Annotated in this window: 35 protein-coding genes, 14 tRNA genes, 2 rRNA genes, 1 pseudogene and 1 riboswitch (1 of these 53 cut by a window edge); of the genes and pseudogenes, 7 read left to right on the top strand and 45 right to left on the bottom strand. The window is 37.8% G+C overall.

The window, feature by feature from the left end; translation table 11 throughout:
* From ilvA to RK02_RS04780, 12 genes are all read right to left on the bottom strand, one after another.
* Window positions 1-574, bottom strand: partial view of a threonine ammonia-lyase IlvA gene (ilvA, locus tag RK02_RS04725; RefSeq protein WP_016183118.1) — the 5' end (the start) only. 683 nt of this gene lie to the left of the window's left edge; only the first 574 of its 1257 coding nucleotides appear in the window; the start codon lies at window positions 572-574; its stop codon lies off the left edge, out of view.
* A 24-nt stretch (window positions 575-598) separates the two neighbouring features.
* Window positions 599-1597: a ketol-acid reductoisomerase gene (gene ilvC, locus RK02_RS04730; RefSeq protein ID WP_016183119.1), complete on the bottom strand. Its 999-nt coding sequence runs from the start codon at window positions 1595-1597 to the stop codon at window positions 599-601.
* A 60-nt stretch (window positions 1598-1657) separates the two neighbouring features.
* Window positions 1658-2134: an acetolactate synthase small subunit gene (ilvN, locus tag RK02_RS04735; RefSeq protein ID WP_018451669.1), complete on the bottom strand. Its 477-nt coding sequence runs from the start codon at window positions 2132-2134 to the stop codon at window positions 1658-1660.
* The gene (ilvB, locus tag RK02_RS04740; RefSeq protein WP_016183121.1) at window positions 2135-3820 is read right to left on the bottom strand and encodes a biosynthetic-type acetolactate synthase large subunit; all 1686 of its coding nucleotides are present in this window, start codon (window positions 3818-3820) and stop codon (window positions 2135-2137) included.
* A 22-nt stretch (window positions 3821-3842) separates the two neighbouring features.
* A complete protein-coding gene (gene ilvD, locus RK02_RS04745) occupies window positions 3843-5522 on the bottom strand; it encodes a dihydroxy-acid dehydratase (protein ID WP_016183122.1) in 1680 nt (559 codons plus the stop codon).
* Window positions 5523-6288: 766 nt separating this feature from the next.
* Window positions 6289-6564 (bottom strand): HU family DNA-binding protein, encoded by a 276-nt coding sequence (locus RK02_RS04750; protein WP_016183123.1) that lies wholly within the window; start codon window positions 6562-6564, stop codon window positions 6289-6291.
* A 213-nt stretch (window positions 6565-6777) separates the two neighbouring features.
* Window positions 6778-8088, bottom strand: coding sequence for a ribosome biogenesis GTPase Der (gene der, locus RK02_RS04755; RefSeq protein ID WP_016183124.1), 1311 nt, complete (start codon window positions 8086-8088; stop codon window positions 6778-6780).
* A 291-nt stretch (window positions 8089-8379) separates the two neighbouring features.
* Entirely contained in the window at window positions 8380-9591 is a 1212-nt protein-coding gene (gene rpsA / locus RK02_RS04760) for a 30S ribosomal protein S1 (protein WP_016183125.1), read from the bottom strand.
* A 174-nt stretch (window positions 9592-9765) separates the two neighbouring features.
* Window positions 9766-10440, bottom strand: a complete 675-nt coding sequence (cmk, locus tag RK02_RS04765) for a (d)CMP kinase (protein ID WP_016183126.1) — start codon at window positions 10438-10440, stop codon at window positions 9766-9768.
* A gap of 99 nt (window positions 10441-10539) precedes the next feature.
* A complete protein-coding gene (locus tag RK02_RS04770; RefSeq protein ID WP_016183127.1) occupies window positions 10540-11127 on the bottom strand; it encodes an SAG1386/EF1546 family surface-associated protein in 588 nt (195 codons plus the stop codon).
* Window positions 11128-11205: 78 nt separating this feature from the next.
* Window positions 11206-12645, bottom strand: a complete 1440-nt coding sequence (locus tag RK02_RS04775; protein ID WP_016183128.1) for a RecQ family ATP-dependent DNA helicase — start codon at window positions 12643-12645, stop codon at window positions 11206-11208.
* An 11-nt stretch (window positions 12646-12656) separates the two neighbouring features.
* Window positions 12657-13655, bottom strand: coding sequence for a helix-turn-helix domain-containing protein (locus tag RK02_RS04780; RefSeq protein ID WP_016183129.1), 999 nt, complete (start codon window positions 13653-13655; stop codon window positions 12657-12659).
* A gap of 27 nt (window positions 13656-13682) precedes the next feature.
* On the opposite strand from RK02_RS04780, the gene RK02_RS04785 reads away from it, so the two are divergent.
* Window positions 13683-13910 carry a ferredoxin gene (locus RK02_RS04785; protein ID WP_018451668.1) on the top strand — a complete coding sequence of 76 codons (228 nt, stop codon included), beginning with the start codon at window positions 13683-13685 and terminating at the stop codon, window positions 13908-13910.
* A 151-nt stretch (window positions 13911-14061) separates the two neighbouring features.
* Here the strand turns inward: RK02_RS04785 and RK02_RS04790 are convergent, their stop codons facing one another.
* The 14 genes from RK02_RS04790 to RK02_RS04855 all read right to left on the bottom strand — a co-directional run bounded on the left by RK02_RS04790 (window position 14062) and on the right by RK02_RS04855 (window position 27920).
* Complete coding sequence (locus RK02_RS04790) at window positions 14062-14670, bottom strand: ECF transporter S component (RefSeq protein ID WP_016183130.1); 609 nt, start codon at window positions 14668-14670, stop codon at window positions 14062-14064.
* A gap of 131 nt (window positions 14671-14801) precedes the next feature.
* A riboswitch (FMN riboswitch) is annotated at window positions 14802-14932 on the bottom strand.
* A 120-nt stretch (window positions 14933-15052) separates the two neighbouring features.
* A complete protein-coding gene (locus RK02_RS04795; protein ID WP_016183131.1) occupies window positions 15053-15775 on the bottom strand; it encodes a pseudouridine synthase in 723 nt (240 codons plus the stop codon).
* Between the two features lie 2 nt (window positions 15776-15777).
* Window positions 15778-16395, bottom strand: a complete 618-nt coding sequence (gene scpB, locus RK02_RS04800) for an SMC-Scp complex subunit ScpB (RefSeq protein ID WP_016183132.1) — start codon at window positions 16393-16395, stop codon at window positions 15778-15780.
* Window positions 16396-16429: 34 nt separating this feature from the next.
* Window positions 16430-17164, bottom strand: a complete 735-nt coding sequence (locus RK02_RS04805; RefSeq protein ID WP_018451667.1) for a segregation/condensation protein A — start codon at window positions 17162-17164, stop codon at window positions 16430-16432.
* A gap of 23 nt (window positions 17165-17187) precedes the next feature.
* Window positions 17188-18072 (bottom strand): tyrosine recombinase, encoded by an 885-nt coding sequence (locus tag RK02_RS04810; RefSeq protein WP_016183134.1) that lies wholly within the window; start codon window positions 18070-18072, stop codon window positions 17188-17190.
* 69 nt (window positions 18073-18141) lie between these two features.
* A complete protein-coding gene (gene fur / locus RK02_RS04815) occupies window positions 18142-18609 on the bottom strand; it encodes a ferric iron uptake transcriptional regulator (RefSeq protein WP_016183135.1) in 468 nt (155 codons plus the stop codon).
* 69 nt (window positions 18610-18678) lie between these two features.
* Complete coding sequence (locus tag RK02_RS04820; protein WP_016183136.1) at window positions 18679-19530, bottom strand: CvfB family protein; 852 nt, start codon at window positions 19528-19530, stop codon at window positions 18679-18681.
* A 15-nt stretch (window positions 19531-19545) separates the two neighbouring features.
* Window positions 19546-19866, bottom strand: a complete 321-nt coding sequence (locus tag RK02_RS04825) for an AzlD domain-containing protein (RefSeq protein ID WP_016183137.1) — start codon at window positions 19864-19866, stop codon at window positions 19546-19548.
* Window positions 19853-20524, bottom strand: coding sequence for an AzlC family ABC transporter permease (locus RK02_RS04830; RefSeq protein ID WP_051074598.1), 672 nt, complete (start codon window positions 20522-20524; stop codon window positions 19853-19855). Before RK02_RS04830 ends, RK02_RS04825 begins: the two co-directional genes overlap by 14 nt.
* A 119-nt stretch (window positions 20525-20643) precedes the next feature.
* Window positions 20644-22749 (bottom strand): cell division site-positioning protein MapZ family protein, encoded by a 2106-nt coding sequence (locus RK02_RS04835; protein WP_016183139.1) that lies wholly within the window; start codon window positions 22747-22749, stop codon window positions 20644-20646.
* Window positions 22750-22937: 188 nt separating this feature from the next.
* A complete protein-coding gene (rpoD, locus tag RK02_RS04840; protein ID WP_016183140.1) occupies window positions 22938-24050 on the bottom strand; it encodes an RNA polymerase sigma factor RpoD in 1113 nt (370 codons plus the stop codon).
* A 21-nt stretch (window positions 24051-24071) separates the two neighbouring features.
* A complete protein-coding gene (gene dnaG, locus RK02_RS04845; RefSeq protein WP_016183141.1) occupies window positions 24072-25916 on the bottom strand; it encodes a DNA primase in 1845 nt (614 codons plus the stop codon).
* Window positions 25917-26203: 287 nt separating this feature from the next.
* On the bottom strand, window positions 26204-26827 hold the full coding sequence (locus RK02_RS04850) for a lysozyme family protein (protein WP_016183142.1): 624 nt from the start codon (window positions 26825-26827) through the stop codon (window positions 26204-26206).
* A gap of 85 nt (window positions 26828-26912) precedes the next feature.
* Window positions 26913-27920: a nucleoid-associated protein gene (locus tag RK02_RS04855; protein ID WP_016183143.1), complete on the bottom strand. Its 1008-nt coding sequence runs from the start codon at window positions 27918-27920 to the stop codon at window positions 26913-26915.
* A gap of 175 nt (window positions 27921-28095) precedes the next feature.
* Between RK02_RS04855 and RK02_RS04860 the strand changes: the two genes are divergently transcribed.
* Together RK02_RS04860 and RK02_RS04865 are read left to right on the top strand one after the other, a co-directional pair.
* On the top strand, window positions 28096-28347 hold the full coding sequence (locus RK02_RS04860; protein WP_016183144.1) for a hypothetical protein: 252 nt from the start codon (window positions 28096-28098) through the stop codon (window positions 28345-28347).
* Window positions 28348-28467: 120 nt separating this feature from the next.
* Window positions 28468-29220: a hypothetical protein gene (locus tag RK02_RS04865; RefSeq protein ID WP_016183145.1), complete on the top strand. Its 753-nt coding sequence runs from the start codon at window positions 28468-28470 to the stop codon at window positions 29218-29220.
* 35 nt (window positions 29221-29255) lie between these two features.
* Here RK02_RS04865 and RK02_RS12100 read toward each other — a convergent pair whose 3' ends face one another.
* Window positions 29256-31694, bottom strand: a complete 2439-nt coding sequence (locus tag RK02_RS12100) for a hydroxymethylglutaryl-CoA reductase, degradative (RefSeq protein ID WP_016183146.1) — start codon at window positions 31692-31694, stop codon at window positions 29256-29258.
* A 609-nt stretch (window positions 31695-32303) separates the two neighbouring features.
* Complete coding sequence (locus RK02_RS04875) at window positions 32304-32528, bottom strand: hypothetical protein (RefSeq protein WP_016183147.1); 225 nt, start codon at window positions 32526-32528, stop codon at window positions 32304-32306.
* Between the two features lie 521 nt (window positions 32529-33049).
* On the opposite strand from RK02_RS04875, the gene RK02_RS04880 reads away from it, so the two are divergent.
* The 4 genes from RK02_RS04880 to RK02_RS04895 all read left to right on the top strand — a co-directional run bounded on the left by RK02_RS04880 (window position 33050) and on the right by RK02_RS04895 (window position 37497).
* Complete coding sequence (locus tag RK02_RS04880) at window positions 33050-34204, top strand: hydroxymethylglutaryl-CoA synthase (protein ID WP_016183148.1); 1155 nt, start codon at window positions 33050-33052, stop codon at window positions 34202-34204.
* A gap of 569 nt (window positions 34205-34773) precedes the next feature.
* Window positions 34774-35745: an ABC transporter substrate-binding protein gene (locus tag RK02_RS04885; protein ID WP_016183149.1), complete on the top strand. Its 972-nt coding sequence runs from the start codon at window positions 34774-34776 to the stop codon at window positions 35743-35745.
* 37 nt (window positions 35746-35782) lie between these two features.
* Entirely contained in the window at window positions 35783-36694 is a 912-nt protein-coding gene (locus RK02_RS04890) for an ABC transporter permease (RefSeq protein WP_016183150.1), read from the top strand.
* A complete protein-coding gene (locus RK02_RS04895; protein WP_016183151.1) occupies window positions 36694-37497 on the top strand; it encodes an ABC transporter ATP-binding protein in 804 nt (267 codons plus the stop codon). The genes RK02_RS04890 and RK02_RS04895 overlap by 1 nt, the downstream gene beginning before the upstream one ends.
* Window positions 37498-37614: 117 nt before the next feature.
* Here RK02_RS04895 and RK02_RS12580 read toward each other — a convergent pair.
* From RK02_RS12580 to RK02_RS04975, 17 genes and pseudogenes are all read right to left on the bottom strand, one after another.
* Window positions 37615-37770: pseudogene (locus RK02_RS12580) on the bottom strand (hypothetical protein); the annotation flags it as partial.
* A 176-nt stretch (window positions 37771-37946) separates the two neighbouring features.
* Window positions 37947-38018 (bottom strand) — tRNA-Gln (locus tag RK02_RS04900).
* A gap of 7 nt (window positions 38019-38025) precedes the next feature.
* Window positions 38026-38098: transfer RNA gene (locus RK02_RS04905), tRNA-His, on the bottom strand.
* A gap of 43 nt (window positions 38099-38141) precedes the next feature.
* Window positions 38142-38225: transfer RNA gene (locus RK02_RS04910), tRNA-Leu, on the bottom strand.
* A gap of 24 nt (window positions 38226-38249) precedes the next feature.
* A tRNA-Cys gene (locus tag RK02_RS04915) sits at window positions 38250-38320 on the bottom strand.
* 11 nt (window positions 38321-38331) lie between these two features.
* A tRNA-Gln gene (locus RK02_RS04920) sits at window positions 38332-38403 on the bottom strand.
* A 7-nt stretch (window positions 38404-38410) separates the two neighbouring features.
* Window positions 38411-38483, bottom strand: a tRNA-His gene (locus RK02_RS04925).
* Between the two features lie 2 nt (window positions 38484-38485).
* A tRNA-Trp gene (locus RK02_RS04930) sits at window positions 38486-38559 on the bottom strand.
* 4 nt (window positions 38560-38563) lie between these two features.
* Window positions 38564-38644, bottom strand: a tRNA-Tyr gene (locus RK02_RS04935).
* A 2-nt stretch (window positions 38645-38646) separates the two neighbouring features.
* Window positions 38647-38722: transfer RNA gene (locus RK02_RS04940), tRNA-Phe, on the bottom strand.
* A gap of 15 nt (window positions 38723-38737) precedes the next feature.
* Window positions 38738-38813, bottom strand: a tRNA-Asp gene (locus tag RK02_RS04945).
* Between the two features lie 5 nt (window positions 38814-38818).
* Window positions 38819-38891: transfer RNA gene (locus tag RK02_RS04950), tRNA-Val, on the bottom strand.
* Between the two features lie 4 nt (window positions 38892-38895).
* Window positions 38896-38967 (bottom strand) — tRNA-Glu (locus RK02_RS04955).
* Between the two features lie 11 nt (window positions 38968-38978).
* A tRNA-Ser gene (locus tag RK02_RS04960) sits at window positions 38979-39068 on the bottom strand.
* Between the two features lie 44 nt (window positions 39069-39112).
* A tRNA-Asn gene (locus RK02_RS04965) sits at window positions 39113-39186 on the bottom strand.
* Window positions 39187-39191: 5 nt separating this feature from the next.
* A 5S ribosomal RNA gene (gene rrf / locus RK02_RS04970) occupies window positions 39192-39307 on the bottom strand.
* 64 nt (window positions 39308-39371) lie between these two features.
* A 23S ribosomal RNA gene (locus RK02_RS04975) occupies window positions 39372-42283 on the bottom strand.
* Window positions 42284-42307: the final 24 nt, after the last annotated feature.

A 42307-nucleotide genomic window follows, 5' to 3' on the forward strand; every position in this document is an offset into this window, starting at 1 on the left:
CAATTAGACCACCACCACCAATCGCAGCCAGCACTAGGTCAGCTTGGACTTGTTTTTGCGCTAAATCGTGCATCATCTCAAGCGCTAAAGTTCCTTGTCCAGCAATAATATCTTCATCATCAAACGGATCGATAAACGCCATTTGATAAGCTTTGGCATAATCTTTGGCAGCTTTGGCTGAAGCATCGAAGGTATCGCCTACCAACTGAATGTTTACATAATCACCACCAAAGAAGGACACTTGTGAGATTTTTTGAGCCGGTGTAGTGGTCGGCATAAAGATAACTGCTTGCACCTTAATCTCGTTACAGGTATAGGCAACCCCTTGCGCGTGATTACCGGCACTAGCACACACAACGCCATTGGCTAGCTCTTCTTTTGAACGATTTTTTATCGCATAATAGGCGCCTCTTAATTTAAAGGAACGAACTTTTTGCAGATCTTCTCTTTTTAAATAAATATTTGCTTGATACTTTTCAGAAAGATAACGGTCATATTGTAAGGGTGTATGGCTAACAGCAGTTTTCAAGACTTCATAAGCCTGCTCGACTGCTTGTTTGGTTATGATGGTCAAAATTCTTCACTTCCTACTTATTTCTTAATCATTTGGATTTTGAACAAACGGCATCATTTTGCGTAATTTAGCGCCCACTGCTTCAATTGGATGACCCGCATTAGTTGCTCGCATTTCTTTAAATTTAGGGAAACCAGCTTTGTTATCTTCAACAAATCCTTTGGCAAATGAACCATTTTGGATATCTGCTAACACAGCTTTCATATTCGCTTTTGTTTGTTCTGTAATGACGCGTGGTCCTGATACATAGTCACCATATTCTGCTGTATTTGAAATAGATTGACGCATTTTATCAAAGCCACCTTCATAGATTAAATCTACAATCAATTTCATTTCATGGCAAACTTCAAAGTAAGCTAATTCTGGTTGATATCCTGCTTCCACTAAGGTTTCAAAGCCAGCTTCAATCATACTAGTTAAACCACCACAAAGCACAGCTTGTTCACCGAATAGGTCTGTTTCAGTTTCTTCTTTAAAGGTTGTCTCTAACACACCCACTCTAGTAGAACCAATGCCCTTTGCATATGATAATGCGATATCACGAGCGTTACCTGTTGCATCTTGATAGACCGCAAAAAGAGAAGGTACCGCAAAACCATCAACAAAAGTACGACGAACTAAATGACCTGGTCCTTTTGGTGCAACTAAAAATACATCAACCTCTTTTGGTGGATTAATTACATCAAAGTGAATATTGAAACCATGGGCAAAAGCTAATGCATTACCAGCAACTAAGTTTGGCTTAATTTCATTTTCGTATAATGCCCCTTGAATTTCATCTGGTGCTAAAATCATCACTACATCTGCTTTAGCCGTTGCAGTAGCTACATCAAAAACTTCAAAACCATCTTCACGAGCTTTTTGGGCAGATTTTCCTTCACGAATACCGATGATGACTTGATTACCGTTATCGCGTAAATTTTGTGCATGCGCATGGCCTTGTGATCCATAACCAACAATAGCAATCACTTTTCCTTGTAGTGCATTTTCCTTAACTGAATCTTCATAATAAACTTGAACCATATTTCTTTCCTCCAATAACTTTTTTCAAAGTCCTTTTTTTATATTAAAAGCATAGTGCTTTTAACCACGAATTAAACTGGTAACGCCTGTTCTAGCCATTCTCTTAATACCATAAGGCTTCAATAATTCAATACAAGCTTCGACTTTATCTGGATGGCCGACCACCTGAATGGTAATGGTAGAAGCTGCCACATCGACAATGTCTGCTCTAAATGGTGAAACCATTGCCTGAATTTCTAACCGTAAATTAGCTGGTGCATTGACCTTAATTAAAGCAAGCTCTCTTTCAACATGAGGGGTATGCGTTAAATCAGTCACTTTTAACACTTCAATTTGTTTATTTAACTGTTTGATTACTTGCTCGGCGTCGGCTTCAGATTCTACGTTAAACGATATGGTCATACGAGAGATATCTTTTCTTTCAACTGTCCCTACTGAAATACTTTCGATATTCACTTGACGGCGATTTAAGGTACTAGTAATCCGGCTTAGCACACCAGCTTGATTATAAACGACCGCTGTCACTGTTCTTCTCATTTACTTCACCCCAATCATTTTATGGTTTGGTGCCCCAGCAGCAACCATTGGTAAAACATGCTCATCAGCTGGAATTTCAACCTCTATTAACACAGGTCCTTCTAGAGCAAAAGCTGCTTTCAAATCTTCCTCAATCGTTTTAGGATTACTTAAGCGCACTCCCTTCACATGATAAGCTTCGGCCAATTTCATAAAATCAGGTTGGGTATGAAACTCTGAAGAAGAATATCTCGCACCATGGAATTTTTCTTGCCATTGATGGACCATGCCTAAAACATGATTATTCATCAATACAAACTTAATATCTAATTGATGTTCATTTAAAATAGCAAATTCTTGATTGGTCATCTGGAAGCCACCATCCCCAACAAAGACTACTACTTGACGATTAGGATGGGCGAATTTGGCACCAATCCCAGCTGGAATACCATAGCCCATTGTGCCCAGCCCGCCAGAAGTGATTAACTGTCTTGGGAAGGTAAATGGATAAAATTGTGCTACCCACATTTGATGTTGACCAACATCGGTTACAACATAAGCATTCGATTCAGTAATTTCACCGACAATTTCCACTACCTTTTGTGGCTTAATCTCATCAGTCGTTTCATCATAATACAATGGATGGTTGACTTGTCTTTCATGACATTCATCAAGCCATTCTTGATAATGCCCGGCTGGAATATCTAACTCTAGCATTTTTTTCAACGCATCCTTAGCATCGGCAACGACTGGAATATCTGTGCGAATAACCTTACCAATTTCGGCTGGATCAATATCAATATGCGCAATCTTCGCATTGGGAGCAAAGCTTTTTGGTGAAGTAGCCAAACGATCGGCAAACCTAGAACCAATATTGATTAAATAATCACAGGTAGATAACGCCATATTCGCAGCATAAGTTCCATGCATCCCACCCATTCCTAGATTTAATGGATGCCTACTTGGTACTGTACCTAAAGCCATCATGGTTTCAACTACAGGAATTTGATACTTATCAACAAACGTCCGTAATTCCTCGGTTGCATTGGCATAACTGACTCCAGCGCCAACTAGTAATAAAGGTTTTTTCGCACGCTTCAATTGCTTCATTACTTTTTCAATTTGCAACATTGAAGCTGAAGTATTGGGTTGATAACTAGGGATATTTACTTCAAATTGTTCCATAAAATCTCCCATTGCTTGGCTAATATCCTTAGGTAAGTCAATCACCACCGGCCCCGGTCGGCCTGTTGAAGCGATATGAAAAGCTTCATGAACAATTCTTTGTAAATCATGAATATCCCGCACTTGAAAATTGTGTTTAGTAATCGGTAAAGTAATCCCTAAAATATCCGCTTCCTGAAAAGCATCGGTACCAATTCCGTTGGTGCCTACTTGGCCTGTAATCACCACTAAAGGTAGCGAATCACTCATTGCATCTGCAATTCCAGTAATCGCATTGGTCGCTCCAGGGCCACTGGTCACCACCACAACACCCGGTTTACCAGTCACTCTTGCATAGCCTTCAGCAGCATGAACGGCTCCTTGTTCATGACGTGTTAAGACATTTGGAATGTCAAAATCATACATGGCATCATAAAGTGGTAAAACCGCTCCTCCAGGATAACCAAAAATTAACTCAACCTTTTCTTTTTTCAAACTTGCTAACAAAAGCTCAGAACCATTAAGCTTTGTCTGATTTTCCATATAATCCCCTCAATTCTCTTGTTTACTCCGTTATCCGCATAATACCACCAGTATTGGCTGAAGTAACTAGCGCTGTATAACGTGCTAGCCAGCCTTTTTTCACCTTAAATTCAAATTTAGGTAAATTTTCTTTTCGCTTAGCTAATTCTTCCTCACTAACTGATACGTTTAATGTACGATTGGTTAAATCAATGGTAATTTCATCCCCATCTTGAACCAAAGCTAACGGTCCACCAGCAGCTGCTTCTGGTGAAATGTGACCAACAGCAATCCCACGAGTCGCTCCTGAAAAACGACCATCTGTAATTAAAGCTACCTCACGACCTAAGCCACGACCAACGATACTTGAAGTCGGTGCTAACATTTCCGGCATTCCTGGACCACCTTTTGGCCCTTCATAGCGAATCACTACAACATGCCCTTTTTGTACTGTTCCATTATCAATTGCTGCCACCGCTTCATCATGAGAGTTAAAGCAAATCGCCTTACCGGTAAAGCTTTGAATATCTGGATCAACTCCACCAACTTTAATCACTGAGCCATCCGGAGCAATATTCCCATAAAGAATAGATAGACCGCCGACTGGACTATACGGATTATCCTTAGTTCTAATAACTTCTGGATTGTTAATTTTGGCGTCTTGGACATTTTCACGAATAGTTTTCCCGGTAACAGTTATACGGTCAGGATGAATAGCTCCCGGTACATCAATTAATTCTTTAATAATGGCACTCACGCCACCTGCTTCATGTACATCATGCATCGAATAAGCTGATGATGGAGCGATTTTTGATAGATAAGGTACGCGCTTAGCTATCTCATTAATATCTTCTAAGTTATAATTGATTTCTGCCTCATTAGCGATGGCTAACGTATGCAATACAGTATTGGTTGATCCGCCCATCGCCATATCTAAAGCAAATGCATCGTCAATGGCTTCTTTGGTTACAATATCACGTGGTTTGATTTGTTTTTTCACTAAATCCATTAGATGAAAGGCGGCTTGCCGAACTAATTGGCGACGGTCTTGAGAAACAGCTAAAGTGGTACCGTTACCTGGTAAAGCCAAACCTAAAATCTCTAATAAGCAATTCATCGAGTTAGCGGTAAACATCCCTGCACAAGAGCCACAAGTTGGACAAGCATTTTGTTCCATAAATTGAAACTCATCATTGGTTAAATTCCCTGCTTTATAAGCCCCCACGGCTTCAAACATGGTCGATAAGGTCATTTGATGACCACGCGGATCAATTCCCGCTTTCATCGGACCACCAGAACAAAAGATAGCTGGAACATTGGTACGCATCGCTGCCATAATCATCCCCGGCGTAATTTTGTCACAGTTTGGAATATAAAAGACTCCATCAAACCAGTGGGCATTAATCACTGTTTCAGCAGCATCAGCAATTAATTCTCTACTTGGTAAAGAATAGCGCATACCGATATGTCCCATGGCAATCCCATCATCGACACCAATTGTATTAAACTCAAATGGAATCCCGCCAGCTTCTCTAATCGCTTCTTTGGCAATTTCCGCTAATTCTCTTAAATGAACATGGCCAGGTACAATATCAATATAGGAATTACAAATTGCGATAAACGGCTTTTCCATATCCTTTGCACTTTTCACTTGACCAGTTGCATATAATAAACTTCTAGCTGGTGCAGCATCAATACCTTTTTTTATTTGATCACTTCTCAATCGTCTCACTCCAAATCATCAATTTAATAATAGCTTTCATGTTTTTAAACGACTAGCTCAGCCAATCATTCCATCTGACCAGTAAAAATCTTGAAAGGAAAGCGATGAAAATTTTCGCTAGTCCGGATTTTTGGTAGCTAATCAATTTGCAAAACATGCTTAAAACATAAAAAAGCATCCGTTTCATAATGAAAGGGATGCTTGGTAAGAATCCCATTCACTAACACAAATAGGACTCAAACATTCGGGGAAATTTCCGTGTTCAAAGTCCTCTAGGTAATAATGACAATTAATAATAAATCATTGCTCAACTTGCGCATATGAATCGTCTCCTTACAAACAAATGATGTTTTTGTAATTTTTTATAATATACTTCTAATTTAATTAAAAGTCAATACTTTTTTTAATAAAAATAAAAATTTGATGGAATTTTCTGAATATTATTAACTAAACAACAAAAAGCTAGTATATCAACTGTCTTTACAGCTTATTGCTTCTTTACAATCGTAAATAATGAAAACTAGCCAACGACTTAGCTAAATCAAAATGAAAATTTAAAATAAAAAATGAGAAATTAAAAAAATATCCTAAATAAATTTCATTATTTATATTTTAGATTGAAAAATTTGTCGTTTTAATGCAACCTGCACAATCTCTTGCTGATTTTTCCATTGGAGAAAATCACTTACATTTTCACCAATCTAGGAAGCTGTTGGATATATAAAAAAAGAGCTCTCGGTAATACCGAGAGCTCCTACAAGTAACCTTATTTAACGGCTTCCTTCAAAGCTTTACCTGGTTTGAAAGCAGGCACTTTGCTTGCTGGAATGATAATTTCTTCGTTAGTTTGTGGGTTACGACCTTTACGTTCTGCACGAGAGCGAACTTCAAAGTTACCAAAACCGATTAATTGAACTTTTTCACCGTTAGCTAAAGCGTCTTGAATTGCTGCAAAAACAGCGTCTACTGCAGCAGTAGCGTCTTTTTTAGATAATTCTGTAGCCGCTGCAACTTTTTCGATTAATTCTGCTTTATTTGCCATGGATGATTCACCTCCTGATATTTGATGTGATGTTTTCCATCAGTCACCATCCTTGAGTGGTCCAAGGCTAGTGTGTAATATTGAATCATGTATCAATATCCTGATACTAAGTTATCATAAGAAGCCTATAATATCAAGGATTTTTCAAGCTTTTTCCCTTAAGCTATGTTTCATTTTGATTACAAACTAGAAAATTACTGAAAACACGACTTGTTATTTTCTTTTTCTTGCAATAATTCGAATCGGCGTTCCTTCAAAGGTAAAAGCTTTACGAATTTGGTTCTCTAAAAAGCGGGCATAAGAAAAATGCATCAATTCTTCTTCATTAACAAATACAACAAAGGTTGGTGGTTTCACGCTAACCTGGGTTGCATAAAAGATCTTCAAGCGCTTGCCTTTGTCCGTTGGTGTTGGATTAATCGCTACCGCATCCATGATAATATCATTTAATACTGCTGATGGTACACGGAGATTTTGATTTTGACTAACCTCTTCAATCATTGTTGGTAGCTTATCAAGACGTTGTTTGGTTTTGGCTGAGACAAAAATTAATGGCGCATAATCTAAATATTGAAATTCTTCTCTAATTTCTAATTCAAAATTACGCATTGTATGGGTATCTTTTTCAACCAAATCCCATTTATTTACTACAATAATCATCCCCTTACCGGCCTCATGAGCAAAGCCAGCTACTCGTTTATCTTGTTCACGAATTCCTTCATCGGCATTTAAAACCAGTAAAACGACATCTGAACGATCAATCGCTCGCATTGCACGCATCACACTATATTTTTCGGTCGATTCATATACCTTTCCACGTTTACGCATACCGGCAGTATCAATCATTGTAAATTTTTGACCATTTTCACCAACAAAGTGCGTATCAATCGCATCTCGCGTGGTTCCTTCCACATCGGATACAATCACACGCTCTTCACCTAAAATCGCATTAATTAAAGATGATTTGCCTACATTTGGACGACCGATTAAACTAAATTTAATCACATCATCTTCTTCATCCTCTGCTTCAGTTGAAAAGTATTTGACAGCCTGATCTAAAACATCGCCAATACCTAGACCATGACTACCCGAAATCGGATAGGGGTCACCTAAGCCTAATGAATAAAATTCAAAAATATCATTACGAAGCTCAGGATTATCCACCTTATTTACAGCTAGAATGACGGGTTTATTACTCTTATACAGCAAACGAGCAACCAATTCATCGGCATCGGTAATCCCTTCTCGAACACTTGAAATAAAAATAATTACATCCGCTTCTTCAATAGCAATTTCAGCTTGATGTTTAATTTGTTCCATAAAGGGCTCGTCACCTAAATCAATTCCACCTGTATCAATAATACTAAATTCGCGTCCTAACCATTCGCCCTTAGCATAAATACGGTCCCTAGTTACCCCAGGAGTATCTTCTACAATTGAAATACGTTCGCCAGCTATACGGTTAAAAATAGTTGATTTACCTACATTTGGTCGACCGACAATTGCAATCGTTGGATTCGCCATATTCTCTCCTCCTACAAATTTTCTCAATCTAGATTAGTTTACCGAAACTTACGCATTCTTGCAAGCCAAACTTATTTTTTTACGAAACAACAATAAAGCGAAAGGCTCAAATCCTTCTTTAGAATTGATGAACCTTTCGCCAGTTTTATTTTCATTATTCAATACAAAGCTGTATCTTATCGTGTAGGTTAAAAATAGACCATTTTTAACTATGAACAATTGTTTTATCCAAGCCTAATCATCTATTTGATTAAACTAAAGCTTTTTGCTAATGCAGAGTGCTTTCAACTCTTATTCTTCTGTTTTTAATGCGTCACCTAAAATATCGCCCATTGTAAAACCAGTTGATTCTTCAGGTAGCTCAAAAGTTTCTTCCTCAACAGCTTCTTCAGCCTTAGCCACTGCTGGTTTTTCCTCTAAAGCTTTAATGCTTAAGGCAATACGTTGCTCTGTTGGAGAAACATCTAATACCTTAACTTTGACTGTTTCACCTTCACGTAACACTTCATGTGGTGTTGCGATATGCTTGTGGGCAATTTGTGAAATATGGACAAGTCCTTCAACACCAGGTAAAATTTCTACAAATGCACCAAAGCTAGTCAAACGTTTAATCGTACCTTCTAATACACTACCTACAGCAACTTTTTCTTCAATATTTGTCCATGGTCCAGGTTGAGTATCTTTAATTGATAAGGAAATGCGTTCAGTTGTTGGATCAATGCTTAACACGACTACATCTACTGAATCACCAACAGTTAAAACATCACTTGGTTTTGCCACATGCGTATGGGCAATTTCTGATACGTGGACTAAGCCATCAATACCACCTAAATCAATGAAAGCACCAAAATTCGTTAAACGAGCAACTTTTCCTGTTAATTGGTCCCCTTCTTTGATTGAAGCAATCAGTTCTTCTTTACGTTTTAATTTTTCTTCTTCAACAACTGCTTTATGTGAAAGAATTAAACGATTTTCAGATGGTTCAATTTCGATAATTTTAAATTTCAAGGTCTTGCCTTTATAAGTATTAAAATCATCCACATAATGATCGTCTACCATTGAAGCTGGTACAAAACCACGTACGCCAAGGTCAACAACCACGCCACCTTTTACTACACTAGTAATTGGTGCTTCAACAATCTCACCAGCCTGGAATTTAGCTTCAATATCTTCCCATACTTTTTTCGCATCTAAGCGACGTTTGGATAGTAAGTAGCTACCATTTTCTTTATCTTTACCAATAGTAGCAATTACAACTAGTTCTAAAATATCGCCCACAGCAACTAATGAATTGATATCTTCTACTTGCATGGTAGATAATTCTTTACTAGGAACGACACCTTCCATGCCAATCCCTTCAATACCAACAATCACTTGCTTGTCTTCGATTGCTAGAACTTCACCTTTTACAATGTCACCGATATTAATTTCTTGCACACTGCTTAAAGCTTCCTCCATTGTTTCGTTAACTGTCTCTTGTGATTGAACTTCAAAATCTGTCATACATTTGTCCTCCTAACCGACAATTGTTCATATATACACTACAATAATAATTTTATTGCAAAATGCTAAAAAAATAAAGCGATTTCGCTTATTTTTTGAAAAAAATATTATCAAAACAAAATTCGTTAGTTATTCTTATCAAAAAAAGAATAACTAACGAATTTTCGCTTATTCTTAATTCAATTTTTGTTTAGCAATGTTTTCGATTGCTAAAACCACTTCATCAATTGACATTCCCGTTGTATCAATAGCGATTGCATCGCTAGCTTGTTTTAATGGTGAATTTTCACGATGAGAATCATAATAATCCCGTTTGGCAATCGCCTCTTTCAGCTCGTCAAAATCACACGCAATTCCTTTTTCCATATTTTCTTTGTATCGGCGTTGTGCCCGTTCTTCAACACTGGCATTTAGAAAAATTTTCACTTGCGCATCGGGTAAAACCACCGTACCAATATCCCGTCCATCCATAACTACACCACCAGCTTTAGCAATAGATTGTTGTTGTTTAACAAGCTCTTGTCTAACTGCCTTTAAAGCTGCGATTTGAGAAACATGCTGGGTTACTTCTGGCAAACGAATAGCCATTGTAACGTCTTGTCCATCTACAAAGACCAGCTGACCACCTTCAGCTTGTTTAAATGTGATGGGATAGCGATGAATTAAATCAACTAATGCTTTTTCATCAGTAAAATCAACCTGATATTTCAACGCTAAATAGGTGACACTCCGATACATTGCCCCCGTATCTGTATATATGTAGTTGAAATCTTTAGCGATGATTTTAGCAACCGTACTTTTTCCTGATGATGCAGGACCATCAATGGCGATATTTAGTTTATCCGACATACCTATTCTCCTTATCTTTCTCTCAACAAAAAGCAACTGAGTTTAAATTGAGGGTACTTCACAGATAAACTCAGTTACTTATTTTAAACAAAATATTTATTATTTAATACGAATTTGTTGTCCTGGCGTTAAATTAAAGTTATCGGCCGTCATGCCATTCAAGCGATAAATATCCTCTACTGATACACCGGTTCGATTGGCAATAGATTGTGGACCTTCGCCGGCTTGAACCGTTGTATATTCCTCACCAGCTTGGTTTTTAGTTTGTGAATCAGTATTTGTATTCGCATCTTCTGTTTGATTTTCAGTTTGATTTTCAGTTTGATTTTCATCTGCTTCAGCTGTTGCAGCAGATGAATCAGTGCTTTGAGTTGATTCAGTCGTACTATTCGTTGTCGATGCAGTCGTCGAAGTAGACATGCTTGACTTCGTGCTTGATTCTTTACTTGCAACTTTTTCTGTAGCTGGCTGATGATCAATGTAAAGCTTCCACACACCAAAAACAGCAGGACCAGCAGCAATGATAAATAATAAAATCAATACAATGGTTAAAAAGCGATGATTGCCCCGTTTTCTTCTGCCGCTTTGCACACGTGAAGGCACTTGCTCAGATTCTACATCATAAATGGGTTGCTCCCAAGGTTCATTCACTTGTCTATTCTCTTTTTTCTTTACTTTCTTAGGCAATGTAACGTTCCCTCCTATTTACTTTCCGAATCATTATACCATAGCTCTAAAAAATTTTGCGCAAAAAATTAAGGATATTTAAACTGTTTTAAAAATTTTTTTGAAAATAGCCTGCCAGTTAGTAACTGTATCCGGAAAAATCGCCTCTCTTTGGGACTGTTCAGCTAAATTAGGTACTTCTTGTGTATCGATATCACAACAATATTTAGGTTTTAGTGGCTGTTCATTATTAAAATAATCAGCCAACCATTGGCGCCGACAAGCTTGCGTATGAATAAAGGCAAGCATTTGCTTTAGCATCTGACGTTTGGTTAACTCGCTATCTTTCAAACGTTGCATAAAAGCTGCATAGCCTTCTTTTTGAATTTGTTGTTGCCATTTTAATTGTTGCTCAGATAAATACGCGGCATTTAAAAGTGCGGGTGCTTGTTCATACCAAGCTTCATATTCCTTTCTGGCATTTTTTTGCTGTTCCTGTAAGAAATAATGAATCTGCTCATCCTTTTCTTGATAGAGTAAAATTGCTTGACTTTGTTGACCGTCACGACCCGCTCGGCCAATTTCTTGAACATAATTTTCCAAGCTGTCTGGTAATTCATAATGAATCACAAAACGAATATCCGCTTTATCTATCCCCATCCCAAAAGCATTGGTAGCAATTAATAATTGCAGCTGATTTGCTTTAAATTGCGCTTGTAACAATTGACGCTGATTGCCAGCTAAGCCACCATGATAATAAGCAACCTGGTAAGTTGATTTTAATTGCTGATAGAGTGCTTCCACTCTTTTTCTAGTCGCACAATAAATAATCCCTGCGCCCTTATTTTCAGTTAAAAGCTGCGTTAAAGCTGCGAATTTATCGGTAACATGCATGACTTTTAAAAAAATATTTTGCCGATCAATCGGCTGTTCAAAAACAATAGGCTGATTGCTTAACAAAAGGGTCGTCAATTCTTCTTTGACCTTTTGTGTAGCACTAGCTGTTAAAGCCAAAGTTAGTGGTTGTTGCAGACTTTCTTTAAGCAAATGAAGATTGCGATATTCTGGTCGAAAATCTACGCCCCATTGTGAGATACAGTGCGCCTCATCAATGACTAATAATGCAATTTTTTGTTGACTTAAGCTTTGTATCACAGCTTCCTGACTCGCCATTTCCGGACTTAGAAAAAGGAATTTATAGTTGCTTAAGTGCGCTAAAACGTATGCTTTTTCTGATTTATCCAATAAACTATTCAGTGCAACCACTCTTTTTTCCCCTAATGCCCATAAATTATTGACCTGATCTTCCATCAATGAGACTAAAGGCGAAATGATCACGACTAAGCCCTCTAACAGATAGCCAGCTAATTGATAGCAAAGACTCTTCCCTGTCCCAGTTGGTAAAAGGGCCAAAACGTCTTTTTGTGCCAATAGTGCTTGGATAATTTCTTTTTGTAAGGGTCTAAAACTGGTAAAGCCATAATAATGCTTTAAAGCATCTTCTAAAGATTGAAATGCTAACTGATCTTTTGTTGTCATTTGCTTTTGACCTATTCTTTCTCTAACTTTCGTTGATTTAATTGATAAAGCTGACTAAGCCGGTAACATAGAAAGCCTTTATCTGCGTATTTTTCTTGAAAATCTTGATAAGTCTGCGTTAAAAGCTGCGCATCGACTATCAATTCAAACCGTTCAAAAGGAAATTTTGAATCTAATAGCGCCCATTCAATCATATGATCATTTAGTGTACCAATTTTTAATCTGCGTATTTGGGCGATTTTTTCGATACTATAGCCCTGTAAAAATAAATGACGCGTTTGGAGCATACTTTGATTGTAATTTAACAGTAACTGCGCATGAAATAACTGATAAAGTAAATTGTCGGGATGACGTAAGACTTGATACCAAAATTGGTGAATCATCGCTAATCCATAACATTCATTAAGTGGATAGGTTTGATATTCTTTCGGACAAAGTTGAAAAAAAGTACGTCCTTGATACTGTTCTCCTGATAAGGACTGAACCAAAAACAAGCTCACCTCATTAGGTAGCAAATCAAAAATCGCATAGCAATCCTCAATAAATTGCGCCTTTTTTTCAGGAGTCATTTCTGTTAAGATACGTTCTGTAAAAAAGACATAGAATGGACTGATTTCTACCGGTAATTGATTGAATGGCTTGGGCCAAGCAGCTAGATTTTGCACTAAGGCCTGTAATAAACGCCATAATTGCTGTCCATTTCTGGCAAAACGAAAACCATCTAGCTGAGAAATCACCTCATAATAAGGGGTTAGCAAACTAGCTGGTTGTTTAATTAAAATTAAGTCTTCTGCTTCTTGCTTCAGATAGTGTTGTTTAATTAAGGCATGAATGGATTGATGAAAATCCTTTTCACTTAAGTGTGGAAATAAACCAAAGACATTTAGTAAGCCATGTAATTTAGCATAAAAATAAGTCGAACTGGTTCGCTTACCTGTTAAAATGAGATATAGGGTTTTACGTTTTAACTTGTCTTTTTGATTAAACAAGGCTAGAATAAATTCGTTCATAAATTCCTCCAGAAAGTGGGTGAAATTTTGGAAACAATTTGTCAAATTATCCCCGAACAATGTATTGCTTGCGGATTATGCGCGGTTTACGCACCCGATTTATTCGATTATGATGAAGAAGGCATCGTCCGCTTTAAGGATTTTCCTGATAGCAATGAACTGACCTTAACTCCTGCACAACAACCCACAGCACTACAAGCATATCGTAAGTGTCCAGTTCGTGCAATCCTTTTAGAACAACCTTCTAGAAAATAAATACGTGCTGATTACTGAAAAAAATTAATTTTTAGCTCTCTTACGACGACTTTGATAAAAAAAACGCAGCTTCCACTTAAGTAATTGCTTAAGTAAAAGCTGCGTTTTCAATTTAATTGAATAATTATAGCGAATCGGTAGTTAATCCCTCTTAAGACAACCCCCGATGCTTGACGTTACTACGAATTTTCTTTTTAGATAACCAAGGTAACAGTTTAGCATGTAAGACAACGAATACTCCACTAACTAAAACACCTTTAATCAGATTAAATGGAATAATCCCAATAGCAATGTATTTCGCTAAAGTCATACCTAATAATTGATCAGCATTAAGCCCATAGAATTTTAAGTAAAGTGGCGTAATAACCAAATAATTCGCTACACTCATAAAGATGGTTAGAGAAAGTATGCCTAATCCGATACCCAATAGTTGATTTTTTCTATTTAGTTTTTCTTTAAAGAAATAATAGATTGGTAAACTAAAAACCATTGAGGCTAAAAAGCTAGCTACATCACCGACTAAATTAGCAGGATCAGCAATTCCAGTTGTTAATAAATGTAAAAATGAACGAATGAAAGCTGTCGCTATTCCAGCAAATGGACCAAATAAAAACATACCAATTAATACGGGAATGTCACTAAAATCAATTTTTAAAAATCCTAATGCTGGGAAAATAGGAAAAGCGAGATATTGCAAAATCAAACCCATTGCCCCTAAAACTGCGATACCGACTAATTGTTGAACTTTACTACTTTGCATGAAAATCCTCCTGACAAGGATCCATCTTCAATGAACCTATTAAATTCGCTTTTGTGAAAAAATAAACAAAATACCCTATTTTCACAGGGAAAATAGGGTATCTAATCACACAATTAGGCAAATCAAATACGCTCTATCTTCTTTATCCAGACTATACTGTCGGTACTGGAATTTCACCAGTTCAGCCATTTAGTAGTACTACTAAACAGGTCGTGGACTATCACCACCGGTCGGGAATTACACCCTGCCCCTGAAGACGAACCTTTATTATTTATTTTTAAGTTCACCTGTATTATACAGCAATTCAAAAAAAATACAAATGATTTTAACACTTATTCTGCCTAATTAAATAATTTTTTTGGTTTACACACTGCCAACAATATTATTTTGCTTTGGATTGTCCTAATAATTGCTTCACTTCTTTTTTAGTTAATTCACGAAATTCTCCTGGTTTTAAACCATCCAGAGTTAAGTCACCATATTTTTCACGTTTTAGCTTTTGAACAGGTAGCATCACAGCTTCCAGCATGTTCTTCACCTGGTGATTTTTACCTTCATGAATAGTCAATTGTACCACGCTCGTTTGTTTTTTTACATCAGTAGAAATAATTTCATAGCGAGCAGGTGCATATTGAACCTTCTGATAACGTAACCCTTTAGTTAAGGGATATAATTTCTTTTGATCGGCAATCCCTTTTACCTTAGCGACATACACTTTATTTACTTCATGCTTGGGATGAGTCAAGCGTTGGGCAAAGGCCCCATCGTTCGTCAAGATTAATAAACCTGATGTATCATAATCTAAACGGCCGACTGGATAAATTCGTTGGGTGACATCACTAAAATAATCCGTCACCACTTTACGTCCCTTATCATCACTCACCGCTGAAATAACACCTCTTGGTTTATAAAAAAGATAATAGACCGGTTCTTCTTGATAAATGGGCACCTCATCTACTTCTACTTGATCCTTAGCTGAAACCTGAACACCTAATGTTGTTACAACTTCACCATTGACCTTTACTCGTCCGGCAGTAATCAATTCCTCAGCTTTTCTTCTTGAGGCAATCCCCGCATGAGCAATCACTTTTTGTAATCGTTCCATATTTATTCCTTTCCATCACTTTCTTTTAGTTCTTCCGTATTTTCTCGATGAAAAATCGCTTCATCCACTTCTTTAAATAACTGATTTGGCAGCTCTTGAGCTAAATCTAACTCCATTTCTTGAATATCAGGCAATTCCTTTAAATCACGTAAGCCAAAGTAATCCATAAAATACTGCGTGGTTCCATAAATTCGTGGTCTACCAGGTGCCTCTAGCCGGCCGGTTTCTTCAATTAATTGAAAAGAGACCAATTTTTGAATAGAAGCACTCGAATTCACACCACGAATTTGATCCACCTCTAAACGCGTTATTGGCTGTTTATAAGCAATAACGGCTAATGTTTCTAAGGCAGCTTGCGATAAACGGTTAGCCATTGGTGACTGCGCATATCGTTTTAACAGCTTGGTATGCTGCTTTTTGGTCGTTAGCATAAAGCGATTGCCCAATTCTTTGATTTCGATTGCACATTCAGAATTATCTAGATAGCGCTGATTTAAGCGTTCAAGCTGTTGATAGACTTCAACTGTAGAAGTCTTTAATAAATAGCCTAATTCATCAAGTGTAGTGCCTTCATCACCAGCTACAAATAATAATGCTTCAATTTGACTAATGATACTCATAATTCAAAAACCTTTCAATCCTATTTCTAAATAGCTAGGCAGCAAATAGATAAAGCGCAGAAAAATGATCCTTTTGTCTAACAATTATTTTTTGATGCTTCATTAATTCTAACAAAGCCATAAAAGTCACGACGACCTCACTACGATTATACACTGTAAGCAAATCCTCCAAAGCTAAGCCCTTTGAAGCTACCTTTGTTTGTAATTGTTTTTCGATTTCTTGCATTTTCTCTTCAATACTAAATTCATCAGCAGCAATCGTCGCCTGCAGAACCTGTTGGCGTTTTTTCTTTTCCAGCAATTGATGAAAAGCTAAGAATAGATCAATGGTATTGATTTGATTTTGATCTAACTTCTGCTCAGTAGTATAATCCTGTAAATCCATGGGCTTTTTCGTATAATACTGACTACGCTCTTGGGCTTTATCGGCTAATTTCTCGGCTGCATACTTATATTTACGATATTCAACTAGCTGTTGGACTAACGCTTCTCTTGGATCTTCTTCATAGATAGTCTCATCATCAAATTCTACCGTCTGCGTTGGCAATAGCATTTTGCTCTTCATTGCCATCAAGGTCGCCGCCATCACAATATATTCTCCAGCAATTTCTAATTCCAGGGTTTGCATAGCATGAAGGTATTGTAAATATTGCTCCGTAATCTTGGCTATCGGAATATCATATAAATCAATTTCTAATTGATTAATTAAATGTAACAATAAATCCAGTGGCCCTTCAAAGACATCTAATTTTATTTGTAATTCTTTCATAAATTCCTTTCTTCCTATGTCTATCATGCACGTGGGAAATACTTCAAATAGGTTTCACTTAATCTCTTCTTGGTCATTCTTACATAGATTTCAGTCGTAGAAATATCTACATGACCTAAAATTTCTTGAACCGTTGCCAAATCAGCCCCATTTTGCAATAGATGAATGGCTAGGCTATGGCGAAAGGTTTGTGGAGTCACACTTTTTTCAATTTTCGCTTCTGTAATAATTTGCTTAATAATTTTCCAAATTCCTTGACGCGTAAACGGTTTGCCACGATGGTTCACAAATAAATAAGGACTGTCGTCGCTAATTAGCTGTGGTCGGGATTGCTCTAGATATAACTTCAGCCAATTTAACGTAGTTGGCCCCAAAGGAATAATCCGTTCTCGATTGCCTTTACCTATTAAGTGTAACAATCCCATCACTAAATTAAATTCACTGAGCTTTAACTCAATAAACTCGCTTACCCGAACACCTGAAGCATATAGCAGCTCTAACATTGTCCGATCACGTAAGCCTAAGACTGTGGACGCATCAGGTATTTGCATAATCTGCTCAATTTCTGCTAGTGTCAGATATTCTGGAGCTTTACTTGATTTTTTGGCAAGTTCGACTTGTAAGGTTGGATTATGCTCAGTTATTTGCTGAAGTTGTAAATACAAATGAAATTTTTTCACACTACTGAGCATCCGCATCATTGTTGCCTGTGCTTTCTCTTGTCTTTGCAAATTGCTAAAAAAATCAATCACTACCTTACGTGAAACATCATTCCAATGGTTTATTTTTTGGTTCTTCACATAATGCAAATACTGTTTTAAATCATTTTGATAACTTTGAATGGTATTTTGCGATAAATGCTCCTGTTGATTTAAATAGATAAAATAGGCTGTCAAAATCTCTTCCATAAAACTTTCCTCTATCACTCAAAAAAAGAGGGCAGAAGTGTTCCTACACCTTCTACCCAACAGTTGTCCTTAATCTTTTGGCTGTTGCTTCATCTTTTGTTGGCAGTTTTTACATATTCCATGAAAGGTTAAGCGATGATCTTTAATTAGAAACTGGAATCGTCTTTCTACCACTTCTTCCACACCGCCTAATAGATCTTCTTCAATCTCTTCAATGTCGCCACATTCTAGACATAGTAAATGATGATGAAAACGTTTGGCACCTTCTTTGCGCAAATCATATCTGGCTACTCCATCATTGAAGCTGACTTTATCGACAACTTTTAATTCAGTTAAAATTTCTAAAGTACGATATACGGTTGCTAAGCCAATATCAGGATTTTTACGTTTAACAAAGAAATATATTTCCTCTGCAGACAGGTGATCCTTCTCATTTTCAAGTAAAACCATTAAAGTCGCTTCACGTTGAGGCGTTAATTTAAAACCGGAATCATGTAATAATTTTTTTATTTTACTTAAGCTTGGTGTATTATTCACGACTCAAAAAGCCTCCTACATTGCTTATACTCAATTAACTTAAGAAACAAACTAGCTATCAATCAAATATTATAGCAGTTTGGTTTGTCCGTCAACTTGTTCAATCAATTTTTCTTTCATCAAGTGACCTAAAGCACGCTTAAATTGTCCTTTACTGATACCAAACATTTGCTTAATCGCTTCTGGACTTGATTTATCAGTATAAGGCATGGTTTGGGTCTGACTACGTTTTAAATAAGCTAAAATCATTTGTGCATCATCATTAATTGCCTCATGCGCGCGTGGCTTCATGGATAAATTCAATACCCCATCTGGTCGCAAACCAATCACACGTGCTTGGACTTTTTCACCTAAGCGTGGTTCTTGATAACGTTCACTAGGATGTACAAAACCAATATAATAATCATCAGTTAACAGATAACTGCCAGCTAATTTCAAACGATAGACAGTCCCCGTCACATTTTCATTTTGCTGACTTTCTTGGCCTTTTCTAGCCATCGCTTTAAACATCTTTTCATCAGCCAAAGTCGCCCAAATTCTATTTTTAGCATCTACACGTAAGCTAACAAATAATTGATCTCCTGCTTTGGGCCATAACTCGCGAATAGTCGGTAATTCATCACAAGAGACTACCATCTCTTTATCACTAATACCAATATCGACAAAAACTCCTAAGTCTTTGCGCACTTGAGTCACCGTTGCAAAAGCATAATGCCCTTTTCTAACTTTTGGTATCTTGGTCGTTACACAAGATTCTTGTTTTTGATTGATATAGGTAAAACCTTCTACCATCTCACCGATTTGATGCGCTCCTTCAGCTTTATTTAAACGAAAGGTTTGACCATTTTTTTGTAAAAAATAAAAATGCTCATTTTCATCAATAATTAAACCACTAATTATGGTTGCTAATAACTCGTTCATCATGTCTCCTTATAATTAAAAAATTAGCCGGATCACTGCAATCGTAATCATGCCAGTCACCACTATTTTCATTAAGTCCTTAGTATAGTATCCCACGATTAGCGTTGGAATACAAGCAATCAATTCAGGAATTTTCAGCAGCGGCCAGTGATTTTTTTCAAAGGTTAATAAACTTTGGAAAAATAACGCTCCCAAGATACAAATGGGTAAACAATTTAAAAATAATTGCACTTTTGGTGGAAAAGACATTTTCCTAGAAAAAATAAAAGGGAGAATTCGTGGCAGCCAAGTCACGAATCCACATAATAAAAACAAATGAAATTCACTCAGACTCATGAGTCATCACTCCAATCAAGCAGCCCAACAAAGTAGCGCCTAAAACGGCAATTTCCGCTGTACTAATACGCATCAGTACAATCAAGCTAATCAGAATCGTTACTAAAATTTGGACCGTACTCTTAGTCTGTTTTTTTAAAGGAATTTCCACTTGAAATAGAAAAAGCCCTAAAAACATCGCCACTAACGCAAAATCCAAACCATATTTAGCCGGATCGGTGATAAAACCACCAAATAGTGCACCTAAGATTGTTGCAATAATCCAGCTAATATAAGCCGTTAAATTGAGCCCATACATCCAGCTAGCCGTTACTGGCTGTTTCCGTAAAATTTCGGTAATGACCACCCCATAGGATTCGTCTGTTAACAGACTACCAATGCCTATCCTAATAAATAACCCCTCATTTTTAAAGGTTTGGGCAACGGATAAACTCATTAAAAAATGACGTAAATTAACCAAAAATACCGTCAATACAATCGATAATAGTGGCGCATGAATACTCAATAAGCCACACAATATAAATTGAGAACTACCGCCATAAACTAAAATCGACATTAAACCAATGGCCCAAACACTTAAACCAACCCCTTTACCAACAACACCCATCGCAAAGCCAATCCCCATATAACCTAAAACAGTAGGCAAGCTAGCCTTCATTCCCTGTTTAAAAGTTAGTTCCTTTGCCAAAATAAAACCCCCCTTTTTTTTAAGATAAGATAATAAATCTTATCTTAACGAAAAAAGGGGAGATTGACAACTGTCATTACAGGCTTAAATTAACGGATGGTATGATCATTCCCATTTCCTTTATAAAAACCTGTTTTACAGTTAATGGTTACCACATACATTGGTTTATCTGGACTAGCACTAAATTTAGCGCTTGGACTAATTGAATATAGATTGTAATAACCTTCGCCATTTTCAATACGTACACGTTCTAAAACATAACCACCAGGCACAACATAACCACGATCAATACATGCCTGTAAAACTTTTTCCTTGATTCCAGGTGCCCAGGTCCAAGCTGGATTATTTACATCCTGCAAATCACTCAAGCGTGTAGCAATAATTGGTTGATTATTGACTTGATGCGTCGTTTGTGGTGTTAATACCTGTGTCTCTTCACTTAACCAACTTGCATAAACAGGTTGCGTATTATAAGCATTTTCTGCACTAATTGTAGCAGAACCACTAGTATTATTACTTGAACTAGTTTGATTGTTCGCACTAGTAGCTGAGGTATTTGTGCTATCCGTTGCAGCGTTTGTACCTTGGTTGGTTGTATTGGCTTGCTGGGCTTGTTTTTGCTCATTTTCTTGCTTCGTCAAAGCTTTGTCGATAGTTTGCAATTGCTCCGTCATTGCTGTTTTCTGCGTACTAGTAAATAATTGATCGACTAATTTTTTAGCTTGTTGATATTTTTCACGAGTAACTGAGCTAGCTAATAACTGATTTTTATAGCCAGCCATTAGCTCATCAACAGCCTTTTTTGCAGCCTCATAGTTTTTATATTCATCTTGACCTTGCTTAATCGCCAGATTAGCCAATTGATCGAAAGCCGTTTTGCCTTTTCTTAACTGTAAATCAAATTTTTTAGCATAATCAATATGTGCCTCATGATTTAATTTACCATTGGCTAAAATCGCTTTGGTGAAATAGCCATTAATATCTTGCTCAGCTAACAATTGTTCTTTCGCAGCTTCTAAACGTGTTTTTAATTTTTTATAATTTTCTTGACCATCAAAATTAGCTAATTGTTTAGCTAGCTGATTGATTTGAGCTAACGTAACGGTCGATTTAATAAAATTACGTTGTTTCGTTGTATATAAATCATCAATCTTTGACGATAATTTGGCAACCTGTTGGTCCACTTGTTCTAAGACCTTCTCGTCACTAGTATTACTACGCTGCTGATGCGCATACCAATAACCAGTTCCCACGGCTAACAATAAAGCTGCCGCTAAAGCAACCGAACGCCATTTTTTATTTTTACCAGTCGTCTCTAGTTGCTGTTCTTCAGCTATTTCTAAATCCTCATTTGCTGTAGCTGGTATTGGATTTTCTTCCACTTGCGTTGTATTTAATTTTGAAATTTGAGTTAAGGCCGCATCAATATTTGCCTGTGGCGTGTCTGCTTGCTCTTTGACATCATTGCTATCAATTAAATAATCCGGATCAAAATTTGTTCTATCCTTCGCTTGGTTGATTGTCAAGGAAGAGTCAGCCGATGTTGCTTCAGCTATGTGCTTTTCATCAATAGCGTCTGTTGCAGTAATAACTGTTTGTGCTTCTTGTTTGTCAGCCATTACTGTTTTATCTTCAACGCTTGATGCCTCCTCAGTTGCTATTGCTGATTTTTCATCAGCTAGCGCTTGTTGTTCAGCAAGCTTACGCGCATTATGTTTTTGCAAATACTCAGCAAGAATCGGATTTGGCGCATCATCATCAGCATAGTCTACATTATCATCACTCTCATTGGTGGAGGCTACTTCGTCTATCCCCTCAGTAGTATCCGCCTCAGCATCAGTCTCAATCGAAGCTTCTTCTGTCTGCCGTTGGTGAAGATCGGAGTCAGTAACTAAATGATTAGAATCTGTCGCATCCTCAATCGATTCATTTACCGGCTTTACTTCATCGGCTTCATCCTCTAATTCACTGTCACCACTCATATGCTCCATTAAGGTCCCAATTGGCACTTCTTGCAGATCAGACCATACAATATTATCATTTTTTTCTGTTGTATCTTCTTCTAAGTGAATCACTTCTTTATTATCAATTCGTAATTTTTCAGCTATGTTTTCTTTAATTTCTTTGCCACAATTTGGACAAACAAGCTGATCTTTAATAGGTTCAAAACCACAATGTGGGCATCGATTAATCAATATAAACGACTCCTTACTATTATTTCTATCCTTAAATGTACCATATCTTATAGATTAAGCCAATGACTCCTTTCGATATTTTATCAATTCACAAATGAAATTTTAGCATTTTGTTTGAAACGACATCTAAATGTAAAAAAACTTCGGATAGCCGAAAACGGTTATCCGAAGTTTACTTAAATAAAGGATTATTCTAAAAAGTCTTTTAATTGTTTAGAACGAGATGGATGGCGTAATTTACGCAAAGCTTTTGCTTCGATTTGACGAATACGCTCACGAGTAACACCAAAAACCTTACCCACTTCTTCTAAAGTTCTTGTACGCCCATCATCAATACCAAAACGTAAACGCAACACATTCTCCTCACGATCGGTTAAGGTATCTAAAACATCTTCTAATTGTTCTTTTAGCAATTCATAGGCTGCGTGTTCAGCTGGTGAAGTGGCTTCTTGGTCTTCAATAAAATCACCTAAATGTGAATCATCCTCTTCACCAATTGGCGTTTCTAATGATACCGGCTCTTGAGCAATTTTTAGAATTTCACGTACCTTTTCTGTTGGCATCTCCATTTTTTCAGCAATTTGTTCAGGTGTTGGTTCGTGACCTAATTCTTGTAAAAGCTGACGTTGAATCCGAATCAATTTATTGATGGTCTCAACCATATGAACAGGAATTCGGATAGTTCTGGCTTGGTCTGCAATTGCACGGGTAATTGCTTGACGAATCCACCAAGTTGCATAGGTTGAAAATTTAAACCCTTTACGATAATCAAATTTTTCTACGGCTTTCATCAAGCCCATATTTCCTTCTTGAATTAAATCAAGAAATTGCATTCCTCTACCAACATATCGCTTAGCAATACTTACGACTAAACGTAAATTTGCTTCAGCTAATCGTTGTTTAGCCTCTTGATCGCCATCTTCAATTTTTAAAGCAAGATTCACCTCTTCATCAGCTGTCAATAATGGGACGCGCCCAATTTCTTTTAGATACATACGAACTGGATCATTGATTTTCACACCAGTTGGCGCAGACAAATCACGATCATCTTCGGTGTCAGCTTCTTCTTGCTTTTCACTATTTTTTAAAGAGTGAATAGATGGTTCACCATTTTCATCGACAACACTAATCCCTGCATCCTCTACCTTTTGAATCAATTGATCCATCGCTTCAGCATCTAATGAATAGGGGACAACTAATTGATTCGACAGTTCATCGTATAAAACTTGACCTTTATAACGATTCTCACGAATAAATTGTGATAGTGCTTGTTCATAAGATTTTTGTGGTTGTTCTGACATGTAAGAAACTCCCTTCACCTATTAACTCATTTGTTTCAATTGTTTGGTTAATTGAATAACTTCCATTGCAAGCGTCAGCTCTAACGCTTGATTGCCTTGCTGACTAGCTAATTGCTGCGCAGCTTTTTTTTCATTTAATTGCTTTTCTAAGCTTACGCGCTTAAATAATTTTTGTAAATCTTGCCATTCCTTTTCTTCCATTTGTTCCGGCACATTCAAACTAGCGATATCAGCAACAATATTTTTAAGCTCGGCTTCTTTTAAAATATCTAAAAACTTAGCTACCTCAAAACTACCTGTACTTTCAACAAGTGTATCATATAAAAAATAAATTTGTTGATAATTCTCATCAGGAAATTCTATCTGCTCTGCCTTCACACGCTGATTTAACCTTGGATTGGTAAATAATCGATTTAACAATAATTCTTGCGCTTTTTGTAACTGTGTTTTCTTCACATGAGTAATCGTTACGATAGTCTGCGCTTGTTGGTTAGATTGCATGTTACGATTGTAGGCACTAGTTGATTGTTGTTGATTTAATCTGCGCTGTTGCATAAACTGACTTTGCAAGGCATCTCGACTAATATTGAATTCAACTGCTAATTGATTTAAATAGCGGTCTTGCTCAATAACTGAATCCACGCGAGTTAAATCCATCAACAATTCTTGCACATAAGCAAGCTGCTCGCGTTCATTCCCTAGATGACGATTTTGTTTTCGATAACGCATCAAAAACGGAAAGACCCCTTCACGGCCATGAACAGCTAGCTGATAAAAAGCCTCTTTACCATATTTCTTGATATATTCATCCGGATCAAGCTTTTCTGGTAAAGAAACAATCGCTATTTTTAACCGTGTTTTTTCTTCAAATAATTCAATTGCCCGAAAAGTTGCATTTTGTCCAGCCGAATCACCATCATAAGCGATAATCACTTCCTTAGCTAGTCGTGAAATCATATGAAGCTGTTGATCAGTAAGGCTCGTTCCCATCGAGGCTACCCCATTGGTTATTCCAGCCTTGTATGCCGAGATCACATCCATAAAGCCTTCAAATAAGTAGACTTCCTCTGATTTACGAATACTTGAACGAGCTAAATCCAGATTAAATAAAACATCACGTTTATTAAATAAAAGCCCCTCTGGACTGTTCAAATACTTAGGCTGTTCTTTATCCTCTACTTGATTTGCTTGAGGTAAAAAGCGCCCAGAAAAAGCAATCACTTTCCCTTGTTCGTTGCGAATCGGAAACATAATGCGCTGATAGAATCGATCCATCAACTGATTGTCACCGTATTGAACAAATAACCCAGAAGCCAACATTTCCTCAAAAGTGTAGCCGTCATTAGTGAAAACTTTAAACAAAAAATTGCGTTCATTTGGTGCAAACCCAATTTGAAAGGTATCCATTAATGACTCATCGAGCGCACGACTTTGCAAATAACTTAATGCTGGTTGACCGACTTGTGTGTGCTTTAACATATGCACATAAATTTCACAAGCCTTTTGGTGCATTTGTAATAATTTTGTCTGCAAAGGCGAATGCTGAATCATTTCCTCAGGCTGTTTATATTCTTCAGCCAAGGCGATTCCTTCCATTTCAGCTACTCGAACAACTGCTTCTTGAAACGAAAGTCCCTCTAATTCTTGAACAAAATTAAAAACATTGCCACCTTTTTTGCAGCCAAAGCAATAGTAAAATTGCTTATCTTCAGCTACCGAAAAAGAAGGGGTCTTTTCATCGTGGAAAGGACATAACCCTGAATAATTTTTCCCTGCCTTTTTTAAATGAACATGTTGACCTATAATATCTACAATATTTGTTTTACTACGAATATCATCAATAATATTTTGTGGAATTTTTGCCATCCAAACACCTCCTCAATCAATGAATTGAGAAAATTTTACTTAAGGTACACCAAGCGAAATCTCCCATTTTCACTACGTACATCAATGATTCACTCTATTCACATTTATCGCTAGATTATACGTTAAAATGTGGTAGATAAGGCTTTTGACACCAAAGTAAAGACTGAGAATCAGATCTCAGTCTAAAAATACAGACAATATTCCATGCTATTGATTGTAGCATATTTCGGCGTTTTTTCAAGTTAAATGTTCTTATTTCAGCACAAAAAATCATGAACAAGCTAAGCTTAGCTGTTCATGATTTTTTGATACCAATGAAGCTGAAATTGATTAAGCTTGACTAATTGCGCATAGTAAAAATTGCCCCCATTACGGTAAAGATAGCCTCCATTATGCAAAATAGAAATAATATGAAGATATCGATAACGTACTTGGCTCGTATTGCCTAAAGCTGGCGCTAATTTTTCCTTTGAATATTTTTCAGCCAAATCAAGACTATGCTTTTTTCCATGTTGGGCAACATAATCAATATAATCCATGCCGAAATTATAGGCCTGAATAACCGTCGCAAAGTCACATTGAAGCTGTTTATTATGCTGATATAAATCAACAAAATGCTTCACACCTTGCTGCACACTTCGCTTACTATCATCGAATTTGCCTGCTTGCTGTGTTAAGCTTTCAAAACTTTGCATCGGATCGTCGCCTTCGCCTTTACTTTCCGTCATAATAATCGCTAAAATACTCTCTGTATACTCTGTTAACTGATATTTAGCTAATTCTTTGCGAACTAAAGGTTCAAATTGCTGGACTCTTTTTAAATCCTGATATTTCTGATAACCAAATAAGCCCAATAATATTAGCAATAAGACAAAGCTTCCCAGGAGTAGACGTTTGATTAGTTTTTTCATAGCTTTCCCCCTAGAAATGAGCATAGTTCTATCTTAAACAAAGAAGGCGAATCATGCTAGTTATATAAACATTCGTAAAAAAAAATTATAATTTAGCAGAAATATCTTCAATATTTTTAATCGTTACCGAAATCGTACCGTCTGGTTGATTGATAAACTCAAGCTTACTTGGATCACGATAAACATCCATCGGAATAATCAATTCAATTCCATTGGATAAAACTAATTTTTGCTTACTATATTTCTTTTCGCTAATCTCTTTAACTTGAGAAATCATAGGTACCTGGGAGGTAATTCCTTTTTCAGCAACTTGTTCCTGAAAAGCTAATTGGGCAGTAATATTTTCTTTAAATACTTCCTTGGCGATTTTTTCAGGCTCGATATAGCCGTTTTCCTCAATAGATTGAGCAACCGCCTGTTTGACATCAGCTACAACTTGAAAATTTGCTTCATCAAAATCTTTACCAATCTTACTTGCTACTTGCTTTATCACACGCACATTTTCTTCTAAAGAAGCTGCTGGGACCTGTTCAATAAAAGCTGTTGAAAAATAGCTTTTCTTTTCACCAGAAAACAGATATTTTTTTTCAATTAATTGAAATTCATAATTCAATAGCTGAATCAAAACACCTTCATCTACCTTCTGACTCTTATTAGCCAAAATAGCCCGGTGCAAAATCAATTTATTCTCCACCCCTTGGTCTTGGCTTTCAACAAAATGTGTATAGCCTTCTGCAAAGTTAATTTTTAAAAAAGCTAGATAGGGAATCGTATCTATTTCATATTTTGCGATAATGATATCACAGGAAGGCGCTTCTTCACTTTGCTGATAGGCTTCATACCATTTATTGACTAAATGATGCGATAATTCAATAAACTGCTCCCCGTAAGTATTTAAAAGTTGTGCAACTGCACTATCAGGCGCTAACATGCCTGCTTTAGTTTGTGGTGATGAAAGTTTTTGAATTTTCTTTTCGATATATTCACGGATATAATCATTAGCTAAATCTAAAGGAACTTCTGATAATACTGGATCTCCCGTTTGACGATCAATAATATGTAAAATAGCTTCTTTCAAATAAATAGTAAACATGCTTGTCCTCACTTTAATCATAATATTTGCACCTTACTAGTTTACCAAAAAACTTCTCTTAATGAAGTGTAAAATACAATTTTTTACTAAATACATGAAAGATATTTGTAATTATTTTAAAAGGTTGTTACACTAGAATGGCTAAGTAAATCTATTTGTGATCTGAGGTGAAAGGATGGACAAACAACAACTTGATGCACTTCCCCTTTACGTTCAAAAAGCTTTACATCCAGATTTTGTCTTTTTAATTCAACCAAATTTAATTCAGCACTTTCCGGCTAGAAATTGGCAGAGAGAACAATTTTTAACCGCTCTAGATGAACGTCTAGGAGAAAAATACCGTTTATCCACTTGGCATGGTTATGCTGTGGCGATTGCTGAAGAAAAAGACTGTATCGCTATTATCCCTAAATTTGAACATCTATAATTTTTTGAATTTAATTAAAAATAACTTGTTTTTTTTAAGTGAAACATCATTTTTTCAAAAAAAGACTGTTCATTTGTCCCAATTTTTCTTATAATCATTTAGTATTGAGAGGAGATTGTTATGAAGAAAAAGCAATTACAAAAATTAATGAAGCATTTCCGCCCATCAATGGAACAAACCAAAACCCAATTATTTAGAGAACTAGAAAAGAAAGCCATGGCTTTGTATCAATTACCAATCAAGGTTTACATCTATCGAAACCGTAAAAATGAAATGATTATCGAATTTTTAGGCGAGTCTGATAAAGAAAAGACAATTGCTGTGCCTTTAGATAAGAATTTCAATACCGTTATCAAGCGAATTCAAAATGAAGAAGAAGGACTTTTCGAACGTTTTAGTACCAATCTAGTTGAAGAAATCGCTAGCTATTGGCAAAGACCGATCGTACCAGCTGCAGAGACTACGGCAAATGAAGGAAAAGAAACGGTTGAAGAAGTAAAAGAAGCTACCAAAGAAAGTAAAGAAGCTGCTACCGAAGAAAGTAAAGAAGCTGCTACCGAAAAAGTAGCTGAACAAAAGCCAACTGAACAAGTAGCAGCATCTCGAGCAACTACACAAGAAGCAGATGTTTTAACTGCTGAAGCCTTTATTGAAAAAATCAGTCAATTTCCTAAATTCAAGGTCAATGAAACTGCAGATGCCTTTATCGTAGTTGAACAAGCTGCCAAAGAAGAACGTGTACTGGCAAGCATCGATAAAAAAGTGGCAGATACTTTCCAAATTGAAAATGCCCTTGAAAGAAAGTATAAATTAAAATTGGAAGTCATTCCATTAATCGAAGCCTTTGCTCACACAGCCATTGCTAAACGTTAAGCTAAATCAAAAAAAATAAACTGTAAGCTTTCAACTTACAGTTTATTTTTTTTTCGATAATCAGTTAATATAGCGCTAGCCTGCGCTTGATTCATCGGTGATTCAAGCAATTTTTGGGAAACATACTTGATTTCTTCACCTTTGGCACCTACACTCATCGCTAAAGAGCGAGCTTGCATTTTCATGTGTCCCTTTTGAATCCCTTCGCTAACAATCGCTCTTAAAGCCGCTAAATTTTGTGCTAACCCTACAGCAGCAGCTAATTGACTAAGTTCAACGGCATCGTTTAAATCTAGCAATTCCAAAGCTTCTTTTGCTCTTGGCAAGATTTTCGTTGCACCACCAACTGTTGCTAATAAAAGCGGTAATTCAATGCTACCATATAAGACATTATCACGAACCTGCCAATCAGTTAAGCCTTGATAGCTACCATTGCGAGCAGCATAGGCATGGATAGCAGCAGCACAAGCTCGGGTATCATTACCGGTAGCTGAGACTAACGCATCAATCCCATTCATAATTCCCTTATTATGCGTAACTGCCCGATATGGATCTAACTTTGCCACAGAAGCAGCCATGGCGATTTTTTGAGCTACCTTCTTCCCCTCACCCAGCTTATCTAATTGATGGAAAGGAATTTCAACCTGAGCTTTAACCACAGCCTCTGTATTATAATTAGTCAAAATTGCAAATAAAACCTCTATATCTAAAACGGCTTTAAGATGGGCGGCTAAAGCTTCTAAAACCGTATTTAACATATTCGCACCCATCGCATCTTTAGTATCCATCAATACATCGATACTCATTAAATGCCCCTCATCTAATAGACGCGTTTCAATTGCTCTTATACCGCCTCCTCTTTTAACAATGGAAGGATAGGCATCGTTGGCTACTTGGATTAATTCTTGTTCATGTGCTATCAGCCATTGCGTAAGCTCTTCAGCAGCATCTAGCGTTAAATCGGCTACCACGATCTGTCCACGTGCCCAACGTTTTTCCATGGTTGCTCTAAAGCCACCGGTTGATCGTGCCATTTTAGCAGCGTAACTACAAGCAGCCACTACAGAAGGCTCCTCCGTAACAAACGGTACATAATAGGTCTGATCATTTACAACAAATTCTGGCACAATCCCTAATGGTAAAGCAAAGTCAGTTACTTGATTTTCAATTAAATGCTCAAAAACATCTACTGGTAAAGCAATCTCTGACCAGGATGCTTGTGTTGTTGCATCAATATATCCTTGTTGCTTTAAATAATCTCGTCTTTGATTGCTAGAAAGTTGCTGGAATTTTTTTTTTTCAAAAGTATCGATTGACTCTACCTCGATTAACATAGCTAACCCAAGTCCTCCACCAATACATAAAGAAGCAACCCCAAAACGTGCGTTTATCCGGCGTAGTTGATGAATTAAAGTCGTTAGAATCCGTGCACCACTCGCTCCAATCGGATGACCTAAAGCAATTGCCCCACCAGCAATATTCACCTTTTCCTCAGGGATTGCTAATTCTTTAGCTACCACGATAGAAGAAGCAGCAAAAGCTTCATTAATTTCAAATAAATCAACCTCTGATAAAGAAATATCAGCCTTCTCCATCAAACTTTGAATCGCCTTGATTGGTGAAATCCCCATAATCGCTGGATCGATTCCAATCTCACTGGTTGCTTTGATGGTGGCTAAATAAGGAATATTGTGGGCGACTGCATAACTTTTAGCTGCTAAAATAACTGCCGAGGCACCATCATTAATTGGTGAAGCATTTCCCGCAGTAACCGTTCCGTCTTCTTTAAAAACGGTTTTTAATTGGGCTAGCTTATCTAGTGAAGTATCAAAACGAATACTCTCATCTTGATCATAAATTGTTTGCCCTACCGTTATTGGGACGATTTCTTCTTTGAACCAGCCACTTTCTTGGGCAACTTGGGCCTTTTTTTGTGAATTAAAAGCATATTCATCCTGAGCTTGTCTGGTAATTTGATATAATTCGGCAACATTCTCAGCAGTTAAGCCCATATGTTTGCCACTTAATGCATCAGTCAGCCCATCTACGAGCATCACAGGCTTAGGGGTAGTATAGCTATCACTTGCCTTATCATACTGACTAACATGAGGCGCATTCGTCATGTTTTCTGTCCCACCAGCCAAGACAACCTGCGCCTTGCCTAATTGAATCTGTTCCATTGCTAATATAATTGCTTTTAAGCCCGAACCACAAACTTCATTGATCGTCATGGCTGGCACAGCTTGATCTAGACCAGCATTTAAACTAATCTGACGTGCCGTATTCTGCCCACTTCCAGCTTGCAATACTTGACCAAAAATAGTTTGATCAACTCTATCTTTTATCTGCGGATGACGATTAAATAACTCTTGTGTTAATTTTGTCGCTAAATCTACAGCATTGATTTCTTTATACATCCCACGAAATTTTCCAATTGGTGTTCGCAGTGCATCAATAATTACTACTTCTTCCACATTAACACCTCCAAATTGAAATATATCATTCTTTGACCAAAAAAAAAATACAAACACTTGTAATTTATTGTTATTCTAAAAAAATTTTAAATTGTAGTTAACTATAATTGAATCTTTTTAATAATCGCTTATTTAAAAAGGCGTTGATTTAACTATATCTAGTGCTAAATTAACAATCACTTAATAAGCAGACGAAAAGATCAAGTTAGGATTTTAGTGTATTAAATATTTATAGTAAACGTACTATTCAATTGGATTGTAATAGATGGAGTTGTGCTAGAGAAAAAAAGATTCCAAAATCGGATTTCACTTTCTCAGCAGTATCCACCTACTAAAACAAATACACGATAACGGCGAAAAACGCTAATTAGCGAGAGGAAACGTGCCTCTTTCATCAAATTAGCGCATAACTATTATGAACAAAAATATTTTTACATTTTTGTGCTGATTTTTAGTGTTATCTGCCTAAAATTTAATTACTTGGTTTACACTACGATTCGTTAAATAAAAAGACTTGACGATACTTTTCTTATAATTTCATTGTTACTATACATGATGGTATACATAAGTAATTTTTCATTGACAGCACCTAATCAGTTCTATAAAACACTAACAACTCACATATTCCAACATTTTACCAACAAAATTTTCATCATCATTCTCTGTTTTAAATGCTACAGAATTTTTAGAGTCAAACATTACGACCGGTTTATAAAGCTTATCGCCTATTTTATAGGAGTTATATCCATAAAAATTGTTGTTAATTTTTTCAAGATATAAAATCGTATATGGTCCTATCTTGTTTTGACCGATTATTCTTTGGTGCTTTTCCATTTTTCTTTCACCTATTTCTATAAATCGATTTTATTCCTTTCAATTGAACATATATTTTTACATTTTCTTCAAAATACAGTATTGCATTTTTTCAATTTCCATTAACCTTCTTTTTACATAGCTAATCTACTAATTTCATTATACCATTTCCATTAACATTTAAGAAAATCTTCTAGCAAATAAACTTTAATATATGTTTTATTCAATTCATCCATAACTATTTTCAACTTTTTTTGTAACCAATTCTATATCTCATAAAAGTTTATAAAATTTGTTTATACAGTGGTTAATCAACGCAGTACCTCACTAGAACTTTCCCCACCTTATTCAACAAAATGTTCATTATAGAAAAATAATCTTAGCATAGAAGCCTATTAATTAAATTATATACTGCCCAAAAATACAAACACTTGTAATTTATTGTTATTCTAAATATTTTTTAACAATATAAACATTTCAATCCCCAAAATAGCAAAATTATGCTATGTTATTATAGTAGCTTATTGAAGGGAGTTAATAGAATGAATGTAGGTATTGACCAAATTAGTTTCCATGTGCCAAATTTCTATGTTGATATGACAGAGTTAGCACAAGCTAGAAACGTTGATCCTGGTAAATTTCTAATTGGAATTGGACAAGAAAAAATGGCCGTAAACCCTAAAACTCAAGACATTATTACATTTGCCACGAATGCTGCAAAACAAATTTTAACAGCTGATGATTTAGATAAAATTGATTTAATTGTTGTTGGGACCGAATCAAGCATTGATGAATCCAAAGCATCTGCAATTATTTTGCATCGCTTACTTGGAATTCAGCCATTTGCACGTTCCTTTGAAATTAAAGAAGCCTGCTATGCTGGGACAGCCGGCCTACAAATGGCTTTAAATCATGTTCGTTTACATCCAGATAAAAAAGCGCTGATTATCGCTTCAGATATTGCGCGCTATGGGTTAAACTCAGGTGGGGAACCCACTCAAGGTGCTGGAGCTGTTGCTATTTTAGTTGCTGCTAACCCAAGAATTTTGACAATTCATGAAGAAAGCCTAGCCTTGACACAAGATATTTATGATTTTTGGCGACCAACCAATCATGACTATCCATTAGTAGACGGACCATTATCAAATGAAACGTATATTGAGTCATTTAAACAAGTATGGCAAACATATAATCAGCAATTTAACCAACAAATTAGTGACTATCAAGCTTTATTATTCCATATTCCTTATACGAAAATGGGGAAAAAAGCTTTACAAAGTATCTTAGCTGAAGCAGATGAGCAAACGCAAACCCGACTATTAAATCATTATGAAGCAAGCATTACCTATAGTCGTCAAGTTGGTAACTTATATACAGGTTCGTTATACCTTGGTTTGATTTCTCTACTAGAAAATAGTCAAGATTTAACTCCATCACAAAAAATTGGCCTATTCAGCTATGGTTCTGGTGCTGTTGCTGAGTTTTTTACAGCCAATTTAGTCGAAGGATATGAAAAACAATTACAATCAGCACTACATCAAAAGTTATTAACCTCAAGAATCAAATTGAGTATTGATGAATATGAAGAAATGTTTAATGATCGTTTGGATATAACAATTGATCAAACGTTTAATGACAGCTATCCTTATAGTATTCAATCCATTCAACAAACCATACGGCAATATCGTGAAAATTAAACGAAGATGGACAAGCAATTTGTCCATCTTTTTTAATAAAGGTTGTGCAACAACTTGATCAGACACGAGCGGATAAGTTATCCAGAATGGCAAGAATATGTAAAAATGGGTTAAGACTTACCTATATAGTCAATTGGACAAGTTAGCCTTTCGTAAAACATTGATTGACGAAAAGACTTAATCAATTCACATAAAAAACTCAAAATAGTTTCATTTTTTCATTGACTTTTAATATAAAGTTAATTATAATTCAAGTAATTCAACTGGAAGGAACGATTGTTTATGAATAGAAAGATAAAACATCCACACCAATTGAATAGTTTTTACTTTAGCTATTTTAGATAGACTTGTATTCAGCATTATGGATACAAGTAGCAATGTGATTTGTATCTATAATGGCTAGAGCTTTTTACTGTGAATTTTAGCCATGTAGACACCCTAGATGGCTGAAAACTTTTGATATGATTTCATCACCATTTAGGCATATTGCTTAAATGGTTTTATTTTTATCTAATATTTTTTAAAGTTCCTTCTCATTGATTATTACTTTATCGAAAGGTTTGATAAAAATGAAAAAGAAAAAAATGTTAACCTCACTAGTTGTCTTAGCTAGTGCATTATTATTTGCGGCTTGTGGGAATACAAAACAAAAAACTGATAATGAACAAAAGACAGTGGGTGTCCTACAGATTGTTCAACATCCTTCTTTAGATGCTGCCTATAAAGGATTCAAAGAGGGCTTAGCTGAAGGTGGCTATAAGGAAGGAAAAAATATTAAATTCGATTATCAAAATGCACAAAATAATCAGGATAATCTAAAAAGTATGAGTGAAAAATTAGTAAAGGAAAAAGCTGATTTACTCCTAGGTATTGCCACACCTTCTGCTCAATCATTAGCGAATGAAACCCAAGATATACCTATTGTCATCACTGCCGTAACTGATCCTGTAGCAGCAAAATTAGCTAAAAGTTTGAAAAAACCTGGATCCAATGTGACCGGAACAACTGACATGGTACCTATTGCTAAACAGATTGAATTACTACTAAGTATCGTACCAAATGCCAAAACAATAGGTATTATGTATAATTCTGGGGAAGCAAATTCTAAAATTCAAGCTGATTTGGCCGAAAAAGCTCTGAAAAAAGCTGGTGTGAAAATTAAAACCTTAACAGCAAACACTACTAACGATGTCCAACAAGTAACTACTAGTTTAGCAAAAGATGTTGATGGTATTTACATTCCAACAGATAATACCTTTGCATCTGCTGCCGCTGTTATTGGTGAAGTGGCCAAACAAACAAAAACACCAATCGTTGCTGGTTCAGTAGAACAAATTGAAAAAGGTGGTTTGGCAACATATGGTATTGACTACACGGAATTAGGTAAGCAAACTGGATTAGTTGCTGCTAAAATTCTAGATGGTAAAGCCAAGCCAAGTACTACTGCAATTGAATCTGCAAAAGAGCTAAAATTAGTAGTAAATGAAGAAATGGCTAACGCACTAGGAATTGATCCGGATAGTATTGTTGCACCAGAATAATAAAATAGATTTAAATTTTGATTGGGGATAAATTATTATGAGCATAATTAGTAACATACCTCTTCTGTTACAATCAGCTGCTGCACAAGGCATCTTATGGTCTTTATTAGCAATTGGGGTATTTATCACATTTAGAATTTTAGATATCGCTGATTTAACAGCTGAAGGAAGCTTTCCATTAGGTAGTGGTATTGCAGCAATCAGTATTACACATGGCGCTAGTCCGCTTATTGCCACACTTTTAGGTTTTGTTGGTGGTGTTTGTGCTGGCTTTATTTCAGGAATATTACACACCAAATTAAAAATTCCAGCTTTGCTTGCCGGAATCATTACGATGACCGGTTTGTACTCTATTACTTCACGTGTAATGGGAGCACCAAATATCGCCTTACTTGGTGAAGACACCATTTTTACTTGGTTACAAAATATAGGATTGACAAAGGTGAATGCTGCCATCGTAACTGGCTTAATTATCACAGGAATCGTTATCTTCCTACTATATCTATTTTTTAGAACAGAAATTGGTTTAGCTATACGATCCACAGGAGATAATATTGAAATGAGCCAGGCTAATGGAATTAATACAGATAATATGAAGTTAATTGGCTATATGATTTCAAACGGCTGTATCTCGTTATCTGGTGCGCTGATTGCACAAAATAATGGTTTTGCCGATCTAAATTCTGGTGTGGGGACCATCGTTATTGGTTTGGCATCGATTATCATTGCTGAAGTTTTGTTTAATAATAAGCCATTATGGCTACGTTTTATCACCATTATTATTGGAACCATTATTTATCGTTTTATACTAGCGCTTGTCTTTGAATTTAATGTAGAGCCTAGCGATTCAAAACTCGCTTCCGCAATTGTATTAGTCATTTGTCTATCCCTTCCACAATTAAGACAAAAACTTGGCTTAAATCGTTTGATTAAAGGAGGGAAAAAATAATGACCCCTGTTTTACAAATTACCGATTTGCATCAAATTTTTGAAAAAGGAACAATTAATGAAAATCATGTTTTAAAAGGAATCAATTTAACGATTGAACAAGGTGAATTTATTACTATTATTGGTGGAAATGGTGCAGGAAAATCAACTTTATTAAATAGTATTGCCGGAGCCATCCCTACAGATATCGGAAAAATTGAGCTCAATGGCCAAGATATTACCAAACAATCTGTAGTTAAACGTTCTGGTCAAATCAGTCGCGTCTTCCAAGATCCTAAATTAGGCACTGCTGTACGTTTAACTGTTGAAGAAAATATGGCTATTGCTCTAAAACGTGGACAAAAAAGAGGCTTTGCATCTGGTGTAAAAAGTAAAAATCGCCAATTCTTCAAAGAACAACTTTCCAAGCTTAATCTAGGCTTAGAAAACCGTTTGACTGCTGAAATTGGCTTATTATCTGGTGGACAACGTCAAGCAATTACCTTATTAATGGCTACTTTGATTCGTCCTGAATTAATTCTATTAGACGAACATACAGCTGCCTTAGATCCCAAAACCTCGGCAACTGTAATGGCACTAACGAATCAACTGATTAAAGAACACGAATTGACCGCATTTATGGTTACTCATGATATGAACGATGCGATTAAATATGGCAATCGCCTGATTATGTTACATCAAGGAAAGATTGTTGTTGATGTCAAAGGTGAAGATAAAGCTAAATTAACAGTCCCAGAATTGATGGAAATGTTCCAAAAAAATAGCGGTAGTCAATTAAATGACGATCAATTATTGCTAGGTTAAAGATAGTAGTCAGCTAAATCAATCATAAATTGACAGTGTTTAACAACTAAATACTAAAAACTTACTCGATAAGACCGGACTCTCTCTGTCAAGTGGAGCTTGAAATCATCAAATAATTTAAGTAGCCTGATTCCTGAATACTAAAGGAATCAGGCTTTTTCTGTTAAGATGATATCGCTTAGAATTGTAAAAATAGATGGAATAACCCTTCACTTCAACTAAGTTATCATCATTCGGAAAGAAATGATCATCGTAAGCTTCAGTCTTGAAATGTCCAAATAAGAACTCAGTTAGGACATAACTCTACACTTCCCAACTTACGATGAAAAACGTGTTCGCCCAGCTTGTATCATCATTACGAATTCTCTGCCATAGAGCCATTCTTGCTTTCATATTATGAAAGTCTAAAAAGAGCACAAAAAAAAGCAGCTGAACTAGCTGCTAACCAACTGGGGTAGCTGGATTCGAACCAACGCATGAGGGAGTCAAAGTCCCTTGCCTTACCGCTTGGCTATACCCCAATAAAAGGGCGAATGATGAGAATCGAACTCACGAATGCCGGAGCCACAATCCGGTGCGTTAACCACTTCGCCACATTCGCCATAATTATTCAAATAAAAAACTAAGACTTACATCTTAGTCAATACCGGCGGCCGGGGTCGAACCGGCACGCCCTCGCGGGCACTGGATTTTGAGTCCAGCGCGTCTGCCAATTCCGCCACGCCGGCATGATAGAAAAATAAAGTGTTACAAGGCGGTAACCGGATTTGAACCGGTGATGAAGGTTTTGCAGACCTCTGCCTTACCACTTGGCTATACCGCCATATAAACCAACTGGGGTAGCTGGATTCGAACCAACGCATGAGGGAGTCAAAGTCCCTTGCCTTACCGCTTGGCTATACCCCAATAAAAAGGCGAATGATGAGAATCGAACTCACGAATGCCGGAGCCACAATCCGGTGCGTTAACCACTTCGCCACATTCGCCATGGCAGGGGCAGCAGGAATTGAACCCACACTAACGGTTTTGGAGACCGCTGTTCTACCTTTAAACTATGCCCCTATAATGGAGGAGAGTGGATTCGAACCACTGAACCAAAAGGAACGGATTTACAGTCCGCCGCGTTTAGCCACTTCGCTACTCCTCCAATGGTGGCGCGGGACAGAATCGAACTGCCGACACATGGAGCTTCAATCCATTGCTCTACCAACTGAGCTACCGAGCCACAATATTTAAATAATGGCGGTCCCGACGGGATTTGAACCCGCGATCTCCTGCGTGACAGGCAGGCATGTTAACCCCTACACCACGGAACCGACAATGGAGATTAACGGGATCGAACCGCTGACCCTCTGCTTGTAAGGCAGATGCTCTCCCAGCTGAGCTAAATCTCCAAAATGATCCGTACGGGATTCGAACCCGTGTTACCGCCGTGAAAGGGCGGTGTCTTAACCACTTGACCAACGGACCAATAGTAAAAACGGAGAGTAAGGGATTTGAACCCTTGAGACAGTTATTAACCATCTACATGATTTCCAATCATGCTCCTTCGGCCTCTCGGACAACTCTCCAGGCAAAAAGAGCGCAATACTCTTTTCTCTCTTAATAAGAGATACTCCGGCAGTAGGACTCGAACCTACGACATCATGATTAACAGTCATGCGCTACTACCAACTGAGCTATGCCGGAATCAAGCGTGGCGACGTCCTACTCTCACAGGGGGAAACCCCCAACTACAATCGGCGCTAAGAAGCTTAACTTCTGTGTTCGGCATGGGAACAGGTGTATCCTTCTTGCTATCGCCACCACACTATTTATTGAGTAAATTGCTTCACTCAAAACTGGATTTGAAGGTCATCAATCTACCGATTTTTTTGGTTAAGTCCTCGATCGATTAGTATCAGTCCGCTCCATATATCACTATACTTCCACTTCTGACCTATCTACCTGATCATCTCTCAGGGATCTTACTTTCTTAAAGAAATGGGAAATCTCATCTTGAGGTGGGCTTCACACTTAGATGCTTTCAGCGTTTATCCCTTCCCTACATAGCTACCCAGCGATGCCTCTGGCGAGACAACTGGTACACCAGCGGTAAGTCCATCCCGGTCCTCTCGTACTAAGGACAGCTCCTCTCAAATTTCCAACGCCCGCGACGGATAGGGACCGAACTGTCTCACGACGTTCTGAACCCAGCTCGCGTGCCGCTTTAATGGGCGAACAGCCCAACCCTTGGGACCGACTACAGCCCCAGGATGCGACGAGCCGACATCGAGGTGCCAAACCTCCCCGTCGATGTGGACTCTTGGGGGAGATAAGCCTGTTATCCCCAGGGTAGCTTTTATCCGTTGAGCGATGGCCCTTCCATGCGGAACCACCGGATCACTAAGCCCGACTTTCGTCCCTGCTCGAGTTGTAGCTCTCGCAGTCAAGCTCCCTTCTGCCTTTACACTCTTCGAATGATTTCCAACCATTCTGAGGGAACCTTTGGGCGCCTCCGTTACCTTTTAGGAGGCGACCGCCCCAGTCAAACTGCCCATCTGACACTGTCTCCCACCACGATCAGTGGTGCGGGTTAGAGTGGCCATAACGCAAGGGTAGTATCCCACCAGCGCCTCTGCCGAAACTGGCGTCCCGGCTTCTACGGCTCCTACCTATCCTGTACATGCGGTACAGACACTCAATATCAAACTACAGTAAAGCTCCATGGGGTCTTTCCGTCCTGTCGCGGGTAACCTGCATCTTCACAGGTACTAAAATTTCACCGAGTCTCTCGTTGAGACAGTGCCCAAATCGTTACGCCTTTCGTGCGGGTCGGAACTTACCCGACAAGGAATTTCGCTACCTTAGGACCGTTATAGTTACGGCCGCCGTTTACTGGGGCTTCAATTCGTACCTTCGCTTGCGCTAAGCACTCCTCTTAACCTTCCAGCACCGGGCAGGCGTCAGCCCCTATACTTCATCTTACGATTTTGCAGAGACCTGTGTTTTTGATAAACAGTCGCTTGGGCCTATTCACTGCGGCTGCTCATAGAGCAGCACCCCTTCTCCCGAAGTTACGGGGTCATTTTGCCGAGTTCCTTAACGAGAGTTCTCTCGCTCACCTTAGGATTCTCTCCTCAACTACCTGTGTCGGTTTGCGGTACGGGTCGTTGTTTTCTCACTAGAAGCTTTTCTTGGCAGTGTGACATCAGAAGCTCGGTCGATCTTAATCAACCTCCCCATCACAGCTCATCCTTATAGTGACAAGCATTTGACTCATCACAAGACTTACTGCTTAGACAAACTTTTCCAACTGTTTGCTCTTCCTAGCCTCCTGCGTCCCTCCATTGCTCAAACAAAAACAACGAGTACAGGAATATCAACCTGTTGTCCATCGCCTACGCCTGTCGGCCTCGGCTTAGGTCCCGACTAACCCTGGGCGGACGAGCCTTCCCCAGGAAACCTTAGTTATTCGGTGGACAGGATTCTCACCTGTCTTTCGCTACTCATACCGGCATTCTCACTTCTAAGCGCTCCAGCAGTCCTCACGATCTACCTTCAACGCCCTTAGAACGCTCTCCTACCATTGCACCTAAGTGCAATCCACAGCTTCGGTAGTATGTTTAGCCCCGGTACATTTTCGGCGCAGGGTCACTCGACTAGTGAGCTATTACGCACTCTTTAAATGGTGGCTGCTTCTAAGCCAACATCCTAGTTGTCTGTGCAACCCCACATCCTTTTCCACTTAACATACATTTGGGGACCTTAGCTGGTGGTCTGGGCTGTTTCCCTTTCGACTACGGATCTTATCACTCGCAGTCTGACTCCCGGATATAAATGAATGGCATTCGGAGTTTATCTGAATTCGGTAACCCGAGATGGGCCCCTAGTCCAAACAGTGCTCTACCTCCATCATTCTCACTTCCGAGGCTAGCCCTAAAGCTATTTCGGAGAGAACCAGCTATCTCCAAGTTCGTTTGGAATTTCTCCGCTACCCACACCTCATCCAAACACTTTTCAACGTGTCCTGGTTCGGTCCTCCAGTGCGTTTTACCGCACCTTCAACCTGGACATGGGTAGATCACATGGTTTCGGGTCTACGACTACATACTCACTCGCCCTATTCAGACTCGCTTTCGCTACGGCTCCGTCTCTTCAACTTAACCTCGCATGCAATCGTAACTCGCCGGTTCATTCTACAAAAGGCACGCTATCACCCATTAACGGGCTCTAACTTGTTGTAGGCACACGGTTTCAGGTTCTATTTCACTCCCCTCCCGGGGTGCTTTTCACCTTTCCCTCACGGTACTGGTTCACTATCGGTCACTAGGGAGTATTTAGCCTTGGGAGATGGTCCTCCCGGATTCCGACGGAATTCCTCGTGTTCCGCCGTACTCAGGATCCTCCTAGGGGCTTACAACATTTCACCTACGGGGCTTTCACCCTCTTTAGCTGACCTTTCCAAGTCATTCGGCTATCTTGCTTGCTCCCACATCGGAGTCCTACAACCCCAAGATGCAAGCATCTTGGTTTGGGCTGGTCCCGTTTCGCTCGCCGCTACTCAGGGAATCGATTTTTCTTTCTCTTCCTGCAGGTACTTAGATGTTTCAGTTCTCTGCGTCTACCTCCTTTAAGCTATGGATTCACTTAAAGGTAATATCCTATTAAAGATATTGGGTTCCCCCATTCGGAAATCTCCGGATCAAAGCTTACTTACAGCTCCCCGAAGCATATCGGTGTTAGTCCCGTCCTTCATCGGCTCCTAGTGCCAAGGCATCCACCGTGCGCCCTTATTCACTTAACCTTCGATCTGTGCGATCAGATCTTT

Origin of the sequence: Enterococcus columbae DSM 7374 = ATCC 51263 (genome assembly GCF_000406925.1) — a bacterium.
Classification (GTDB): domain Bacteria; phylum Bacillota; class Bacilli; order Lactobacillales; family Enterococcaceae; genus Enterococcus_E; species Enterococcus_E columbae.

Coding starts and splice junctions, on each gene's coding strand:
- RK02_RS04890 (WP_016183150.1), top strand. CDS start 35,783: ATGAGCATAATTAGTAACATACCTCTTCTGTTACAATCAGCTGCTGCA.
- ilvB (WP_016183121.1), bottom strand. CDS start 3,820: ATGGAAAATCAGACAAAGCTTAATGGTTCTGAGCTTTTGTTAGCAAGT.
- RK02_RS04780 (WP_016183129.1), bottom strand. CDS start 13,655: ATGAACGAATTTATTCTAGCCTTGTTTAATCAAAAAGACAAGTTAAAA.
- der (WP_016183124.1), bottom strand. CDS start 8,088: ATGGCGAATCCAACGATTGCAATTGTCGGTCGACCAAATGTAGGTAAA.
- RK02_RS04750 (WP_016183123.1), bottom strand. CDS start 6,564: ATGGCAAATAAAGCAGAATTAATCGAAAAAGTTGCAGCGGCTACAGAA.
- RK02_RS04850 (WP_016183142.1), bottom strand. CDS start 26,827: ATGAAAAAACTAATCAAACGTCTACTCCTGGGAAGCTTTGTCTTATTG.
- RK02_RS04820 (WP_016183136.1), bottom strand. CDS start 19,530: ATGAACGAGTTATTAGCAACCATAATTAGTGGTTTAATTATTGATGAA.
- ilvN (WP_018451669.1), bottom strand. CDS start 2,134: ATGAGAAGAACAGTGACAGCGGTCGTTTATAATCAAGCTGGTGTGCTA.
- RK02_RS04895 (WP_016183151.1), top strand. CDS start 36,694: ATGACCCCTGTTTTACAAATTACCGATTTGCATCAAATTTTTGAAAAA.
- RK02_RS04865 (WP_016183145.1), top strand. CDS start 28,468: ATGAAGAAAAAGCAATTACAAAAATTAATGAAGCATTTCCGCCCATCA.
- RK02_RS04795 (WP_016183131.1), bottom strand. CDS start 15,775: ATGGAACGATTACAAAAAGTGATTGCTCATGCGGGGATTGCCTCAAGA.
- RK02_RS04880 (WP_016183148.1), top strand. CDS start 33,050: ATGAATGTAGGTATTGACCAAATTAGTTTCCATGTGCCAAATTTCTAT.
- cmk (WP_016183126.1), bottom strand. CDS start 10,440: ATGTCGGATAAACTAAATATCGCCATTGATGGTCCTGCATCATCAGGA.
- RK02_RS04875 (WP_016183147.1), bottom strand. CDS start 32,528: ATGGAAAAGCACCAAAGAATAATCGGTCAAAACAAGATAGGACCATAT.
- RK02_RS04805 (WP_018451667.1), bottom strand. CDS start 17,164: ATGAAAGAATTACAAATAAAATTAGATGTCTTTGAAGGGCCACTGGAT.
- scpB (WP_016183132.1), bottom strand. CDS start 16,395: ATGAGTATCATTAGTCAAATTGAAGCATTATTATTTGTAGCTGGTGAT.
- ilvC (WP_016183119.1), bottom strand. CDS start 1,597: ATGGTTCAAGTTTATTATGAAGATTCAGTTAAGGAAAATGCACTACAA.
- RK02_RS04885 (WP_016183149.1), top strand. CDS start 34,774: ATGAAAAAGAAAAAAATGTTAACCTCACTAGTTGTCTTAGCTAGTGCA.
- RK02_RS04810 (WP_016183134.1), bottom strand. CDS start 18,072: ATGGAAGAGATTTTGACAGCCTATTTTATCTATTTAAATCAACAGGAG.
- RK02_RS04825 (WP_016183137.1), bottom strand. CDS start 19,866: ATGAGTCTGAGTGAATTTCATTTGTTTTTATTATGTGGATTCGTGACT.
- dnaG (WP_016183141.1), bottom strand. CDS start 25,916: ATGGCAAAAATTCCACAAAATATTATTGATGATATTCGTAGTAAAACA.
- rpoD (WP_016183140.1), bottom strand. CDS start 24,050: ATGTCAGAACAACCACAAAAATCTTATGAACAAGCACTATCACAATTT.
- RK02_RS04775 (WP_016183128.1), bottom strand. CDS start 12,645: ATGACAACAAAAGATCAGTTAGCATTTCAATCTTTAGAAGATGCTTTA.
- RK02_RS04830 (WP_051074598.1), bottom strand. CDS start 20,524: ATGAAGGCTAGCTTGCCTACTGTTTTAGGTTATATGGGGATTGGCTTT.
- RK02_RS04860 (WP_016183144.1), top strand. CDS start 28,096: ATGGACAAACAACAACTTGATGCACTTCCCCTTTACGTTCAAAAAGCT.
- rpsA (WP_016183125.1), bottom strand. CDS start 9,591: ATGACAGATTTTGAAGTTCAATCACAAGAGACAGTTAACGAAACAATG.
- RK02_RS04855 (WP_016183143.1), bottom strand. CDS start 27,920: ATGTTTACTATTTATTTGAAAGAAGCTATTTTACATATTATTGATCGT.
- RK02_RS04790 (WP_016183130.1), bottom strand. CDS start 14,670: ATGCAAAGTAGTAAAGTTCAACAATTAGTCGGTATCGCAGTTTTAGGG.